45 protein-coding genes (1 of these 45 cut by a window edge) are annotated in these 57,505 nt (G+C 71.1%); 17 read left to right on the forward strand and 28 right to left on the reverse strand.

Features of this window, described 5'->3' with window-relative positions; translation table 11 throughout:
• The 5 genes from CAP_RS01750 to CAP_RS49670 all read right to left on the reverse strand — a co-directional run.
• Positions 1–2,609, reverse strand: a 2,609-nt coding sequence (locus tag CAP_RS01750) for a HEAT repeat domain-containing protein (RefSeq protein WP_044235367.1), incomplete at its 3' end; no start/stop codon positions are given.
• 61 nt (positions 2,610–2,670) lie between these two features.
• Complete coding sequence (locus CAP_RS01755) at positions 2,671–4,392, reverse strand: TolB family protein (protein WP_156040398.1); 1,722 nt, start codon at positions 4,390–4,392, stop codon at positions 2,671–2,673.
• Positions 4,393–4,512: 120 nt separating this feature from the next.
• Positions 4,513–6,249: a TolB family protein gene (locus tag CAP_RS51825; protein ID WP_081864457.1), complete on the reverse strand. Its 1,737-nt coding sequence runs from the start codon at positions 6,247–6,249 to the stop codon at positions 4,513–4,515.
• Positions 6,250–6,498: 249 nt separating this feature from the next.
• A complete protein-coding gene (locus CAP_RS01765; protein WP_044235373.1) occupies positions 6,499–7,440 on the reverse strand; it encodes a hypothetical protein in 942 nt (313 codons plus the stop codon).
• Positions 7,441–8,390: 950 nt separating this feature from the next.
• The gene (locus tag CAP_RS49670) at positions 8,391–8,537 is read right to left on the reverse strand and encodes a hypothetical protein (RefSeq protein WP_156040399.1); all 147 of its coding nucleotides are present in this window, start codon (positions 8,535–8,537) and stop codon (positions 8,391–8,393) included.
• Positions 8,538–8,568: 31 nt separating this feature from the next.
• Between CAP_RS49670 and CAP_RS01770 the strand changes: the two genes are divergently transcribed.
• The gene (locus tag CAP_RS01770; RefSeq protein WP_044235374.1) at positions 8,569–9,375 is read left to right on the forward strand and encodes a tetratricopeptide repeat protein; all 807 of its coding nucleotides are present in this window, start codon (positions 8,569–8,571) and stop codon (positions 9,373–9,375) included.
• 112 nt (positions 9,376–9,487) lie between these two features.
• On the opposite strand, the gene CAP_RS49675 is transcribed toward CAP_RS01770, so the two are convergent.
• From CAP_RS49675 to CAP_RS49680, 3 genes are read right to left on the reverse strand one after another with little or no spacing between them, the layout of a single operon-like run.
• A complete protein-coding gene (locus CAP_RS49675; RefSeq protein ID WP_156040400.1) occupies positions 9,488–9,649 on the reverse strand; it encodes a hypothetical protein in 162 nt (53 codons plus the stop codon).
• A complete protein-coding gene (locus CAP_RS01775) occupies positions 9,646–10,311 on the reverse strand; it encodes an AAA family ATPase (protein WP_156040401.1) in 666 nt (221 codons plus the stop codon). Before CAP_RS01775 ends, CAP_RS49675 begins: the two co-directional genes overlap by 4 nt.
• Positions 10,241–10,777, reverse strand: coding sequence for an AAA family ATPase (locus CAP_RS49680; protein ID WP_156040402.1), 537 nt, complete (start codon positions 10,775–10,777; stop codon positions 10,241–10,243). The genes CAP_RS01775 and CAP_RS49680 overlap by 71 nt, the downstream gene beginning before the upstream one ends.
• 321 nt (positions 10,778–11,098) lie before the next feature.
• Here CAP_RS49680 and CAP_RS51830 point away from each other — a divergent pair, with 321 nt between their 5' ends.
• Positions 11,099–11,488, forward strand: coding sequence for a nuclear transport factor 2 family protein (locus CAP_RS51830; protein WP_197040951.1), 390 nt, complete (start codon positions 11,099–11,101; stop codon positions 11,486–11,488).
• An 18-nt stretch (positions 11,489–11,506) separates the two neighbouring features.
• On the opposite strand, the gene CAP_RS01785 is transcribed toward CAP_RS51830, so the two are convergent.
• Positions 11,507–12,511 carry a penicillin-binding transpeptidase domain-containing protein gene (locus CAP_RS01785; protein WP_052373956.1) on the reverse strand — a complete coding sequence of 335 codons (1,005 nt, stop codon included), beginning with the start codon at positions 12,509–12,511 and terminating at the stop codon, positions 11,507–11,509.
• A 110-nt stretch (positions 12,512–12,621) separates the two neighbouring features.
• Here CAP_RS01785 and CAP_RS01790 point away from each other — a divergent pair, with 110 nt between their 5' ends.
• Positions 12,622–13,431 (forward strand): ATP-grasp domain-containing protein, encoded by an 810-nt coding sequence (locus CAP_RS01790; protein ID WP_044235384.1) that lies wholly within the window; start codon positions 12,622–12,624, stop codon positions 13,429–13,431.
• 34 nt (positions 13,432–13,465) lie between these two features.
• Here CAP_RS01790 and CAP_RS01795 read toward each other — a convergent pair whose 3' ends face one another.
• Positions 13,466–16,282 carry a helicase-related protein gene (locus tag CAP_RS01795; RefSeq protein WP_044235386.1) on the reverse strand — a complete coding sequence of 939 codons (2,817 nt, stop codon included), beginning with the start codon at positions 16,280–16,282 and terminating at the stop codon, positions 13,466–13,468.
• A 59-nt stretch (positions 16,283–16,341) separates the two neighbouring features.
• Between CAP_RS01795 and CAP_RS01800 the strand changes: the two genes are divergently transcribed.
• Complete coding sequence (locus CAP_RS01800; protein WP_044235387.1) at positions 16,342–17,637, forward strand: Rpn family recombination-promoting nuclease/putative transposase; 1,296 nt, start codon at positions 16,342–16,344, stop codon at positions 17,635–17,637.
• A gap of 34 nt (positions 17,638–17,671) precedes the next feature.
• Here CAP_RS01800 and CAP_RS01805 read toward each other — a convergent pair whose 3' ends face one another.
• Complete coding sequence (locus tag CAP_RS01805) at positions 17,672–20,224, reverse strand: dynamin family protein (RefSeq protein ID WP_044235389.1); 2,553 nt, start codon at positions 20,222–20,224, stop codon at positions 17,672–17,674.
• A 218-nt stretch (positions 20,225–20,442) separates the two neighbouring features.
• Here CAP_RS01805 and CAP_RS01810 point away from each other — a divergent pair, with 218 nt between their 5' ends.
• Positions 20,443–21,819 carry an LIC_10091 family protein gene (locus CAP_RS01810; RefSeq protein WP_197040952.1) on the forward strand — a complete coding sequence of 459 codons (1,377 nt, stop codon included), beginning with the start codon at positions 20,443–20,445 and terminating at the stop codon, positions 21,817–21,819.
• Positions 21,820–21,884: 65 nt separating this feature from the next.
• On the forward strand, positions 21,885–22,292 hold the full coding sequence (locus CAP_RS01815; protein ID WP_044235394.1) for a CBS domain-containing protein: 408 nt from the start codon (positions 21,885–21,887) through the stop codon (positions 22,290–22,292).
• A gap of 67 nt (positions 22,293–22,359) precedes the next feature.
• Here the strand turns inward: CAP_RS01815 and CAP_RS01820 are convergent, their stop codons facing one another.
• From CAP_RS01820 to CAP_RS01835, 4 genes are all read right to left on the reverse strand, one after another.
• A complete protein-coding gene (locus tag CAP_RS01820) occupies positions 22,360–23,157 on the reverse strand; it encodes a fumarylacetoacetate hydrolase family protein (RefSeq protein ID WP_044235396.1) in 798 nt (265 codons plus the stop codon).
• Between the two features lie 84 nt (positions 23,158–23,241).
• Positions 23,242–23,709, reverse strand: a complete 468-nt coding sequence (locus tag CAP_RS01825; protein WP_044235397.1) for a hypothetical protein — start codon at positions 23,707–23,709, stop codon at positions 23,242–23,244.
• 13 nt (positions 23,710–23,722) lie between these two features.
• Positions 23,723–24,823, reverse strand: a complete 1,101-nt coding sequence (locus CAP_RS01830) for a glycosyltransferase family 4 protein (protein WP_044235399.1) — start codon at positions 24,821–24,823, stop codon at positions 23,723–23,725.
• Positions 24,824–24,830: 7 nt separating this feature from the next.
• Positions 24,831–27,428 (reverse strand): efflux RND transporter permease subunit, encoded by a 2,598-nt coding sequence (locus tag CAP_RS01835; RefSeq protein WP_044235401.1) that lies wholly within the window; start codon positions 27,426–27,428, stop codon positions 24,831–24,833.
• Positions 27,429–27,722: 294 nt separating this feature from the next.
• Here CAP_RS01835 and CAP_RS43510 point away from each other — a divergent pair, with 294 nt between their 5' ends.
• Together CAP_RS43510 and CAP_RS01845 are read left to right on the forward strand one after the other, a co-directional pair.
• Complete coding sequence (locus CAP_RS43510; RefSeq protein ID WP_052373957.1) at positions 27,723–28,622, forward strand: CDP-alcohol phosphatidyltransferase family protein; 900 nt, start codon at positions 27,723–27,725, stop codon at positions 28,620–28,622.
• Complete coding sequence (locus tag CAP_RS01845) at positions 28,619–30,682, forward strand: hypothetical protein (RefSeq protein WP_044235403.1); 2,064 nt, start codon at positions 28,619–28,621, stop codon at positions 30,680–30,682. The genes CAP_RS43510 and CAP_RS01845 overlap by 4 nt, the downstream gene beginning before the upstream one ends.
• A 118-nt stretch (positions 30,683–30,800) precedes the next feature.
• On the opposite strand, the gene CAP_RS01850 is transcribed toward CAP_RS01845, so the two are convergent.
• On the reverse strand, positions 30,801–31,664 hold the full coding sequence (locus CAP_RS01850; protein ID WP_052373958.1) for a phosphocholine cytidylyltransferase family protein: 864 nt from the start codon (positions 31,662–31,664) through the stop codon (positions 30,801–30,803).
• Positions 31,665–32,102: 438 nt separating this feature from the next.
• Between CAP_RS01850 and CAP_RS01860 the strand changes: the two genes are divergently transcribed.
• The gene (locus CAP_RS01860; RefSeq protein ID WP_044235407.1) at positions 32,103–33,416 is read left to right on the forward strand and encodes an inositol-3-phosphate synthase; all 1,314 of its coding nucleotides are present in this window, start codon (positions 32,103–32,105) and stop codon (positions 33,414–33,416) included.
• A 67-nt stretch (positions 33,417–33,483) separates the two neighbouring features.
• On the opposite strand, the gene CAP_RS01865 is transcribed toward CAP_RS01860, so the two are convergent.
• A complete protein-coding gene (locus CAP_RS01865; RefSeq protein WP_231511026.1) occupies positions 33,484–34,656 on the reverse strand; it encodes a diacylglycerol/lipid kinase family protein in 1,173 nt (390 codons plus the stop codon).
• Between the two features lie 437 nt (positions 34,657–35,093).
• Between CAP_RS01865 and CAP_RS01870 the strand changes: the two genes are divergently transcribed.
• A complete protein-coding gene (locus CAP_RS01870) occupies positions 35,094–35,741 on the forward strand; it encodes a hypothetical protein (RefSeq protein WP_044235409.1) in 648 nt (215 codons plus the stop codon).
• Positions 35,742–35,820: 79 nt separating this feature from the next.
• Here the strand turns inward: CAP_RS01870 and CAP_RS01875 are convergent, their stop codons facing one another.
• A complete protein-coding gene (locus CAP_RS01875) occupies positions 35,821–37,329 on the reverse strand; it encodes a hybrid sensor histidine kinase/response regulator (protein WP_044235679.1) in 1,509 nt (502 codons plus the stop codon).
• Positions 37,330–37,374: 45 nt separating this feature from the next.
• Here CAP_RS01875 and obgE point away from each other — a divergent pair, with 45 nt between their 5' ends.
• The gene (gene obgE / locus CAP_RS01880) at positions 37,375–38,844 is read left to right on the forward strand and encodes a GTPase ObgE (RefSeq protein ID WP_044235412.1); all 1,470 of its coding nucleotides are present in this window, start codon (positions 37,375–37,377) and stop codon (positions 38,842–38,844) included.
• Positions 38,845–38,944: 100 nt separating this feature from the next.
• Here the strand turns inward: obgE and CAP_RS01885 are convergent, their stop codons facing one another.
• Entirely contained in the window at positions 38,945–39,829 is an 885-nt protein-coding gene (locus CAP_RS01885; RefSeq protein WP_197040954.1) for a Rossmann-fold NAD(P)-binding domain-containing protein, read from the reverse strand.
• A 135-nt stretch (positions 39,830–39,964) separates the two neighbouring features.
• Here CAP_RS01885 and CAP_RS43515 point away from each other — a divergent pair, with 135 nt between their 5' ends.
• Complete coding sequence (locus CAP_RS43515; protein WP_052373959.1) at positions 39,965–41,542, forward strand: serine/threonine-protein kinase; 1,578 nt, start codon at positions 39,965–39,967, stop codon at positions 41,540–41,542.
• A gap of 15 nt (positions 41,543–41,557) precedes the next feature.
• The gene (locus CAP_RS01895) at positions 41,558–42,991 is read left to right on the forward strand and encodes a cytochrome P450 (RefSeq protein ID WP_052373960.1); all 1,434 of its coding nucleotides are present in this window, start codon (positions 41,558–41,560) and stop codon (positions 42,989–42,991) included.
• A gap of 204 nt (positions 42,992–43,195) precedes the next feature.
• On the opposite strand, the gene CAP_RS46940 is transcribed toward CAP_RS01895, so the two are convergent.
• On the reverse strand, positions 43,196–43,441 hold the full coding sequence (locus tag CAP_RS46940) for a Sec-independent protein translocase subunit TatA/TatB (protein ID WP_063748623.1): 246 nt from the start codon (positions 43,439–43,441) through the stop codon (positions 43,196–43,198).
• Between the two features lie 219 nt (positions 43,442–43,660).
• Between CAP_RS46940 and CAP_RS01905 the strand changes: the two genes are divergently transcribed.
• From CAP_RS01905 to CAP_RS01915, 3 genes are all read left to right on the forward strand, one after another.
• Positions 43,661–46,093, forward strand: a complete 2,433-nt coding sequence (locus CAP_RS01905) for a hypothetical protein (RefSeq protein WP_156040404.1) — start codon at positions 43,661–43,663, stop codon at positions 46,091–46,093.
• Between the two features lie 95 nt (positions 46,094–46,188).
• A complete protein-coding gene (locus CAP_RS43520) occupies positions 46,189–47,838 on the forward strand; it encodes an ankyrin repeat domain-containing protein (RefSeq protein ID WP_052373961.1) in 1,650 nt (549 codons plus the stop codon).
• A gap of 42 nt (positions 47,839–47,880) precedes the next feature.
• Positions 47,881–48,153 (forward strand): DUF2277 domain-containing protein, encoded by a 273-nt coding sequence (locus CAP_RS01915; RefSeq protein ID WP_044235416.1) that lies wholly within the window; start codon positions 47,881–47,883, stop codon positions 48,151–48,153.
• 67 nt (positions 48,154–48,220) lie between these two features.
• Here CAP_RS01915 and CAP_RS01920 read toward each other — a convergent pair whose 3' ends face one another.
• The 8 genes from CAP_RS01920 to CAP_RS01950 all read right to left on the reverse strand — a co-directional run bounded on the left by CAP_RS01920 (position 48,221) and on the right by CAP_RS01950 (position 56,680).
• The gene (locus CAP_RS01920) at positions 48,221–49,426 is read right to left on the reverse strand and encodes a serine hydrolase domain-containing protein (protein ID WP_044235418.1); all 1,206 of its coding nucleotides are present in this window, start codon (positions 49,424–49,426) and stop codon (positions 48,221–48,223) included.
• On the reverse strand, positions 49,423–49,587 hold the full coding sequence (locus CAP_RS49685) for a hypothetical protein (RefSeq protein WP_156040405.1): 165 nt from the start codon (positions 49,585–49,587) through the stop codon (positions 49,423–49,425). The genes CAP_RS01920 and CAP_RS49685 overlap by 4 nt, the downstream gene beginning before the upstream one ends.
• Before the next feature lie 26 nt (positions 49,588–49,613).
• Positions 49,614–50,837 (reverse strand): RNA polymerase sigma factor, encoded by a 1,224-nt coding sequence (locus CAP_RS01925; RefSeq protein WP_044235420.1) that lies wholly within the window; start codon positions 50,835–50,837, stop codon positions 49,614–49,616.
• 107 nt (positions 50,838–50,944) lie between these two features.
• On the reverse strand, positions 50,945–51,394 hold the full coding sequence (locus tag CAP_RS01930) for a YciI family protein (protein ID WP_044235422.1): 450 nt from the start codon (positions 51,392–51,394) through the stop codon (positions 50,945–50,947).
• Positions 51,395–51,510: 116 nt separating this feature from the next.
• Positions 51,511–51,951 (reverse strand): YciI family protein, encoded by a 441-nt coding sequence (locus CAP_RS01935; protein WP_044235425.1) that lies wholly within the window; start codon positions 51,949–51,951, stop codon positions 51,511–51,513.
• A 183-nt stretch (positions 51,952–52,134) separates the two neighbouring features.
• Positions 52,135–53,148, reverse strand: coding sequence for a hypothetical protein (locus CAP_RS01940; RefSeq protein ID WP_231511027.1), 1,014 nt, complete (start codon positions 53,146–53,148; stop codon positions 52,135–52,137).
• A 602-nt stretch (positions 53,149–53,750) separates the two neighbouring features.
• The gene (locus CAP_RS01945) at positions 53,751–55,484 is read right to left on the reverse strand and encodes an NHL repeat-containing protein (RefSeq protein ID WP_156040407.1); all 1,734 of its coding nucleotides are present in this window, start codon (positions 55,482–55,484) and stop codon (positions 53,751–53,753) included.
• A 14-nt stretch (positions 55,485–55,498) separates the two neighbouring features.
• Positions 55,499–56,680 carry a vWA domain-containing protein gene (locus tag CAP_RS01950; RefSeq protein WP_231511028.1) on the reverse strand — a complete coding sequence of 394 codons (1,182 nt, stop codon included), beginning with the start codon at positions 56,678–56,680 and terminating at the stop codon, positions 55,499–55,501.
• Between the two features lie 122 nt (positions 56,681–56,802).
• Here CAP_RS01950 and CAP_RS01955 point away from each other — a divergent pair, with 122 nt between their 5' ends.
• Positions 56,803–57,505: the 5' portion of a pyroglutamyl-peptidase I gene (locus CAP_RS01955; protein WP_156040409.1), read on the forward strand. It continues 56 nt past the right edge of the window; the window shows 703 of its 759 coding nt (coding positions 1–703); the start codon lies at positions 56,803–56,805; the stop codon falls past the right edge of the window.

Raw genomic sequence — 57,505 nt, forward strand, 5'->3', positions numbered from 1 at the left:
CCCACCCCACCGCTCCCCCCTGCCGCGCGACCGCTGCTCCCCCCCGCAGCCCCCAGCACCCGACCGCAGCGCAGACCCACGCTCGCGTTGCGGTCATCGCTCGCGCACCGCGCCAGCGCCCGCGCGTCCGCGACCCCTTCCTTGTCGGCATCCCGCGCTCCCCGCGCCAGGTGGTCCGCCGCCGCGAGCCGCACCGCCTCCGCCGGGTCCCGCGCCAGGAGGTCCCGCGCCAGCGCCCTCTCGCAGCGCGCCCCCGCCACCGACAGCCCCGAGAGCGCGTTCGCCCTCACGTAGGGCCGGCTGTCCCCGAGCGCCCCGCACAGCACCCCCGACGCAGCCGCCGGGTCCTTCGCCCGCGCCGCGACCCGCCCCACCGCCGCCGCCGCGTTCCCCGCGACCGCCACATCCGGGTCCTTCAGCGCCGCCCCGAGGAGCCCCACCGCGTCCTTCCCTCCCACCGCACCGAGCGACCACACCGCACTCGCCCGCACCCCCGGATCTGCATCCCCCGCGAGCCGCCGCAGCGCCGCCGCGCCCCCCGCGTTCCCCGCGTTCCCCGCGTTCCCCGCGTGCCCGGCGAGCGCCTCCGCCACCTTCCGCCGATCGTCGATGCTCCCCCGCGAGAGCCGCTCGAGCGCCTCCCCTGCCGCCTTGTCGCGCGTCCTCCCCAGCCCCTCGATCAGCGCATCGCGCGCCACCTCCGGCGCGCTCGCCACCGCGGCCTCCACCGCGCGCACCACCGCCGGATCCTGCGTCCTCGACAGCGCCCCCGACAGCGCGATCCCGAGCGCTCCCCGATCCTGCTCCGCCGCGACCGTCAACCGCTCCAGCAGCACCTTCGCGGCCCCCGGGCCCGCCACCCGCGACAGCGAGATCGCCGCCCGCAGCCGCACCTCGGGCGACTCGTCGTCGAGCGCGCCGAGCAGCGCCCGCTCCACGGCAGCGCCCGCGCCCGCGCCGAGGCGCAGCGACCCCAGCGCCTCCAGCGCCGCCAGCCGGAGCGGCGCCGCGCTCACCTTCACCAGCGGCAAAAGCGCCTCCTGCGCCCGCGGCGAGCCCGTGCGCCCGAGGAGCCGCGCCAGCTCCACCCGCTCGTCGATCGGCGTCCCCGCGTCGTTCAGGAGCGCCCGCGCCGGGTCCACCGCCCGCCCATCCCCGCGCGCCGGATCGAGCAGCGCCATCGCCGCGCGGATCGCCTCGCGGCGCACCGACGGATCCTCGTCCCCGAGCAGCTCCAGCACCGTCGGCAGCGCCTCCGGAGAGCCCATCTCGGCCACCGCCTTCAGCCCGAACCGCAGCGGCACCGCGCCCCGCTGCATCCCCCGCACGATCGCCTCGCGCCCCTCGGCGGCCTTGAGCCGCCCCAGCACGAGCGCCGCCCCGGCCCCGGTGTTCCCGAGCGGCGACCCCGAGAGCGCGGCCGCGAGCGGGGCGACGGCGCTCTTCCCCGTGGAGACCAGGGCGTCTCGCACCGCCGAGCGCGGCGTCCCCGGATCGTCCTTCGCCAGCGCGCCGATCAGCACCTTCACGGCCGCCTCGGAGCCGATCCGCCCGAGCGCGCGCAGCGCAGCCTCCCGCACCTCACCCCGCCCTGCGCGGTCGTCCATGGACCGGCCGCCCGGGACCGGCATGCGCATCGATCCGAAGCTCGCCGCGAGGTCGGCCTCGTCCTGGGTCGCGAGCGGCGCGATGGCCACCGTCGCCTCGTCGGAGCGCAGCTTCCCGAGCGCGTTCACCGCCTCGATCCGCACCTCGGCCGCCGCGTCCTGCAACGCCAGCATCAGCGCGCTCACCGCCCGCGCGTCCCCCAGCTCTCCGAGCGCGCGCGCCACGGCCCGGCGCACCTCGGGCAGCGCGTCCTGCACCTTGCCGATGAGCGGCACCACCGCCCGCGTATCGCCGATGCGCCCGAGCGCGCGCCCCACCTCCGCCCGCACCTCGGGCTCGTTGTCGTCGATGTGCCCGAGCAGCGGCGACACCGCCTCCGCCATCCCTGAGCTGCCCATCGCCGCCGCCGCCGCCACCCGCACGTGCGGGTCCGGATCGCCGAGCACCCGCCCCAGCGCGGTCACCGAGCGATCCGTGGGCGCCGAGCGGATCACGTCGCACGCCGCGAGGCGGATGCGCGCGTCCGTCTCGCTCAGCCACTCGACCACCAGATCCCCCGCCCTCGGGATGCGGAAGCTCACCGCCGCCTGGGCGATGCGCAGCCGCACCTCCGCGTCCGGATCCGCGAGCGACCGCGAGATGAGCTGCTTCGCCGTCTCCGGGGGCAGCTCCCCGATGCGCTGCGCCGCCATCCGCCGCTCCGCCACGTCCCCGGAGGTGAGCGCCCGCGCGATCTGCTCCGGCACGTTCGGCCACAGGAAGGCGTGCGCCTCGGGGACGAGGCCAAGCCCGGCACGGCTGAGCGGCGTGAGCGGCGTGAGCGGCGTGAGCGGCGTGAGCGGCGTGAGCGACGTGAGCGACGTGAGCGGCGTGAGGTGGACGCTCACGAGCGCGGCCAGCGCGGGCAGCGCGGCGAGCACCGGCTGCGCCGCCAGCGCGGTGGCGAGGGGCGAGCGCCGGCTGCGGCGAGGGCGGGGCCCGACGGGGAGGTCGCGCGACATCCGCGGAGCTTAGCCCGAACTGGCCCCGCAGGGAGGCGGGCGTGTCACTGCGGCGGGCGTGTCACTGCGGCTCGGGGATCTGGAACACGTCCCAGGCCGGGGTGTGGTTGTTCTCCTCGGGCGGCTGCGAGGTCACGTAGATCGCCGGGTAGGTCCGCTCGACGGTCTCCACCCCGTTCACCACCGCGGTGACCACGCCGCTCACGTAGAGCTGCGGGTTGCCCGCGGGCCGCCGCTTCGACGAGTAGGTGAGCCAGTAGTACCGCTTGCCGTCCGCGATCTGCACGCTCGGCGCCCAGCGCGGCCACGAGTTGGTGATCCCGGGGCTCGGCTTGCCCACGCACGCCGGCGGGTCGTTGCCCTCGATGCGCACCGCGTCGCCGCCGGCCGCGGGCACCACCATCACCTCGGCGTTGGGCTCGTCGTAGGAGTCGTTGCCGGTGTTCGCCGCGATGCGGTTGAAGGCGAGGAACCGGTCCTCCGGAGAGATCACCGGGTAGAACTCCCAGTAGCCAGGATCGCTCGCCCCCGCGAGCGGCGTGGCGTTGCCGCCCTGGCGATCGTTGAAGGGCACCGTGTAGATGTCCATGGTCGGATCGTTGGCCGAGACGCCCGCGACGACGCCGCTCCCGGAGACCTCCGCGGAGACGTAGGCGATGGTCGTGCCGTCGTGCCACCAGGTCGGCGAGGTGGCCTGCCGCGGATCGCCGGTGCGCGCCAGGAGGCCCGACCCCGACGCCGGATCGGCCGCGTGCAGGTTGGTCCACGCCAGCGCGCCACGGTTGGCCGTGGACGCGTCGTAGAGGACGGTGATCGCCACCGCGTCGGTCGCGCTGTAGTGCGCCTCCGAGAGCACGGGCGCGCCCTGCGTCGGACGCGCCAGGAGATCCAGCGCCACCTGCGACACGGTCTGCGCAGGCGGCGTCGTCGACGTCCCGTCCGCCGAGCGCGCCGACACCGCGCGCGCCCCGGAGGGCGTGAGATCCCGGGTGAAGAACACCAGCTTGCCGTCCGGCGACGAGGTGTGGCAACTGACGCAGTTGGTGTCGTCGCTGACCTGCGCCGGAGCGATCACCGTGGTCACCTGCTCGTCCCCCACCGTGAACCCCCGGAACGCCGTCCCTCCGGAGCTCGACCAGTACACGATGCTCCCCGGCGCCTCGACCGGCGCGAGGTGCACGACGCCGCTCGTGCCCACCAGCGGCGCGCTCACCAGCGCCCCGTTCTCGATCTGCGCGCTGCGCACCTGCACCTCCACGTCGTGCCCGGCGCTGTTCTGCGCCAGCCCCTCCCACATCTCCCGCGGGATCGTGTAGAGCGGCTCCGGGGTGTAGACCACCAGCTCATGCGGCTGGTTGTCGACCTTGAGCCGCAGCTCGATGACGTTGTGCCCCGGAGGCGGCGTCCACTCGAAGCGGAGCGGCGTCCAGTTCTTGGGGACGAGCGCCTCCATGGCCGGCTCCGAGACGCAAGGTCCACCCGGGTCCGTGCCCGGCATGCCGTTGAAGATGTCGGCCACGTTCGTCGGCAGGTCCCCCACGACCTGCGGCGTCGCGGGGAAATCGTCGACCGTCGGCGGGATGAGGGAGCTCGACGAGCCACCGTTGCCCCCCGCGCCCCCCGCGCCACCGTTGCCGCCAGCGCTGGTCGGGTTGTTGTTGTTCGAGGAGGCGGAGGACGACGCTCCGTCGCCGGAGCACGCGACGCTGCCGAACAGGCCGAGCGCCGTGGAGCCGGCGATGGCCACGAGAAGAGCGAGCCCGAGGCGGGGAGAAGACTGCATGATGCGCCCGATCATCGGGGAGCAGGCGCGGGCGTCAAGCAGGGCCCGCGCCGGAGACGTGCCGAGAGGAAAGATTCCGACGTGGAGCCATGAAGCCCCGCACCCCGGCGTGCGCGCGGATCACTGCGGCTCGGGGATCTGGAACACGTCCCAGGCCGGAGTGTGGTTGTTTTCCTCGGGCGGCTGGGTGGTCACGTAGACCGCCGGGAAGGTCCGCTCGAGGGTCTCCACCCCGTTCACCATCGAGGTGACCACGCCGGCCACGTAGAGCTGCGGGTTGTTCGCCGGCCGCCGCGTCGACGAGTAGGTGAGCCAGTAGTAGTTCTTGCCGTTCGCCGTGCCCACGCTCGGCGCCCATCGTGGCCAGGAGTTGGTGATCCCCGGGCTCGGCTTGCCCACGCACGCCGGCGGATCGTTGCCCTCGATGCGCACCGCGTCGCCGCCGCCCGCCGGCACCACCATCACCTCGGCGCCTGGCTGGTTGTACGAGTTGGCCCCCGTGCCCTGCGCGATGCGGTTGAAGGCGAGGAACCGGTCCTCCGGCGAGATCACCGGGTAGAACTCCAGGAAGCCGGGATCGCTCGCGCCCGCGAGCGGCGTCGCGTTGCCGCCCTGCCGGTTGTTGAAGGGCACCGTGTAGATGTCCAGGTTCGGATCCTCGGGCGTCACGCTCGAGACCACCCCGCTGTGCGAGCTGGGCGCCGAGACGTAAGCGATGGTCGTCCCGTCGTGCCACCACGTCGGCGACACCGCCGTCCGCGGATCGCCGTTGCGCGCCAGGATCCCCCACCCCGACGCCGGGTCTGCCGCGTGCAGGTTGGTCCAGGCAAGCTCCCCGCGGTTGGCCGTCTCCACGCCGTAATAGACGGAGATCGCCACCGAGTCCGTCGCACTGTAGTGCGCCCCCGAGAGCACCGGCGCCCCTTGCGTGACCCGCGCCAGGAGATCCAGCGCCACCTGCGAGACCACGTTCGCGGGCGGGACCGTCGACATCCCGTCCGCCGAGCGCGCCGACACCGCCCGCGCTCCGGAGGGCGTGAGATCCCGGGTGAAGAACACCAGCTTGCCGTCCGGCGACGACGAGTGGCAACTGACGCACCCCGTGTCGCTGCTGACCTGCCCCGGCGTGATCACCGTGGTCACCTGCTCGTCGCCGACCGTGAACCCGCGGAACGCCGTGCCCGCAGAGCTCGACCAGTACACGATGCTCCCCGGCGCCTCGACCGGCGCGAGGTGCACGACCCCACTCGTGCCCACCATCGGCGGGCTCACCAGCGCCCCGTTCTCGATCTGCGCGCTGCGCACCTGCACCTCGACGTCGTGCCCCCCGCTGTTCTGGGTGAGCGACGCCCACATCTCCCGCGGGATCGTGTAGAGCGGCTGCGAGGTGTAGACGACCAGATCATTCTCCTGGTTGTCGACCTTGAGCCTCAGCTCGATGACGTTGTGCCCCGGAGGCGGCGTCCACTCGAAGCGGAGCGGCGTCCAGTTCCGCGGGACGAGCGCATCCATGGTCGGCTCCGAGACGCAAGGTCCCCCCGAGTCCGTGCCCGGCATGCTGTTGAAGACATCGGCCGTGTCATCCGGCAGCACGTCCTCGATCTGCGGATCGGCCGGGAACGCGGGCGGCGGCGGCGGGATGACCGTCCCCGAGGAGCCGCCGTTCCCGCCCACGCCACCGTTGCCCCCGGTGCCACCACTGCCACCAGCGTTGGTGTTGCTGCTCGTGGTGTTGTTCGACGTGTCGGACGAGGCCTCGCCACCGCCGGAGCAAGCAGCGCTGCCGAACAGACCAAGCGCCGTGGAGCCAGCGATGGCCGCAAGAAGAGTAAGCCCAAGACGAGGAGAGGACCGCATATGCCCCCGATCATCGGGGAGCAGGCGCTGGCGTCAAGCAGGGAGACTCACGCCGGAAAAGTCCTTGGCCTGAAGGATGAGACCGCACCAGCGTGACGCGACGCGAGGCGGCGCGGTGGCGCGGGAGGAGACGGGAGGGAGAGATGCGAGCCCGCGGCGGGATGTGACGCGCAGGCTCGCGGAGGGACAGGAGACGGACAGAAGAGAACGGTCGAGGAGGGAACGTTCGAGGAGGGAAGCTCGGACGGGTCAGCTCACGGCGGGAGGCGCAGCAGGCGCCGCGTTCACCCGGGCCTCAGGGGGTGGCGCAGCGGGCCCTGAAGCAGCCGCAGAAGTAGCCGCGGAAGCAGCCGCGCAGGTGCCGTCCTTCGAGGGTCCGGTGCCGGTGGTGTTGTCCGTCGAGGGCTTGGTGTCCTGACCGTTCCCCTTGGGACCGTCGCCCTTCGACCCCTCGCCCACCTGCGTGGGATACAGGTCGGACAGGGAGAACACCGTCACCAGCGCCGGCTCCCCGAGCGCCTTGCTCGCCACGTCGGCCGCCTCGCGCGCGCTGCGAACCAGCTCGAGGACGATGCCGTCGACGAGATCGAGCCGCTCGGTGTGCTCCGGCGTGCCGAGGGGCCCGGCGACCGCCTTGTCCGCGCCGTGCAGGCCCGTGGCACACGCGAGGAGATCCGTCACCGCCTTCGGACCGCCGCGCTCGGCGACCACGGGCGCGATGGTGGCATCGCCGAAGACCGCCCGCAGCTCGTCGAGCTGGATGGCCATGGGCGCCGTTTCCCTGACCGCGAGCGAGGTGCGTTCGAGCACGCTGTCGATGAGACGCACAGCCTGCTCAGGCTCGGCGCCGGCCGTGCGGGCGAGGTGCCGGCGGGCGTTGCCGAGCACCGAGCGGGCGCGGAGCCGGACCTCTCCCGCGTCACGCAGGGCCCGCTCATACCCGAGCGCGGATTTCTTCTTGTCGGTGCGGCGGAGCGCCCGGAAGCCCCCCGACGTCACCAGCTCGTCACACGCATCTTCAAGCTCCTCCGCGTCATCCAGCCCGAAGCCGAAGTCGGCGAGCTTCGCCCCGTGGACTGCCAGCGCAGCGAGGGTCTTGCGGCCCTGCGCGAGCACGACGTCCGAGCCAAACCTCTGTCCTGCTGCGATCAGTTCTGCGCGGCGGACGGGTGCAATATTCGTGAGATCCATGCATTCCTCCCAAGCCAGACAATTCTGGCGATCAGACTGCGCAAGGAGTTATGCACCCGGCCGGGACGGCGCAAGGTGTGAGAATAAAAATAACGGTGAAAGCAACTTTCCGACGAATGTGTGCGATTCAAACTCACCAGGTGGGCGAAAGAGCAGGCAAATGTAACCAGATGTAACAGTGGAAGGCGGGATGACCGAACGCCTGAAAGGCACCGGGACCTCGGTTTTGCCGCCGGGGAGAAACTTCTGCGCCGGGGGTGAACAAGAGGCACCGGGACCTGGCTGATCAGCACCGGGACCTCGGCGGACAGCACCGGGACCTCGGCGGACAGCACCGGGACCTCGGCGAACAGCACCGGGACCTCGGCGAACAGCACCGGGAGTCCCCGGGAGCGCCGAGTCCTGACATCCCTCACCCGGCGCGGCGGGGTGGACGGAGGGGAGGAGCGCGTGACATGCGCCAGGTGCATGCGTGATGGTGGCGACGGCGCGCCTCAAGCATCCTGAGGTGCACGGGAAGCGAGGAGCACGGCCGAGAGACGACGACGCTCGCGCCTCACCTCACCGCCATGGAGATCCCGCGCGACGTCGCGCGCTGGCTGCTCACAGTGATAGCAAGGCCCGCTGCCTGACCAGGCTGGACGAGCTTGGCCAGCGCGAAGGCGACCCGACCAGCGCGCCACGACCCCGACCTCGATCTGACCCCCACTGCCTGCGGGCGGGAGGATGTCGCTAACGGAGCAGGGACAAGAAAATGCGTTCTCCTCGGGCGGGACGCACTGGTCGCGCGCATCACGGGGCCTCTGGTGCTGGTAGTGCCGGCGGCGAGGGCGGCGGAGCTCTCGGAAGCGTGGCGTCTCCTGGGAGACGCGGCGCTCGACCACGATGCGCTGGACGAGGCCGCGCAGGCCGCGCGGGAAGCGACGCGGCTCGCCGGAGAGGCGGTCTCCTCAATCCACCTCGCCCGCGCCCTGCACCTGGAGGGCGAGGTGGCCATGCGCCGCGGCGACGTGGAGGCGGCGTGGCTCGCGTACGGGCGCGCGCTGGGCCTGCACCGCGAGACGCACGACCGGCAGGGCGAAGCCCGCTGCCTGCACGCCGTGGCCGACCTCGCCACTCCGCGCCTTGATGGACGCCGACGAGCCTCCGCCTGCCGGGGCGCTGGCGGATGCATGGCACGAACTCGGCGAGCAGATGTTGCAGTTCCACGCCCTCGATGACGCACAGATTATGGCAGCCGAGGCCAAGCGGCTGGCAAGCAGCGTCCAGTACATGGGAGGCGTCGCCATGGCGCTGCACCTCGAAGGCAGCCTCGCATTGCAGCGCGATGAGCACGATGCCACACGCGGGTACGACGACCTCGCCCTAGCCATCTTCCGCACCGTCCACGACCGCCTCGGCGAGGCAAACTGCCTTCGGAGCCTGGGCGACCTCGGCAGGCACGTCGACGATCTCGACGCCGCGCGCCAACACTACAACCTTGCCTTGGTCATCTACCGCGACATCCAGCACCGTCTCGGCGAGGCGAACTGCCTGCAAGGGCTTGGTTTGCTGTCGCTGGCATTGCAACGCCCCTCCGAGGCGTTCGCGCGCTTCCAGGAGGTGCTCCGCGGCTTTCGCGATATACGGGATCTGCGCGGACAAGAGGCTGTACATGGCTACATGGCGCGCGCCGCGCTGGCGGCTGGTGCGGGTGACCAGGCATTGGTGCTCGCGGAGGCATCGCTGGAGATCGGCCGAACCATCAGCGATGCGGTATCAGCAAAGAGGCTCGTCCTCAGGCTCGCCCGGGAGCGCAGCAGCATGGATCCCGAAGCGTGGCGTGCGCTGCAGGAACAGGCAGAAGACAGCCGCAAAGCTGCCATCGACGCTGCGCGGGAGCGACTCCGCGCAGCAGATCGTGATGTGTACGACCTACCGTCTCCCCTCCCCTGACGGCAACCTCGCGCAACCTCATCTGCTGCGTGGATGGTGGCCAGAATCGCCTGCCACGCCAGCCCTAAAATCCACACGCGCTCAGCGTACCGCCGCGATTCGCTGCTCCAGCTCAACGATCTCGGGGCGAAGCTGCCGTATCCGCGCGTAACGAGCGGCAGACGATCACCTTCGCCTTACGGCCGAGGTGCACGAAGAGCGCCTCGACGATGGGCTGAAGCACCATCGCGTCTTTCCGGAAATCCTCAGGGATGACCAGGACGCGGTAGCTCATTCGGCGGCCTCGTGCTCCGCGTCGGCCATCAGCTCGGCCATGTCTTCCAGCCAGCCCGAGGCGTGGAGGCGGGAGAGGTCCTGGGTTTCGAGGATGCGTTCCAGGTCGGGCAGCTCGGCGATGCGGCGGATGCGGCTCTCGTCGGCGCCGCGCAGGCGGTAGACGAGCAAGGCTGCGGCCCGGGCCTCGGGGCTGAGGAAGCCGAGGAGCTGGGGGGAGTGGGTGGTGGCGATGACCTGGACGCCGCCGGTGCGGCACTGCTGCTCGATGAGCTGGACGAGGAGGTGGAGGCGGGTCGGGTGGATGCCGTTGTCGATCTCCTCGATGACGTAGGTGCGCGTCGGATCGGCATCGAGCAAGGCAGCGAGCAGCGCGAGGAAGCGGAGGGTGCCCTCGGAGGCGCTGTGCGCGGAGATCTTGCGGCCGCTCTGCTCGACGAGGTGGACGAGGACGCGGCCGGAGAAATCCTCGGGGAAGGTGAAGTCGACGACGTCGAGGGGCGTCAGCGCGCGGAGCCATTCAAGGAGGGTTCGTTTACGGGCTTCGTCGCGGCAGATGGAGAGAAGGGCGGAGGAGAGGCGCTCGCCGCGGTCACCGAGGATGGGCTGACCAGGGAGCGAGGGGATGCGCATCGCGACCGGGGAGAGGTCGAGGAAGCGCATGGAATGCAGGACAGGGAGCGCAAGCTCTACGATGCGCAGGCGCTCCGCTGCTTTGTGCGCGGCCTGGATGAGCACGGGCTTGCTGGCGATGTAGGTCTGCGCCGGGCCAGGGCGGCCGCGGCGATTCCGCCTCCATAGACGGACGGTGAGACGATCCCTGGTTTGCCGAAAACCCCCGGCTTGTCGCGGATGCCAGCGCCCACGGAGAACTCTTGCTTCCTTCGAACGCGATCTCCCGGGTACCTCCGCGGATGCCTGCCCACTGGCGCTCACCACCCTCGCCGAACTTCTCGTCGATGATCTCCGCGAGGGAGTAGCCCTGGCCGATGCCGTGCAGGAAGCGGAGCGCGTCGCGCAGGTTGCTCTTGCCGGAAGCGTTGGTGCCCACGATCAGGGTGAACGGGCCGAGCGGAAGGGTGACGTCCCGGAAGCTCTTGAACTGGCGGAGGTGGAGCGAGGTGAGCATGCGGTGAAGGCGCTCGGCGACAGGAGCGGCGCTGTCGAGCGTACGTTGGGAGGCTCTTGGTTGCACGTGCTGGTCCACGTCGGCACCACCGGACGGTGCTCCGGATACATGAAGTGTGCGTGGGGTCAGTGCCTCGGACGCGGAGAGGAGCCACGCCTCGCCCCAGCCGGAGAGTTCGACGCGCGATCGGATGCCGTCGGGCGCCGAGGGGTGAGCGCGCGCGGACGGGCCGAGGAGTGGACCACCGCGCGCCAGAATGGACCTGCGCGCACCAGAAGTGTTCAGATGCGCGCCGGGGGGCTCAACGAAGGAGTGGACGTGATGGCAGGCGCGAACGTGGAGCTTGTGCAGCAGGTGTACGCGGCGATGGGGCGGCGCGATCTGGAGGCGCTGTTCAGGATGATCGCGGAGGACGTGAAGATCGTGCAGTCGAACGCGATGCCCTGGGGTGGGTGCTACGAGGGGCACGCGGGGATGCGGGAGTTCTTCGGGAAGCTGGGGGCGAAGATCAAGTCGGCGGTCGCGGTGGAGCGGTACATCGAGGCCGGGGAGCAGGTGGTCGCGATCGGGAGGACGCAAGGGGCGACGCTGGCCACGGGGAAGACGTTCGATGTGCCGGTGGCCCACGTGTGGACGGTGAAGGAGGGGAAGGTGACGGAGCTGCGGCCGTACATCGACCATCCGACGATGGAGCCGGCGCTCGAGACGTGAGCACAGCGGCTGCGCGCGTCAGGGAGCCTTGGCGGGGGGCGGGGCGGCGCCTTCGGGGATGAAGCCGAGGGACTGCAGGATCTCGCGGGCGAGAGAGACGCGCTTCTGGGGGGAGAAGTTTTTCCAGATGCCAGGGCCCTCCATGTTGAGGGCGTAGTAGGCGACGTCGTCGCCGCGCTCGACGTAGCCGACGAGCCACCCAAGCTCGCGCGCGGGGTCCTCGGCGCTGGTGCCGGTCTTGCCGCTCAGGCGGTAGGCGGACGAGTCTTCGAGGACCAGGATCTGCTTCACGGCGGCGGTGGCGCGGGCGGAGACGCCGAGCTTGCCTTCGTGGAAGCGCTGGAGGAAGCGCACCTCTTCTTCGGGGGAGATGCGCAGGCCGCCGCTCAGCCAGAAGGTGTCGATGCGGGGGGTCGTGTCCTGGTTGCCGTAGTCGAACTGGCGCAGGTAGGTCTGCATGCGCTCGGGGCCGATGCGGCGGGCGATCTCCTGGTAGTACCAGACGACGGAGTTGCGGAAGGCGCTCTCCAGGGTGTGCTCCTTGCGCGTCCAGGCTTCGGGCCACCACGCCTCCTTGGGGGCCTTGGTGCTGTCCCAGGCGATGGCGAACTCGGGGCCGCTGGCGACGCCGGTCTCGACGGCGATGAGGGAGTTCGGGATCTTGAAGGTGCTGGCAGGGGTGAAGCGGGTGCGGAGGCGCTCGGGGTTGTAGCGGAGGGTGCGGCCCGTGCGGGGCTGGTGGACGAGGAAGGAGCCGGTGAGCTTCGCGGGGGCGAAGAAGCGGGAGAGGTCGACGATCTCGTCACGCGCGGGGGGCTGGGCAGGAGAGGGCGGCGTGGGGGAAGAGGCGGAGGGGGAAGCAGAGGCGGCGGTCGCGTTCGAAGCCGCGGTCGAAGGGAGATCTGCGCCGACGGAAGGAGCACTGGAGGGCGCTGGCGCTTCCGCGGAAGAGGACGCAGGCGGCGCGGAAGGCGCGCAGGCGAGGAGCAGGATCAGCGGAAGGACGCGGGTGTGAGCCGTCATGGCGTGCGGCTTAGAACACGGCAGGGATGAGGGCAACCGCCGGTGCGCGGGGGAAGTGAGCCACGGAGCTTCCGGGGTCGCGCCATCGCCTGTGCTGTAGGCTCTCTGCCATGGAGACGCGGTTCCTCTTCATCACCGGCGAGCCCGCGGCGGCGCTCCCGCTTCTGAAGGAGCGCGCCGGCTGGGGCGCCGTCGTCTCGGCGACGACCTTCGACGTGACGGCAGGGCGCCTGCACCGCCGGAGGAACGACAGCGACGATTTCCGGGGCGTGCTGTACTTCGCCGACGTCCGCGACAAGGATCTGGAGCGCCACACCCTGGGCCAGCTCGCGGCGCACGCGATTCCCTGCTGGCCCGATCCGGAGATGCTGCTCGCGGTGTCTGCGCGCCACGCGGCGCTCGCGCGGTGCGTCGCCGCGGGGCTCGTCGACCATCCGGTGGTGCAGGCGGAGTTCACCCGGGAGCCACAGCTTCCCTTCCCGTACGTGCTCAAGGTGGGCGAGGAGCACCGCGGAGAGGGGAAGCACCTGATCCGGTCCGCGCGCGACATCCCGCGGTGGGAGGGGGTGGCGTCGATGGAGCCGTTCTTCAAGGGCGAGTCGGTGCGGGTGCTGCTGCTCGGGGAGCGCGCGTTCGGGGCGCGGATCGTCAACAAAGGGTCGTGGATCAAGAACGGGCCGGGCGCGTCGTTCGAGCCGTGGACACCCGGCGAGGCGATCATGGCGCACGCGCGGCAAGCGATGCGGCTGTTCGGGCTGGAGATCGCGGGGGTCGACTACGTGATCGATGGGAAGGGGTTCCACTTCATCGAGGTGAACCCGTTCCCGCGCGTCGGGCTCTCGAAGGAGAGCCTGGAGGTGGCGGTGGCGATGTTCCGGGAGGCGATGGGGGCGATCGAGGGGCGCGCGGCGCTCAGGTGACGAGGGCGGCGCGGAGGATCGAGGGGCGCGGCGCTCAGGTGATGAGGGCGGCGAGGATGGGCGTTGCGGCGGCGAGGATGGACGCGGCCTCCTCGGTGTCGGTGGGGCGGCGCAGGTCCTGGAGGAGGGCGGTCTCGGCCTGCTGGAGGGCGGCGGTGAACGCGGTGAGCAGGGCGGCGGGAGGCGCTGGATCGCGCGGGAGGGCGGCGGAGACGAGGGCGCGGAGGAGCGGGGCGCGGTGGGGGGCGTGCACGGGGTGGCGGGCGCCGTCGGGGTGGACGAGGAAGGCGTGGAGTGTCGGGGGGTGCTCGGTGGCGATGCCCTGATCGAGGTGCACGGTCTGGCGCACGGCGACGAGGATGCCGAAGGGGCCAGGGTGAGGGCGCGGGGTGGTGTCGGGCCAGCGGAGGTGGGCAGCGCCGGTGGGGAGATCGGGGAAGACGGCGGCGCGGAGGGCGGCGGCGAGGAGAGGGAGGTTGAGGCCGAGGGGGCTTGCAGGGGTGCCGTCGTCGCGGGTGACGGGCATGCCGGCGGTGTCGGCGCAGGTGTAGGGGCGGCCGTCGAGGGTGAGGACAGGGGCGTGCTCGGGGGTGGCGAGGATGTCGCCGTCCTGCGCGAGGAAGCGGAGGGCGGTGAAGCCTTCGGCAGGGGTGGCGGCGAGGGCGCGGCGCGCGAAGAGGGAGAGGTCGTCCCAGGTGGCGTCGCCAGGGTCGAGGGTGCGGATGGCGCGGCGCTCGGCGGCGTGGCGGTCGTGGAAAGCGCGCCACTCCTCGAAGCCGCGGTGGACGAGGTCGGAGAGGCGGGCCTGGTCGGCGTCGTCGAGGGGGCCGAGGGGGGCGCGGCCGAGGAGGTCCTGGAGCGCGTCGGGAGGGACGAGGGACATGACGCGGGAGAAGAGGGCCTCGAAGCGATCCGGGGGGACGAGGGCGCTGGCGATGGTCTGGAGCTTGTTGCGGGCGGCGGCGTAGGTGTCGACCTCGCGGCTGTGGCGGGTGACGAGGGTGTCAATGAGGATGGTGCGGCGGGAGAGGAAGCGATGGACGCGGCCAATGCGCTGCTCAAGGTCCATGGGGTTCCAGGGGACGTCGAGGTGGACGAGGCGGCGGGCGATCTGCAGGTTGAGGCCTTCGTTGCCGGCGGGCGAGGAGACGAGGAAGCGAGGGCCGCGGGGGTCGCAGAAGGCTGCGAGCTGGCGGGTGCGGGCGTCGTCGGTCTGGCCGCCGAGGATGAGCGCAGGCGGGGCGCCGGTGCGGCGGGTGAGGTAGGCGGCGAAGGCGGTGACGGTCTCGATGGGCTGGGCGAAGAGGACGATCTTCTCGGGGACGGTGGGGGAAGAAGAGGCGAAGGGAGAAGACGCGGCGGAGAGAGATCCGGCTGCGGGGGCGGCGAGGAGGTGGTCGTAGAGGAAGTGCCAGCGGGCGTCGTCGGTGCGGAGGAGGTGGACGGCGTCGCGGAGGAGCGGCGCGAGGCGGAGGGGATCGGGGCGGAAGCGGGCGTCGTCGTCGGGGTCTTCGAGGTCGTCGAGGTCGTCGGTGTCTGGGTCGTCGGTCTTGCGGGCGATCTCGCGGGAGAGGCGGGCAAAGAGGACGCTCGGGGGTTCGTCGGGAGGGCCGAGGCGGTAAGGGCGGAGGGCTTCGAGGGCCGGGAGGAGGGCGGGGAGGTCGTCGAGGGTGAAGCCGGCGCGGATGGCGTGGCGGACGAGGTAGCCGAGGCCGGCATGGACGCTGGAGGTGGCCCACTGGAGGGCCTGGGCAGCACGACCTCCGGTGGTGTGCTCGGGGTCGAAATAGCGGTGGATGGCTTCGAGCCAGGCGCGGTGCTCGGGGGCGAGGTCGAGGACGAGGGGAGGGTTCACCTGGCGGCGGGGGAAGAGGGGGCGGCCCTGCCAGTCGTGGACGTCTTCCTTGGTCCGGTAGATGACGCGGCCGGCGAGGGCGGTGTCGTCTTCGCCAGGGAGGCGCAGGAGGCGGAGGAGGTTGCGAAAGCGATCGGGGTGGCCCTGGTGAGGGGTGCCGCTCATGAGCAGGAGGCGGCCGTGGGCGCCGAGGCGCTCGGCGAGCTGGGCGACGAGGCGGTGCTGGGCGCCAGGGCGGCCGCCGCGGGGGGCGTCGTGGGGGACGTCATCGGAGAGGTGGTGGCACTCGTCGACGACGATCATGTCCCAGGGAGGGGCGGCGAGGACGTGCGGGAGGTGGGCGTCGAGGGAGGCGCGGTGGATGCTGGCGACGACGCGGGGGTCGTCGAGGGTGGCGTCACGATCGGTGGGCGTTGCGACCCAGGAGCGAAAGGCGAGGCCGAGGCGATCGAGCTCGCGGCGGACGTTGCGGGTGAGGCGGGCAGGGGCGAGGTAGAGGACGCGGGCCGCAGGGTCGCGGGCGAGGACTTCGCGGATGAGGAGGCCAGCCTCGATGGTCTTGCCGAGGCCGACTTCGTCCGCGAGGAGGGCGCGGCGGAGGTGGGGGGCGTGGAGGAGGTGCTGCACGACGCTGGCCTGGTGGGCGAGCGTGACGATGGGGTGGGCGTCGAGGCGATGCTGGGGATCCTCGACGAGGAGGAACCACGCGAGGAGGCGGGTGAGGCTGCGCTGGGTGAGGGCGGTCCAGGTGTCGGAAGGCGCGGGGCCGCGGGCGAGGAGGTCGGTGGGGGCGGGGGCCGGTTCGAGGCGGCGGGCGTCGAGGTGGACGTCGATGGGCGGCGGGACGGAGGCGCCGTCGGCCCAGAGGCGCGCGGGGGGGCGGAGGAGGTCGACCTCGTCGAAGCCGAAGCTGTGGCGCACGCGCAGGGGGGCGCAGAGGGTGAGGTCTCCGGGCTTGCGGACGAGGGCGAGGGGCGCGTGGCGGGGGTCGTTCATGAAGAGGGCGGATTGTTGGGGAGGGCGCGGGGGGTCCGGTAGGGTGCGCGAGGTCGACCATGTCCCGTGCTCGTTCGCGCGCAGGTGCGCCAGTTGTAACCGGAGACGAGGGGCGCCGCGAGCCACGCGGTGGCAGGAAGCGCGTCGCAGGGGAGAAGCCGGCAGGGGAGAAGCCGGCAGGGGAGAAGCCGGCAGGGGAGAAGCCGGCAGGGGATGGCGAGGCGGCAAGGGGCGGTGAAGCGCCGGGGGCAGCGAAGGCGGCAGGGGCGACGCCGCACGATGGGCTCTTCCAGTTCACGTTCGGCAAGGTCGAGCACGCGGCGCCGGCGCTGAAGGCGGTGCTGCCTGGAGCGCTCGCGGCGCAGATCGATTTCTCGACGCTGCGGCTGGAGCGGGGTCACTTCGTGGATCCGAAGCTCGAGGAGCGCAGGAGCGATCTGCTGTTCTCGGCCACCATGGGCGGGCGCAGAGGGCTGATCTACCTGCTCTTCGAGCACCAGAGTTACGTCGACCCGCGGATGCTCCTGCGCATCCTGGAGTACATGACGCGGATCTGGCGGGCCTACCTGGAGCAGCACCCCGAGGTGAAGCGGCTGCCGGTGGTGCTGCCGGTGGTGCTGCACCACAGCAAGAGCGGGTGGCGGGCGGCGCGGCGGTTCGAGGAGCTGCTCGACGTGAACGGGGCGCTGGAGGAGGCGGCAGGGGAGCTGCTGCTGCGCTTCGGGGTGGTGCTGGACGACATCAGCCACGTCGAGGACGAGGAGCTGTCCCGGAGGGCGCTGAGCGCGCTCGGCAAGGTCGTGCTCCACCTGTTCCGCCATGCGCGGAGCCCGGAGGAGCTGCTGGGGCGGCTGCAGGGCTGGGCGGTGGCGCTGCGCGCGGTGGTGGCGGCGCCGGAGGGGGGAGCAGCCATGATGGCGGTGATGGAGTATCTTCGGAGTGTCACCGGGCAGGACAGGACCGAGGTGGTCATGGCAGTGCGCGAAGCAGTCGGCAGAACCGAGGCGGATCGGGTCCTCTACGCGAGCGAGTACCTCAAGGAGGAAGGCCGGGAAGAAGGCCTGGAGAAGGGCCGGGAGGAGGGCCGGGAGGAGGGCCGGCTCGAAGGGGAGCGGAGGATGCTGCGGCGGCTGCTCGAACGACGCTTCGGGGAGCTGCCAGTGCAGGCCGTGGAGCGCGTGGACGAAGCGCCGCTGGATGCCCTGGAGAGCATGGCGGAGCGGCTGCTCACGGCGAGCACGCTGGAGGAGGTGCTGGAAGGAAAAGGCGAAGCTCGGCGGAGCCGTGCGGCCGGGAAGAAGCGCCAGGTGGGGGCGGGCCGCAAGGTGAAGCCCCGCGCAGCCCGCAAGGGGTAGAGAGGCTGCGCGTCGGGCTCAGTGCGCGTCGGGCTCAGGCCGGGGTGGCAGGGGCAACAGTGACGATGCCAGGAGCAGGAGCGGCGGGAGCAGCGGGGGCAGCGACAAGGGCGGCAGCGGGAGCGCTCGCGACGGCAGCGGGGGCGATGGCGACGGCGGCGGGGGCGGCGCGGAGGACGGCGTCGATCTGGTCGAGGACGCCCTGGCGGCGCTGGGCATCGCTGCGGCGGATGCTGTCCTGGTGGGAGCCGACGATGGCGTCGCGGGCGCTCTCCAGGGGGTTGCGGTAAGCGGCGAAGCGGTCGGTGATCTCGGACTGCACGGCGTTGTAGTTGTCGCGCAGGACCTTCACGGCGGCAGGACGCGCGATCTCGACGACGCCGGCGGCGAGCTCCTCGCCGAAGAGTTCGAGGATGCGCTGCTTGACCCCGGCGCCGACGTCGCTCTTCTGGTCGACGAAGGCCTGGCAGCGGGCGCGGACGCGAAGGACGAGCTGGGCGTAGAGCTGGGCGCGGACGTTCTTTTTGAGCTCGTCGACGGCCTCCTTGCCGATGGAGGAGAGATCCTGGGTCTGGGCGACGAGGTTCTCGTGGAGGGCCTCGACGAAGCGGCCCTGGACGCGGGCGTCCTGGCTGCGGGCCCAGGCGACGACCTCGGCGACCAGGGCGACGTAGTCGTCTCCGAGCTCGGCGGTCCTCTTCCGGAGGGCGGCGAGGATGTGCTTGGTCCAGACGACGGTGATGGGCTCCTCGAAGCGGAGGGCGAGGTCGTTCGGGAGGTCGAGGTGGATGCCGCGGTTGCTCACGTGGGCGCCGCCGCGGCGGACGGTGGCGCGGAGGGTGGCCCAGTGCATCTTGCGGAGGCGGCCGAGGGATCGGGCGATGTCCTCCTTGGCTTCGAGGCTCGCCGCGTTCACCTGGGCCTCTATCTGCGCAGGGAGGCTCTCGCGGAGGAACTCGCGAAAGGCGCCCTGGCGGGCGTCGAGCTCGCGCTGCTTCGGGGCGAGAAAGGTCTCGAGCTCCTCGCGGAGCTGCTGAGCCTCCCGCTCAGCGCGGGCGCCTTGCTCCCACTCAGCACGGACCAGGTCGAGGGCGGCGCGGGTGCGTCGCTGGAAGTCGGTGCGGGCCGCGGTGAGCTGGGCCTCGCGGCGGGCGCGGACGTCGAGGGCGAGGGCACGGAAGGCGGTGAGGAGCTGGGGGAGGTGGGACTCGTCGGGGCTCTTGATGCGGGGGCGCTCCTCGTCGTCCTGGAGGTGCCAGAGGCGGTACTGGGGGGCCGAGACGGCGTGGATCTGGACGGTGTCGAGGACGCGCGCGAGGGCGGCGCGGCGCTCGTCGCGCGTGGCGTCGGGGCCGTCGGCGGAGAGCTTTTCGAGCTCCTGGCGGAGCTGGGCGCGGGCGACCTCGATGGCGCGGGCGTGGATGTCTCGCCAGTGCTCGCCCCACTTGCGGGCGGCGCCCGGCTTGAGGAGCTTCTCGTCTTGCCAGGCGGCGTCGGCGGACTGGTCGACCTTGACCATGACCACGGAGAGGGCGACGGGATCGGCCTCGGGGTCGTCGCTGTCGTGGAGGAGGCGGTTCAGAAAGCCGGTGGAGCGGAGGAGGTCGGCGCTCGCCTCGGTGACACCGGCGCGGTCGACGACGAGGACGATGGCGCGGGCCTTGTCGCGGATCCAGCCGGCGGTGACGTTGCGGTACTCGTCGTTGGCGACGCCGACGCCGGGGAGGTCGACGAGGGTGAGGCCCTCGCGGAGGGCGTCGGCGTTCCAGCCGACGTCGAGCTTCTTGATGAGGGGGGCGAGGAAGCCCGAGGCGTGCTCGCGCAGCTCGCGGAGGAAGCCTTCGAGGTCACCGCCTTCGCGGCGCTCGCGGTGGGCGTCGCCGCGCAGGGGGAGGTGGATGCTCTCGCGGATGGCGGCGATGCGGCGGCGCTCGTCGGCAGTGGGGGCGCGGCCGTTCCAGCGGGCCGGGAGCGCGAGGACGGCGCGGAGGGCGTCGAGGAGGAAGGGGGCGTCGATCTCGCCCTGCTGGTCGCCCTGGATCAGCAGGCGGACCTGGCGCTCGTAAGCATCGATCTTGTCGCGGGCGCCCTCGGTGGGGGCGTCGGGGGACGCGAGGGGGACGGCGGCTTCGGCGTCGCGACGGTCTTCCTCGTCGAGGGGGGCGGCGACGGCCTCGGTGGCGGCGAGATCCGCGGCGCGCTTCTGGGCGACCTCGTGGGCGCGTTCGAGGGCGAAGAGGATGCGGTTGAGGGCCGTCGGGGGGAGGTAGGTGGCGCGGAAGTAGGGGGCGTCGGAGAAGCGGACGACGGTGGCCTGGGCGGTGAGAGGGCCGACGCCTCCGTGGGGGAGGAGGTTGTAGCGCTCGGAGACGAGGGCGTTGAGGAGGGTGCTCTTGCCGACACCCGCGGCGCCCAGGAAGCAGGCGGCGACGTCTTCATCGACGGTGCTCGCGAGCTGGCCGAGGCGTTTGCCCTGCTGGTCGAGGGCGGCGAGGTCGGACGGGGCGTGCTCCTCCAGGAAGGGGCGGGCTGCGCGGGTGTACCACTCGAGCAAGGTCGTTTCGGTGGATCGGGAGATCGGTGACATCGGTCAACTCCGTGAGGTTAACGGCATGGGGCGGTAGGGCCCCGTGCTGCTCTGGTGAATCGTGGTCATGAAATCACAGGCGAGCCAGGTCGTGGCAGCGGGATATAACCACCGGGAGAGGGCCTGTCTCCTCTCCGCAGTCATTTCCGCGACCTTTTCCTGGAACGCTCGGGGGCGCGGAATGATTGCGCGCGCGGCTGGCGTTCCCTGATCGAACCATGCTGATCCCTCGACCGCTCACCTCGCTGTGCCATGTGCTCGCCCCGGTTTCGCTGGTGCTCCTGCTCGCCATGAATGGCTGCAGCGATGCGGGGGCTCCAGACCCGATCCGTCCAGCCGCGTCCTCGGGAGCCACGGCCGGCGCGAGGACGACAGCGGCGGCTGGCACGAATTCGACGGCGCCACCTGCCGGGAGCGCAGCGGCGCCGCCGGCTGGAAGTGCGGTGGCACCCGGAGGCAGTGCACAGGCGTCAGCGGCTGGGGCGGGAACGGCTGGCGCGGGTGTGGCTGGCGCGGGTGTGGCTGGCGCCGACGCGGCTGGGGTGGGCCCCGGCGGGGAAGTCGCGGGGCTCGGGACGTTCGCGGGGCTGGTCTCCACCCTGTCGGAGCCGAACGGGGAGTTCTTCTCGGACAACCTGATCTCGAACGAGACGTCGTACCTGCAGGTGGCCGCAGAGCTTGCGGCGCGCCCCGCGGGCGGGGTGTACCTGGGCGTGGGGCCGGAGCAGAACTTCACGTACATCGCGCTGGCGCGCCCCAGCGTGGCGTTCGTGATCGACATCCGGCGGGACAACCTGGTGCACCACCTCTATTACAAGGCGCTGTTCGTGGAGGCGGAGAGCCGGGCGCACTTCCTCGCGCTCCTGCTCGGGCGTCCCTGGGATGCGGCGGGGGATCCCGGGGCCAGGGCCGACGTGTCCGCCGTGATCCGGCACGCGGAGAAGATGCCGGCGGACGCGGCGACACGCGACGCGACCCTGGAGCGGGCGCGGCGTCGGGTGGAGGAGACGTGGGGGGTGACGCTGAACGCGGCGGACAGGAAGGCGATGGAGGTGATGGCGCGGCAGCTCCACGAGCGGCAACTGGAGCTGCGCTTCGAGCTGCACGAGAAGAAGGGGCGGCGCTATCCGACGCTGCGGGAGCTGCTCGAAGAGGACGAGCCGGGGGGCGTGAAGCGGGGCTTCCTGGCGACGGAGGAGGCGTTCCGGTTCGTGCAGCGGATGCAGCGGGAGCACCGGGTGATCCCGGTGGTGGGGGACTTCGCCGGGGACAGGGCCATGCCCGCCCTCGCGGAGCTCCTGAAGAACAAGGGGATGCCGGTGACGACGTTCTACGTGTCCAACGTGGAGCAGTACCTGCTCGAACCGAAGGTGTGGGAGAAGTGGCGGCGCAACGTGGCGGCGCTGCCGGCGCGGGAGGACGCGGTGCTGGTGCGGGCGTACCTGGACCAGGGGCGGAAGCACCCGCGGCAGATGGAGGGGCACCGGACGGCGACGGTGCTCCAGCGCTTCTCGGAGTTCGCGGCGCGGCAGGAGAAGAAGCCGTACCGGAGCTTCTGGGAGGTGGCCACGGACGGGGCGGCGCCTGCGCGTTGACGCCGGGTTGATGGCGCGTTGATCCCGCGTGCGGGCCGTGGTTCGCTCCGCGGTGAGGTGGAGCGATGCTGCGGGTGAGGGACGTGATGACGCACAGCGTGGTGACCCTGTCGCCGGAGATGTCTCTCGCGGAGGCGATGGGCACGCTGTCCACCATCGGGGTGAGCGGGGCGCCGGTGTGCGACGCCGCAGGGCAGGTGGTGGGGGTGTTCTCGCAGAGCGACGTGGTGAAGCTCGATGGGTCGGTGCCCACCGGGGCGCGCGTCGAGTCCCTGATGACGGCGAAGGTGCTCTCGGTGGGGCTGGACGAGGGGCTGGAGGCGGCCATCGGGGCGCTGGCGAAGCACGGGGTGCACCGGTTGATGGTGCTCGATGCAGAGGGCGGGCTTTCGGGGATCATCACGCCGATGGACGTGGTGAGGGCCATCGCGCGGGGGAAGCTCGTGGTGCAGGAGCCGGGCGGCGGAAGCTGAGGGGGGCGCTCGCCGGAGAGCTGGTTGCAGCTCAGGCAGGGGCGCTCGCCGGAGAGCCGGTGGTCGCTCAGGCAGGGGCGCTGGCGGAGACGGGGAGACGGAGCGCGCCGAGGCCGGGGGCGCCGTCGCTGGCGCCGAGGATCTCGATGACCAGCTCGTCACCGTCGACGAGGGGTCCGACGCCCTCGGGGGTGCCGGTGGCGAGGACGTCGCCGGGCTCCAGGGTCATGACCCGGCTCATGGCGGCGATGAGGGCAGGGACGCCCCAGACCATGTGGGCGGTGGGGCCATCCTGGCGAACCGCGCCGTTGACGAGGGCGCGCACGCGGAGGGAGGCGGGATCGACGAGGGTCTCGATCCAGGGGCCGACGGGGCAGAAGGTGTCGAAGCCTTTGGCGCGGGTGAACTGGACGTCCTTGCGCTGCAGGTCGCGGGCGGTGATGTCGCCGAGGCAGGTGTACCCGAAGACGTGGGAGAGGGCGTCTGACTCGGAGACGTTGCGGCAGCGGCGGGCGATGACCACCCCGAGCTCGGCTTCGTGCTCGACGCGCTGGCTGTCGGGAGGCAGGACGATGGTCTGACCAGGGCCGACGAGCGCAGAAGGAGGCTTGAGGAAGAGCAGGGGCTCGGTGGGAAGGTCGTTGCCGAGCTCGCGGGCATGGGCAGCGTAGTTGCGGCCGACGCAGACGATCTTGGTGGGCTCGACGGGGCAGACGAGGTCGAGCTCGATCCAGGCGACTGTCTCACCCGTGGGGGCGCCACCCAGCCACGGGGCGCGGTCGTAGACGAGGGCGGCGGCGCCTTCGAGGCGGGCGTAGAAGGGCGGGCGATCCTGGTCGGGAGGGGCGAGCCGGGCGAAGCGCATGGGATCCAGGGAAGTGTGGATCGGCGCCGGGAGCAAGCTCGCCCGGTGGATGCGGTGGGGAGACGAGAGGGCGTGGCGGCCGGCTCAGCTCCCGCAGGAGGTGCTGCACACGCCCGTGTAGCAGGTGTGGAACGGCTCGAACTCGGGCGCGTCTTGCGCGTACACCGCGTCGCAGGTGTCCTGACAGGTGGCATCTCCGGCGGAGCAGTCGTTGTAACAGACGTAGAGGTCGATGCAGGTCGAGTTCTCGACGCAGGCCTCGTACTCGGCGGCGCACGGGCCTTCCTTGGTGCAGTCGGCGCAGATGGAACAGGCCGGGATGGCGCCGCAGTCCGTGGCGGAGCTGCCTCCCTCGCCGCTGCCTCCCCCTGAAGCGTTTCCGCCTTCCCCGCCGCCCGTCGCGGTGGAGGCACCCTGACCGGTGGTGCCAGCTCCCCCGCCGCCGCTGCCGCCGTTTCCGCCGTCGGTGCCGTCATCGCCCGAGCACGCGCCGAGCGCCCCCGCCATCACCGCCGCGAGCGCGACGCTCGACCACCGCTTGCTGCTCCGCATGGGGAGCGTTGTATCACGGCGACCTCGACGGCTCACCGGGCACCACTTCCTGGAACACGCGCTCCAGCTCCTCGGCGTGGTGCGCCCAGGAGTAGCGCGCGTGCACCAGGGTGGCGCCTGCCTCCCCGACGCGGCGGGCCAGCGCTGGGTCCTCGATCAGCGCCCGGAGCTGCGCGCCGAGGGCTGCCACATCCTCGGCCGGGTAGAGGAGCACCTGCTCTCCGGGCTGGAACAGGGCGCGCATCCGGGGGATGTCGATGGTCACCGTGGGGCGGCCGAGGGCCATGTACTCGAGCACCTTGATGGGATCGCGGTTCATGCCGTGCACGCGGAAGATGGGGTGGAGCCGCGGGGCGTACGGCGCCACGCACACCGAGGCGGCCGCGAGGTAGCCGCCGATGTCGGCGTGGGGCACGCGGCCCACGAACACGACGCGGGCGCGGGGGTTCTGCACCGCCTGGGCGAGCCGCGCGATGCGGGCGCGGTCGGGGCCGTCGCCGACGAGGGCGATGACGAGCGGGGGACCCTCCCAGAGGCGCGCGACCTCCACGAGGGCATCGACGCCGTGCCAGCGGTGGAAGCTGCCGGTATAGAGCGCAATCGCCTCGCCCGAGGGCGCGAGCTGCTGGCGGACGGCAGCGGCGCCGGCGGGGGAGAGGCCCTCCACGTCCACGCCCCAGTGCACGAGGCGGACCTTGTCGCGGTAGCGGGCAGGGATGAACGCGTCGGAGGTGGCGACGATGCGGTCGGAGAAGTGGAACGAGATGGGGCTGGCGTCGCGATCGAGCGTCATCAGCACGGAGGGGACGCCGAGCGCGCGCCCGAAGGCGATGCCGAGGCCGAAGGCGGAGTAGCGCTCGTAGATGACGTCGGGCGCGAAGCGGCGCACGGGGCCGAGGGCGCGCGCGAGGTAGTACGCGGGGACGAGGTGCTTGTAGACGGGGAAGAGGTCGGTCCCGAGGGGGAGCACGCCGGGCTCGGTGGAGCCGCGGCGCGCGAGCAGGAGGACCTCGTGGCCCCGGCGCTGGAGGGCGCGGTGGACGTGGGTGACGTGGGTCGACCCGCCGTGCGTGCCCGGGACCGGGATGTTGGGCGCGAGGTAGAGGATCCGCACGCAGCGCTCAGGTCTCGCTTCCGTGGGGCTCCGGCGGGAGCTGTCCCTTGCGGCGCTTCCAGCGGTTGAGCAGGACGAGCCCCGAGGGCAGCGCCATCACCGCAGCGAAGACGCACGTCAGCTCGCCGACGGCCGCGGCGAGGCCGAGGCTCTTGATGCCGCGGTTGATGGACCACATCAGCACCACGTAGCCGACCGCCGTGGTGAGCGCGCAGAGCACCACCGCGCCGCCCGTCTCCACGATCACGCGGTCGAGGCGCTGGCCTTGCTCGGACTTGTAGCGCTGCATCATGTTGTGCGCGTACTCGGCGCCGATGCCGATGGTGATCGGGATGGCCATGAAGTTCAGGAAGTTGAGCTTGATGCCCCGGAGCTGCAGGAAGGCGAAGAGCAAGCTCACCCCGAGGAACCAGGGGAGGAACACGCCGAACGCCTGCCGGTAGTGGCCACGGAAGGCGATGATAATGATCAGGATCGCGCCCGCGGACGCCACGGCCGTCGCCTTGGGGACGTCCTCGATGACGGCCTGGATCATGTCGGCGTAGATGACGGCACGGCCGGAGCCCTTGATGACCTCCCCGGTGGGCAGCTCGGTGTACCGGAAGCTGTCCGCCCAGCGCATCAGGTACTTCGCGTCCCAGACGCTGAAGCCGCTCTTCGGGACGATGTAGACGATGCGGCCGCGGGTGCCGTCGCGCTCGGTGAAGGCGCGCGCCACCTGCTCGGGAAGGTCGGCGATGCCGATCTCCTTGAGGTCACCCTTGGGGAGGGCAGGCTCGATCTCGGCCCAGTCCTTGTCGCCGATGAAGCCCCGGTTCCGCGCCTTGCGGATGATCTTCACCATCGCCTCGACGAGCGGGATCTTCTCGGCCTGCTGGGTGGGGACGAGGGAGTAGACGGTGACCACCCGCTCGAAGGGCTTCTGGTCCGCGGGCGCGGCGTCGTAGCGCTCCTTGAGCTTGGCCTCGAGCATCGGCACCTGGTCGAGGCGATCGGTCATGATCGCCATGCCGTCCTGCGAGAGGCGGCCCGCGATCTTGCCCACCCGGCCCGACAGCGCCACGGCGGGGCTCGACCCGGGCTCGCTGCGGATGTTCTTCATGTCGTACTCCATCGGATCGCCCGAGAAGTACTGGTACGACAGCACCGACGAGCCGATCCCGAAGAGCACCGCGGCCCCTACCAGGAGGCGGGGGAACCTGTGGGCCATCCAGGAGAACGCGACGCCGTAGTAGCCGCGGACGCGGGTGGGCTTTTCACCGGGAGCGCGCGGCTTGAAGGCGGGCAACACCCGCTCGCTGGCCGCCAGGAAGGCGGGCGTGAACAGGTAGGTGGAGAGCCAGCAGAGGATCATCGCGTAGCCGCCGATGACGCCGAAGTGCTTGAAGCCGCGGAAGTCGGTGACCACCAGCGAGCCGTACGCCAGCATCGCGGTGCCCGAGGAGGCGAGGGTGGGCACCCAGGTGTCGCGGTGGGAGGCGAGGATGGCCTCCGCGACCGGCAGGTCGTCGTCGCGGCGCGCCTCGATGTAGCGCGCCATGTACATGATGCCGTAGTTGATGCCGTTGCCGGCGATGATGCTCACCAGGAACCCGGTGGAGCTGTTGAGGTAGCCGATGGTGAAATAGGTAAGGCCAAAGGTCCAGAGCAGCCCCACGGCCAGGCTCGCGCCCATCACCAGCACCGTGCGCAGCCGCAGGAAGAAGAGGAGCACGCTGCCGAGCACGCCGAGCACGCCACCGATGCCGACCTCGGACAGGTCGTTGACGATCGACTCGTACTCCTCGGCGCTGATGACGAGATCACCCGTGTAGCCGACCTTCATGGTCGGATCGAGGCGGGTGGGGTTCACCTCGGCCACCGCGGCCTCCACCTTGCGGCGGAGCGCCTCGCGCGGGGCCCGCCCCTGCACCGAGGTGCGCACGATGACGGTGATGAACTTCCCGTCGGGGCTCATGTAGTAACCGTCGGGGAAGGCGTCGCTCGCGGGCTCTCCCGGCTTGCTCGTGGTGGACGACGCCGCCGCAGGAGCCGTCTGGCCCGACGCCGCGCCCGCCGCCGCGGCCTTCTGCTGGAGCCGCTGGCGGATCGACTCCGCGGTGATCGGCGGCGGCGGGTCCGAGTCGTCGAGCAGCGTGCCGAGCTGCTTCTGGACCTCGTACTCGTAGCGCTCGGTCATCTCGTCGTGCGCCGACTGGATGTCCTTCAGGTCGGCGTAGAGGAGCTTGTTCTCCTCGAAGAAGGCCCGGCTCTCGTGCACGCCGCGGTCGACGATCGCCACCTCATCCTTTCCGAAGGCTTCGAGGCGCGGGGTGAGCGCGTCGACGAAGGCCTTGAGGGCGTCGCGGTTCTTGCCGTCGTCGATCTCGGCCGTCACCGCCAGCGTGGTGACCCCAGGAAGGCGCTGCGAGACGCGGCGCATCTCGATCACGCTGTCCTTGTTGTCCGGCAAAAGCTCGGCGAAGTCTGGCTTGAAGCCGAGCTTCGACGAGAGCAGGCCGGTCGGCAGCATCGTCAGCACGGCGATCAGCAGGAACAGCCAGGGGCGCCGTGCCTGCGCCGCGCCGAGCCATTGCAGGATGCGAGGTGCGGTTCGTTCTTCCATGAGTGCGCGGTCGCGCCCGGCTGAGCCGCCGGGATGGGCGGGAAGCCCCGAGGCCGGGTGAGGCCGGGACGTTCGGCGCGGCCGGGCGCCAATCCGGCCCGGAGCTTAGTGCGCCGTGCCTGGGCGCTCAACCCGCCAGCTCCGCGCTCTCCAGCGGGGCGCCACCCCCTCTTCGCGGAACGTCGACGAGGCTGTGCGCTCAGTTCACACCGCACGATGTGCTCACGGGAGCACGCCACCACCATTCCCTCCACGCGGCCTTCGTGTCAGAGAGGGGGCGTCCTGGCGCATTCGATGTCCATCCAGCTCCGCGACGTCATCAAGTCTCCTGACGTGGAGGATCCCGTGAACCTCCACATCCACCGCCCGCTCCAGCTCCTCCTGGCCAGGCCGCTGGTGCGCACCTCCATCACGCCGAACCAGGTCACGCTGCTCTCGCTCCTCGCCGGCCTGGGCTCGGCGGCGTGCATCGTGGTCGGGACGCAGGCGTCGCTCATCGGCGGCGCGGTGCTGCTCTTCTCGTCGGCCATCCTCGACGGCGTGGACGGGATGATCGCGCGCCTCAAGAAGACCTCTTCGGAGGCCGGCCACGCCATCGACGGGGCCTCCGACTACGCGGTGAACGTGGCCACCACCCTCGCGGCCATCTACTACCTCGCCCAGCGCACCGGCCAGCCCCTCGTCGCCATCGGCCTCGGCCTGCTCGCGCACATCGCCTGGGCGCACCACCTCATGCTCTACGACTTCCACTGCGCGATGTACCTGCGCTTCTACACGGGTGGACGTCACAGCGGCGGCGACCGCGCGCGCGCCGCCGAGTCGCTGGCGCGGCTGCGAGAACGGAAGGCGCCCCTCTTCCAGCGCGCGGTGATGACCGTCTTCGTCTGGCAGCTCGGCAACCGCGAGGGGCTGCTCCGCCGGGTGAACCCGCGCGCCGTGCGGCTCGCCGAGGCGCCCGTCTCCGGGCCCGCCGCCGAGGCCTACGTCGCCGCCCACCGGAAGCCGATGCGCCTCTGGGCGCTGCTCGGCAACGCGCCGCACATGGACCTCATGGCCCTCGCCACCGCCTTCGGTCGCTTCGAGATCTACTTCGTCGCCCGCATCGTGGTCTTCACCTTGCTCGGCGTCGCCGCGGCCGTCTGGGAGCGGCGGGTCACCCGCCGTGACCTCGATCTCGAAGGATCACCTGCGTGACGTCCGCGCGCGACCGGGAGCACCGGCGAGGGTCCAAGAAAGAGAGCAGGGCCATGGCCGCCGAGCCCCTGGGCCTCCCGGGTGCTCGTGAGGATGGCGGCGAGCGCCCTTCCCTCGCGGCCTCCCCGGAGCCCCGCTCCGCCCGCGTGAGCCGCGCCCTCGTCCGCTTCGGTGTCGTCGGCGTCCTCCTGCTCACCACGCTGCTGTACCTGCCGTCGCTGCGCGGCGGCTACATGGCCGACGACTGGTTCCACCTCGTCGCGCTCTCCCAGCTCAAGGAGATCTTCACCGACGAGCTGAACCTGTTCACCCTGGTGAACAGCGGCGACCAGGTGGTCGCCTTCAAGCACTTCGGCCTCATGCCCTGGTGGACCAGCGAGGAGATGCGGATCGCGTTCTACCGCCCCATCCCCTCCATCCTGTACTGGGCCGAGCACCGCCTCTTCGGGCCGAGCCCCGCCGTCGCCCACCTCATCGGGATCGGCTGGTACGTCTTCTCGGTCTACCTGGTCTCTCGCGTGCTCGCGCGCTTCTTCCCGGAGCGCTCGGCCATGCATGTCCTCGCCGTCCTGATCTTCGCGCTCGACGACGCGCACGCGCTCAACATCGCCTGGATCGCCAACCGCAACGAGACCATCGGCGGCTCGCTGGTGCTGCTCTCGCTGCTCGCGTGGCTCCGCTACCGCGAGGGGCGGGGACGCTACCACGCGCCGCTCGTGGCGCTGGCCTACGTGGGGGCGCTGCTCTCGAAGGAGTCGGCGCTGGTCTTGCCCGTCTTCGTGGTCGCGCACGCCCTGGTCTTTCCCGCCCGCGAAGGAGAGCCACTGCCCGCGCAGCCCGCGCCACCGGGCGCGCCTCCCGCCTCGTCCACCATGCCCTCCCTCTGGAGCCGCCTGCGCCCGCACCTGGGCTTGATCCTGACGCTCGGGGCCATCTCCGTGGCCTTCATCGGCCTCTACTTCGGCTTCGGGCACGGCGCGAACTCGGTCTATTACATCAACCCCCTCCGCAACCCGGAGCTGTGGGCCGAGCACTTCTTCCGCTCCGGCTTCTACCACGCGGTCATCCTCGCGACCGGCGTGCCGCTCCACGTCCTCTCCAGCACGCCGGTGCACGACTACCCGCTGGCGGCCCTGGCGCTCGGGGCGGTGACGCTCGGCTTCTGGCTCCTCGCCTACCGGTGGCTGCGGAGCGATCGCCCGCTGCGCTTCTTCCTGCTCACCATGCTCGCGGGGCAGGCCATCGTGACCACGAGCTTCCCCGACCCGCGCAACCTGTTCCTGCCCTCCATCGGCTTCGCCTACGTGGTGACCCGGGTGGTGGAGGAGGCCCTCCGCCGCGCCCACGCCGCCGTGCCGGGAGCCCCCCGAAGCGCTCCCGAAGCGCGCCAGATCCGGGGCGTACGCGCCGTCCTCGGGACCATGGTCGCCCTCCACCTCGTGCTCGCCCCGGTGCTCTGCCAGGTCTGCGTCTACGTCGTGAACAGCTTCGAGGGCCGCTACCAGACCTTGAAAGAGTCGCTCCAGGCGGAGGTCGACTACGCGCGCCTCCCGCCGGATGGCATGCAGGTCTTCTTCCTCAACTGGCACCAGCGCGAGATGACGGCCGTCTACGGCCTCTACCTCCGCGAGGTCCTCCCCACGGGCGTCGACGACTACACTCCCTGGACGGAGAACCCCCGGCTCTCCTACGTCGACAAGCTCTACCAGGGCCTCGGCGCCGAGCGCATCCACTACTACTCGCTGTCGTTCGTGCACGGCGACGTGGAGGCCACGGTGATCGGAGACCGCACCATCGAGCTCCAGCCGAAGCAGGGCCACTTCTTCCCCACCCTCTTCGAGCAGCTCTACACGACCGACGACGCCTTCCAGGTGGGCCAGACCTTCGACACCGGGAGGTTCAAGGCCACCATCGTCGAGACGGGCGAGGACGGCACGGTCAAGCGCGTGCGGTTCACCTTCCCCGAGCCGCTCACCTCACCCCGTTACCGCTTCCTGGTCTACGACGGCACGCGCTTCGTCCGCGCCCAGCTCGCCGCTCCTGCCCACGCCTCGCGGTGAACCGCGCCTGAAGAGCCGATCGGCAGCGCTGCTGCGCGCCCCGGTCAGCTCTTGCGCCCGGAGCGCGCCGCAGGACGAGATCGCGCCCCGGAGCGAGTTCACGCCCCGGAGCGTGACCTCAGGCAGTCTCGCGGTGATCGTGGAAGGGCTGGGACATGCGCGCCCGGCTCGACACGGGCAGTACGTGCGTCCCCGACTCGAAGGCGCTCGTATTCGCCAGAGAAGCCGCGAGATCGTCGCCGAGGCTGTCTCCGAAGACCTGGATCATCGCCTCGGCCCGGTTCAGCGCCGCCGGCGTGTCCACGTCGATCCACTGCGCATCGCCCACGTCGCAGGCGTGGAACATCCCGCGCGCGGCCAGGGCCCGCACCCCGTCCGACAGCGAGCAATCGCCGTGGGCCGCGTAGAGCCGCGAAAGCTCGGCGATGAGCGCCGGACCGATGCGGAAGACCCCGGTGTCGATGGCGTTGTAGGCCGGCAGTTCCTTGGCGATCTGCTCGATGCGGCCCTGCTCGACCTGCACCTTGGTCGCGTCATCCAGGTCGAAGCACCGCGCGATGTCGCGATCGATGGCGAGCGCCGACGCCCCCTCGGGCAGGTCCATCTCCCGCAGGCAGCGCACGATCTCGGGCGAGTAGAGGTGGTCGGCCATGGTGAGCAGCGACCCCTCCACCACGTACGGCGCGGCGGCGAGCAGCGACACCCCGTTGCGGAGCAGGAACTGCTCGTTCTGCACGAAGGTGAACGACAGCGAGAGCGACGGCTCGGCGAGCAGCGCCCGACGAATCAGCTCCCCCTGGTGCCCCAGGATCACCACCGCCTCGCGGATCCCTTCGCTCTGGAGCGTCCGGAGGATACGGACGAGGAGCGGCACGCCCGCCACCGGCTTGAGCGGCTTCGGCAGCGTCTCTCCGCTGACGAGGCGCGATCCAGTACCGGCGGCCAGCACGATGGCCCGGTCAAGCTTGAGGTGATTCAGCATAAGCGCGTGTCCTGATGGCCCGTGGTTCACGGGTCACACAACGCGGAGTACCACGCGATTACTCCGCCCAACAAATTGTTTTCCGTCGAATTGGAGCTTCGTCCGTTAAAGCTGCCACCGACACTTCCCACTGTGGCGAAGGCACCACACGTCAAAGTGCCCCGCTCTGACGCCGTTGCCTGTGTGCTCATCTTCGCCCTCCTGCGCCGCGCACCTGTTCACTGGACATGCGCCATGCGCCAGCCACGCGGCCTCCAGCATCGACAACTGGTCCATTACGCCTTGTCTGCGTGACTTCTCGCCCACAAGAAACCCCAGGGCGTGCGGGAGAAACTCCTGGCGCGCGCGGGGGATCCATGCTGAGCACAGGACGCAAGCCGCGAGGCTCCCCACGTACACGGCCATCCGGCCGCAGAGGCCCCTCGCGAAGGAAGACACGTGAAGCAGCCGAAGCAGATCAAGAAACCTGAAGGAAAGCTGGGCATCCTCCTGCCCGGCCTCGGAGCCGTCGCGACCACCACCATTGCCGGCACCCTGCTCGCGCGGAAGGGAATGGGACAGCCGATCGGATCGCTCACCCAGATGGGCACCATCCGGCTCGGCAAGCGCACCGACAACCGGACCCCCAAGATCAAGGACTTCCTGCCGCTGGCGACCCTCGACCAGATCGCCTTCGGCGGCTGGGACATCTTCCCCGACGATGCCTACGAGTCGGCCAAGCACGCCGAGGTTCTCGAGCACCGCCACATCGACGCCATCCGCGAGGAGCTGACCCAGGTGCGCCCCATGCGCGGCGTCTTCTACCCGGAGTACGTCAAGCGTCTCAACGGCACCCACGTGAAGACCGGCACCACCAAGGCCGACATGGTGGAGCAGGTGCGGGAAGACATCCGCGCCTTCAAGAAGGACAACGGGTGCAGCCGCGCCGTCGCCGTGTGGTGCGGCTCGACCGAGGTGTACATCGAGCCCTCAAACGTGCACCAGTCGATCGCCGCCTTCGAGGCGGGCCTCGCCGAGAACCACCCCGCGATCTCCAACTCCCAGATCTACGCCTGGGCGTGCATCAAGGAGGGCGTCCCGTTCGCGAACGGCGCCCCCAACCTCACCGTCGATTTCCCCGCGGCCTGGGAGCTCGCGAAGGAGCACGAGGTCCCCCTCGCCGGCAAGGACTTCAAGACCGGCCAGACCCTCATGAAGACGGTGATCGCCCCCGGCCTCAAGGCCCGCATGCTCGGCATCGCCGGCTGGTTCTCCACCAACATCCTCGGCAACCGCGACGGCGAGGTCCTCGACGACCCCGACTCGTTCAAGTCCAAGGAGGTCTCCAAGCTCGGCGTGCTCGAGCACATCCTCCAGCCGCACGTGCACCAGGAGCTCTACGGCAAGATCTTCCACAAGGTGCGCATCGAGTACTACCCGCCGCGCGGCGACGCCAAGGAGGGCTGGGACAACATCGATCTCGTCGGATGGCTCGGCTACCCGATGCAGATCAAGCTCAACTTCCTCTGCCGCGACTCCATCCTCGCCGCGCCCATCGTGCTCGACCTCGCGCTGCTCATGGACCTCGCCCAGCGCGCCGGCTTCCACGGCACCCAGGAGTGGCTGAGCTTCTACTGGAAGAGCCCCATGACCGCGCCGAACCTCTACCCCGAGCACGACCTCTTCATCCAGTCGATGAAGCTCAAGAACACCATGCGCTGGATGATGGGCGAGGACCTCATCACCCACCTGGGCAACGAGTACTACGACTGATCGCGTCCCCCTCCGCGCCGCCCCCCGCGCCGCCCCTGCCCCTGCGCCGCCCCCGCGCTGCGCGCCGTCAGCCCCGGGGCGGCGCGTAGAAGTCCACGATCCGGATCGGCTCCGTGAGCTTCATCCGCACCCGCTGCCGCTCCCCCCGCACGTCACCGCCGATCTGGAAGCTCGTCGGCGGATCCATCTCGATCGACACATCGTCCACGAAGTAATCGAAGATGATCTCCAGATCGTCGTACTCCCCGCGCCAGATCTCGGAGAAGTGACGGACGAACGTGAACGGGTGGACGGTCGAGATCCGGAGCTGCATCCGGTCCGGCCGATCCTCCGCGTACGGGAACATCCGGAAGCCGAAGCCATAGTAAGGGATGGTCGATAGCGCCACGATGCGCGCGGGCCCCTCGTAGAGCACCCCGCCCCGCGGAATGGGCGCCCCGATGATCGACCCCTTCTCCCCCACCCGGAACGCATCGCTCCCCTCGTTGATGACCCGGCAATGCGGCGTGCGCCGCACGACGAACGCGGGAATCGTCCGGGTGATCGCGGCGACCGTGTACGCCACCGGCCCTGGCGCCCAGCGCCGCAGCGGCCCCCGGGCGAGCATCGCCTTCACCTCGTTGTAGTCGCGCAGCATCACCGCATCGATTCCGAAACCACAGAATGGTGAGAGCACGCCCTCGGCCTCCACCAGCCGCAGGTTCCGGCTCCCCGCCTCCGCGCGCAGCCGCTGCAGGTCCACCGCGAGCCCCCGGCCTGCCGGCGCGTTCGACGCTCCGAGCACCCACGCCAGCGAGTTGCCCGTCCCCAGCCTGAGCAGCCCGAACCTCGGCAGCGGCGCCCCCCGGCGCCTGGCCTCGTTCACCACCGAGGTGACCACCACCGTGAACGTCCCGTCGCCGCCCCCCGTGAGGATGGTCCCGTAGCCGCGATCGACCAGGGTCTGCGCGATGCGCTCGCTGTCCTCCACCCGGCGCGAGACGAACAGGTCCCCGCTGTCGAGGATCTGATCGAGTGTCTCGATCACCTCGTCGGTGACGCTCTTGGCATTGCCGTTCACCACCACCGCAATGCGGTCCCGCGACGTGCTTGCCTGACCCGCCGACGAGGCCCCGCGCCCGGCCACCGACGACACCGGATCCCCCGAGGACGGCGCACCGGGAAGCTCCTCCCCCTGACGCGGCGCATCACCACGTGCTTCTCCAAGCTCCGAACCGCTTCCAGCGGGGTCATGACGCATCGGGCACATCTACCACGCCCGGCCCCCGCGCCGGGGACTCACCACCGCCTGCTACCCCCCCTGCTGCCCCGCCTGCCACGCGCGGGCTGCCCCACCTGCCACGCGCCTGCCACGCGCCTGCCGCCCCGCCTGCCGCCATCTCAGCCGCCTACCGTACGCTGCCGTCGGCCCGACCGCGCAGTCGCCACCGGGATGGGTCAATCGAGAGAGCGGCGAGCTTTGGATCTCGCGCGCATTTCAGGCCATGCTTGATGGGAAAAGGCCCCCAAAGATCTCAATGGAGTAGACGCGCCTGCCGAGATTTTGGTAAGGCCAGCGCCGGGCACGATTTTTCGGGGCTTGACAGGTACGCGACACCATTCCGCATCAACAGCTTGAGCTTGCGCTCCAGGGCTCCCGCCCAGGCGCGGAGACCCGGAGCTACGGGGACGCAGCACATGGCAAAAGCGACGAAGCAGACCAGCTCCGAGAAGGGGACCGCCAAGAAGGCGGGCAAGGGGAGCGCCGAGGCGGCAGGCAAGAATGCCGAGGCGGCGGGCAAGGATGACGGCAAGGGCTCGTCGAAGCGCAAGCTAGGCCTGCGGGGAGCCGCGCCCTGGGCGGCCCGCCACGCGGCCAAGCACGCGGCGGAGGCCCGGGCTCGTGCCGCCGAGCCGGCTCCTCCCGGCAGCGCGCGGGCGACCATCCGGGTCCCCGCGGGCGCCGAGGAGATCAAGGCCAAGGTCGCCGAGCTGCACAACCAGATGCAGAAGATCCGCACCCTGCGGAAGCGCCTCGACAAGGGCTTCTTCGACATCGGCTTGGTGCTCGTCGACATCCAGCAGCAGGACCTCTTCCAGGCGAAGGGTTACGGCTCGTTCGAGGCCTTCCTGGAGCGGGAGATCGACCTTGGCAAGCAGACCTCGCTGATGCTGATGAAGGTCGCCCAGATCTTCCAGAAGGAAGCGGCCCTCGACTTCGGCATGGACAAGGTGCTGCTCGCCCTCACCGCCCTCGAAGGCGACGTGGTCCCGCAGCCGGCCCCTTCGGCCCCTGGCTCGCGGCCTCCCCTCCCCCTCAAGCCTCCGATGCGCATCGTCGGGTGAGTCCGCGCCGGGCCTCGGCTCGGCGCTTCACCCTCGGTCCGCCTCACCCTCCCTCCGCGCCTCACCCTCCCTCCGCGCCTCACCCTCCTTCCGTCCCACCGCGGGGCGGCCGCGACCCTCGGGTCACCACAGGGACCACGTAACGCGGGAGCACCACCTGCACCCCGGTCCCTTCCTCCTGCCCCACCACCACCACCCTTCCCCCGTGCTGGTCCACGATCTTGCGCACGATCGCCAGCCCTAGCCCCGTCCCCCCCGGCTTCGTCGTGAAGAACGGATCGAAGATCTCCGCCAGGATGGTCGCCGAGATCCCCGTCCCCGTGTCCCCGATGGACAGCCACACCTCCTGAGCCTCTCCCCGCGTCACCGCCCGGATCGTCCCGCCCTCCGGCATCGCGTCGAGCGCGTTCATCACCAGGTTCAGCACCACCTGCTTGAGCTTCTCCACGTCACCGAGCGTCCAGCAGTCCCCGTCGAAGTCCCGCACCACCTCCACCCGCCCCCGCGCGCACGCCTCCGCCTCCAGCTCCAGCACCTCGCTCACCACCCGCGTCAGATCCACCGGCTCCCGCAGCGGCGCCCTTGGCCGGGCCAGCTCCAGGAACTCTCCCAGCAGGCGCCCCAGCCGCGCGATCTCCGACTCCACGATCCCCACCCGCCGCTTCATCGGCGCGCGCACCCCCTCGTCGGGCAGCCGATCGATGGCGCGCGACAAGAGGTGCAGCTCCAGCACCGCCGCGTTGAGCGGGTTGCGGATCTCGTGGGCCAGCCCCAGCGCCAGCGGCGCCATCGCGTTCAGCGCCTCCATGTCGGCGGCCTTTCGCTCCAGCGCCCGCCGCTCGGTCACGTCGATCCCGATGCCATACACCATCTCCGCCTTCTTCGCCGTCGCCCCGGGCACCCCCGACAGGTGCCAGCGCACCCGCCGGATCGCCTTCGACGCATCCCGCAGCCCCACCTCCACCTCTGGCGCCCCCTCCAGCGCCAGCGCCTCCTGGAATGCCTGGTGGAACCGCCGCCGGTCCGTCTCGTCCTCCAGCGCCTCCTGGAAGCTCGCGCCCACCGAGACTCCCGCACACCCCCCGCTCAGCGCCGTCAGCTTCGGGTTCACCAGGGTGATCTGCCCCTCCAGGCTCAGCCCCACGATCAGCACCCCGGCCGCCTCCACGAGGGCCCGGTGACGCCGCTCCAGCTCCTCCCGCTCCCGCTTCAGCGAGATCTTCTCCATCGCCTGCGCCAGCGTCGAGATCAGCTCCTCGGCGCGGAACGACTTCAGCACGAACGCGAAGGCCCCCTCGCGCAGCGCCCCGATCGCCATGTCCACCGTGGCGAACCCGGTCACCAGCACCACCTCCCCCTGCGGGGACGTCGCGCGCAGAGGACGGATGAGGTCCACCCCGTTCGCGTCGGGCAGCTTGATGTCCACCATGGCCACCTCGAACCCATCGCGCGCCGCGATCGCGAGCCCGGTTTTCCCGTCGCGCGCCAGGGTCACTTCCACGTCGAGCTCGCGTGCCCCTTGCAGGATGTCGCGCAGGTTCGAGGCGAGGCTCGTGTTGTCGTCGATGATCAGGATCCGGGCAGGCACCACTCCTCCAGACGTCGGGGGGACTTTCATGATAAGAGCGCGCCGATGCGGTTTGTCGACCAGTGCCGGCTCAAAGTCGTGGCCGGTGACGGCGGGAACGGCGCTGCGGCGTTCCGGCGGGAGAAGTTCGTCCCCTTCGGGGGCCCTTCGGGGGGCGACGGTGGGCGCGGCGGCCACGTCACCTTCGTCGGGGACGAGGGCCTCTCCACGCTCCTCGACTTCACCTACATGCGCACCATCGAGGCCAAGCGCGGCGAGCACGGCCAGGGCAGCGACTGCTACGGCCGGGCCGGAGCGGACCGGATCGTCCGCATCCCTGTCGGCACCGAGATCCGCGACGCCGAGACCGGCGAAATGCTCGCCGACATCACCCGCCACGGCCAGGAGCTGATCGTCGCCCGTGGCGGCAAGGGCGGGCGCGGCAACATCCACTTCGCCACCCCCTTCGACCGCGCTCCCCGCCGCGCCGAGAAGGGCGAGGCCGGCGAGAAGCGCGAGCTGCTGATGGAGCTCAAGGTGCTCGCCGACATCGGCCTGCTCGGCTTCCCCAACGTCGGCAAGAGCACCTTCGTCTCCGCCGTCTCCGCGGCCCGCCCCAAGATCGCCGACTACCCCTTCACCACCCTGAACCCCATCCTCGGCATGGTGGAGGTCGGCGGTGGCCCTCGCGGGGGTGGCACGAGCTTCGTCATCGCCGACATCCCTGGCCTCATCCCTGGCGCCAGCGAGGGCATCGGCCTCGGCATCCAGTTCCTCAAGCACGTCGAGCGCTCCCGTGCGCTCCTCCACCTCGTCACCCTGGACCATGGCGAAGGCCGCGAGCCCCTCGCCGACTACCGCGCCTTGCGCAAGGAGCTGAAGCGCTTCAGCCCCGAGCTTGCCGAGCGCCCCGAGCTGGTGGCCCTCAGCAAAGCCGACCTCCCCGAGGTCCGCGACGCCTACCCCGCGCTTGCGCGCCGCTTCGCCAAGGCTGGCGTGAAGCTCTCCCTGGTCAGCGCCGCGACCCACGAAGGCCTCTCCGCCCTCGTCGCCCAGCTCGCCGAGCTTGCGACCAAAGCCCCCCGCGCCCCGGCGGCCTCCCCTCCCCCTCCCGAGCCTTCTCCGGAGCTCGGGCAGCTCCTCGCCGAGGGCGAAGGCGCGCCGTCCTCCGCCGCCACCGCGAAGAAGGCGAAGTCCTCTGCAGCAGCCCGGAAGCCTGCGTCCAGGAAGGCCGCGCCTGCTGCCAAGAAAGCCAGCAAGAAGGCCGCACCTGCTGCCAAGAAGGCCAGCAAGAAGGCCGCACCTGCTGCCAAGAAGGCCAGCAAGAACGCCGCGCCTGCTGCCAAGAAAGCCAGCAAGAAGGCCGCACCTGCTGCCAAGAAAGCCAGCAAGACCGCGTCTCGCAAGACCGCGTCGCGCAAGGCCACCAAGCCCGCGTCTCGCAAGACCGCGTCGCGCAAGGCCACCAAGCCTGCGTCTCGCAAGACCGCGTCGCGCAAGGCCACCAAGCCCGCGTCTCGCAAGAGCCCCCGCTAGCACTCCGTTTCCCGAACTCGCCCTGAGTCCTCGCCTCCGCGTTCGCGCGAAGCAACGGGGGTAGCGACCATCGGGAGCGTAGGGACCGAAGGTCCCTGCGTTAAAAACCGCCGCCGCCGCTCTTGGCTGAGAGCACCACGGGCAGTTCCCCGTCTCTGCTCTTTGCTGCCTCTGCCGCGAAGCATGCCTCGAACCCTTCCCGGTAGCTCGGGTAGAGCAGCGCCATCCCCAGCGCCGCCTTGATCCGCGCGTTCTGCACGGCCCGATCGTGCCGCAGCGTCTCGGGCACCTCCCCCTCGCCTACCTCTGCGGGCAGCGGCACTCCCAGCCGCGCGCAGAGCCACTGCACCACCTCCACCTGCGGCACTGGCGTGTCGTCTCCCACCACGAACACCTCACCCCGCATCCCCTGCTCCAGCGCCCCCAGCGCGAACCGCGCCAGATCCTCCACGTGGATCCGCGACACCACCTTGTGCCCCCCCATCACCAGCCGGTGTTCTCCCCGCAGCAGCCGCTGGTGCAGACCTCGCCCTGGCCCGTAGATCCCCGCCGCCCGCAGGATCACTGCCCCTGCGCCCGCGTAGGGCGCCTCTGCCCCGAGCCGCGCTGCCGCCCGCGCATCTCCTGTGTCGACGGGCACCGCCTCGTCCACCGCGCCCGTTGCCCCCCCGTACACTGCCGTCGACGACACGTAGACGGCCGACCGCGCCCGCCCCAGCACCTTGGACACCGCCCTGTCTGCCTCTGCATCGGGCGGAAACCCCACCAGCACCTCTGCCCCTTCCGGCACCAGCGCCTCCACCACCGCCTCCGTCAGCGCAGGAATTGCGTGCGCTTCCACCCCGGCCTTCCGAAGTGCCGCGGCCCGCCCCGCATCGCGCACCGTGGCGATCACCCGCCCGCCGCGTGACAGCCTCAGGACCGCCGCCACCGAACCTGTGAACCCACAACCGAAGACCACGAGCGGAGCAGAGACAGAACGCATGCGCCACGGTAGCTCCCCCGACGCACCTGCGCCTCCTCCCCGTGGCGCGATGCCCCTCCCCCGGCCGAAGCGTGCCCGGAGCGCGTGAGATTATTTCGGACAACCCCTGACCGGGCGCATAATCCCCGGGACTGCATGTCCCTGCCCATCACCCCCGGCACCATCGTCGGCGGCAAGTACCGCCTCACCAAGCCGCTCGGCAGCGGCGCCATGGGTGCCGTCTGGGCTGCCGTGAACGAGAACACCGGGCGCGAGGTCGCGGTCAAGCTCCTCACCGACACCGACGACAGCCTCCGCAAGCGCCTCGTGCGCGAGGCCAGAGTTTACGGACAGCTCAGCCACCCCAACATCGTCGAGATCATCGACCTCGGCTTCACGGACGACGACGAGCCCTTCCTCGTCATGGAGCTGCTTCACGGCGAGACCCTCGCCCAGCGCCTCAGGAGAGAGCGCCGCCTCGACCCCCACGAAGCCGCGCGCATCGCCCGCGACATCGCCCGCGGGCTCGCTGCCGCGCACGCCAAGCAGATCATCCACCGCGACCTCAAGCCGGCCAACATCTTCCTCCAGACCCGGGACGACGGCTTCCAGGTCAAGGTCCTCGACTTCGGCGTCGGCAAGAACCTCGCGGCCTCCGACGGCCTCCACACGGTCGCCGGCGCCACCCTCGGCACGCTCGCGTACATGAGCCCCGAGCAGGCGCGCGGCGAGTCCAACGTCGATCCCCGCACCGACCTCTGGCCCGTCGGCGTCCTCCTCGCCGAGATGCTCACCGGCGAGCGCCCGCTCCGCGGCCTGCCCGCTCCCCAGCTCATCATGATGGTCTCGCGCGGCGACCTCCCGCCCGTTTCCGAGCTGGCGCCGGACGCCTCTCCCGCGCTCCAGGCCATCATCGCCCGCTGCCTCAAGGCCGACCGCAGCGCGCGCATCGGCTCGGCCCTCGAGCTCGCGGCGCAGCTCGATCCCCTCACCCGGCCCGCGGCCTCCCAGCCCCCTGCCGACGAAGACGTCGACGACGACGCGGCGGATGCGCTCCTCCAGGAGGCCGCCACCATCAAGCTCCAGCCGCACATGGTCCCTGCCCTCCTCAAGAAGGCGGCGCTGCAAGCGCTGAGCGGGACGGTCCGCATGCCCTCTCAGCCCTCGCGGCCTTCCCCCCCTGCGGTGGGCGACGAGAGCACCACCCTCCCCAAGGGCACCCCGAGCCCTGCCCCGAGCCTCCCCTCCGGACCTGGTGGCACCGAGCTGATGCTCCCCCTGCCCACCTCGCGCCCTCCCGCGGGCCCTCCCCCCGCGCCGAGCGCCCCTGACCACCGCACCTCCGGCTCCGACTGGCAGCGCCCGGGCGCCCCGATCTCCTCCCAGCCTCCCTCACCGTCTCTCCCTGACCACCGCACCTCCGGCTCCGCGTGGCCCAGCGCCTCGTCTCCCAGGGCCTCCATGCCCTCTACTGCGAGCGCGCCGGACTTCCAGATCTCCGGCTCCGCGTGGCCCAGCGCCCCCGACCTCCAGGGCTCTGGCTCCGCGTGGCCCAGCGCGCCTCAACCCCCGGACCCCAGCGGGGCCTCGCCCGGTGCAGCCTCTTCCTCCACCGATTCCCTGCCCATGCCTCAGCAGACGCGCGCTGGATTTCCTGCCCTGATGTTGCTTGCTCTCCTGGCCGCATCGCTCACCGCGGGCACTGCCATCCTCGGCTACATCCTCACCCAGTAGCGGTACATTGGGCCCATGGCTCTCCCGCCTGGCCCCCGCGCCCCTGCCCCCCTCACCGTCTACAACTGGCTGAGCCGGCCGTTTCCCTTCCTCTCCGAGTGCCGTGCCCGCTTCGGCTCGGCCTTCACCATCCGCCTCCCGGCACTCCCGCCCCTCGCCATCTTTGCCGACCCTGACGACGTCAAGCTCGTCTTCACCGACGACACCGACAGCATGGTCGCTGGCCGCTTCAACCTCTCGCTCAGCGCCTTCCTCGGCGACCGCTCCGTGCTCATGCTCGACGGCCGCGAGCACCTCCGCCAGCGCCGCCTCCTCCTCCCGCCCTTCCATGGCGAGCGCATGCACACCTACGGCCAGGTGATGATCGACGCCGCCCACGGCGCCATCGACACGTTCCCTTCCGGCAAGCCCTTCGCCCTGCACGGCTTCATGCAGGAGATCACCCTCCACGTCATCCTCCGCGCCATCTTCGGCATCGAGGAAGGCCCCCGCCTCTCCGCGCTCGGCAAGACCGTCGCCGAGCTGCTCGAGATCGTCTCCTGGCCCCCGCTGCTCATCCCCCTCATGCAGCGCGACCTCGGCCCCCGCAGCCCCTGGGGCCGCTTCCTGCGCGCCAGGAACGAGGCGTACGGCATGCTCCACGACGAGATCCGCAGCCGCCGCGCGCGCGGTGACAGCAGCGACGCCTCCCTGCGTGGACAGGACATCCTCTCCCTCCTCCTCCAGGCCCGCGACGAGAACGGCAACCCCATGACCGACGACGAGCTGCGTGACGAGCTGGTCACCCTCCTCGTCGCTGGCCACGAGACCACGGCCACCGCCCTCGCCTGGGCCATCCACTGGATCCTCACCACCCCTGGCGTCGAGGCCCGCCTCCGCCGCGAGCTTGCCGGCGGCGACCTCTCCCCGGCGCGCATTGCCAAGCTCGAACTGCTCGACGCCGTCGTCCGCGAGGCCCTCCGCCTCTACCCGGTGATCCCCATCGTCGGCCGCATCCTCGACAAGCCTGCCCACGTCGGCGGCTTCGACCTGCCCGCGGGCGTGGCCGTCGTCTGCTCCATCTACCTCGCGCACCGGCGGCCCGAGGCTTACCCCGAGCCGGAGCGCTTCAACCCCGATCGCTTCCTCGGCAAGAAGCTCTCCCCTTACGAGTTCTTCCCCTTCGGCGGCGGCATCCGTCGTTGCATCGGCATGGCCTTCGCGCTCCAGGAGATGAAGATGGTGCTCGCCACCGTCCTCTCGCGCACCACGCTGCGCCCTGCGGACGACGGCCCTGTGCGCCCCGTGCGCCGCAGCATCACCCTCACCCCCTCTGGCGGCTGCCGGGTGATCATGACCCGCCGCGCGCCCCGTCCCTCGCTGACCTCGTCGACCTCGCCGACCCAGACGGCCGCGGCGCCCTCGGAGACGTCATCGCCGGCAGCGACAGCGCCCGCAGTGACAGCCTGAACCGACACCGCAGCGCCCTCGCCGGCAGCGCCCTCGCCAGCAGCGCCCTCGCCGGCAGCGCCCTCGTCGTCAGCAGCGGCACCGTCGGCGGCACGCTCGGCGCGCTCGCAGCGCTCGTTCCGAGCGGCGCTCTTGTCAGCAGGGCACTGTCGGCAGCAGGGCACTGTCGGCGGCGCGCTCGCAGCGCTCGTTCCGCTCGGCGCTCTAGGTGGTGGACTTGCCGGTGGTCGCCGACTCGTTGGGCCGGCTCGCGGTCGCGGTGGGCGTCGTGTTTGTACCGCCGGGAGGCAGCGCTTCCGGCTCTTCCTTCGGGGGATCGTTGATGCCCTTCTTGAAGTTCTTGATGCCCTCACCGAGGCCCTTGCCGATCTCGGCGATCCGCCGCCCGCCGAAGAGCAGCAGCGCGATGGCGACAATGATGAGGATCTCCGTCGGACCGATTCGCCCCATGGTGAGACCAAACTAACACCGTCGGCCCAGGGCAGCAACGCGGCCGGCTATTATCGTTGCCGCATCGTCATCGCCTCGTCACCGCGCTGAGCCCTGCATCTTGCCCTGCATCCTCGCCCGCATCGCGACCGCGGCGACCGCGGCGGCCACAGTGCCCCGAGCACGTCCGTCTCCTCGCCGTTGCGCGCCGCCGCCCGCCGTGCGAAGGGGCACGCGCCCGTGAGCACGAAGCCCCTCGTCTTCTTCGACTACCGCGGCATCGTCCAGCTTCGCATCGTCACGCCGGACGACCTCGATCGCATCCACGATCTCCCTCCGGCACGCTGGGCGGCCACCAGCGTCCCCATCGACCAGCTTTTCTGCGATCCCGCCCTGCTCGCGTACCTCGATCGCGACCAGGACGGCCGCATCCGCGTCCAGGATCTCCTCGAGGCCCACGACTGGCTCCGCAAGCGCCTCCGCAACATCGAACGCATCGTCGAGCGCACCGACACTGTCCGCCTCGCCGACCTCGACGCCTCTCACCCCGACGTCGCCCGCATGCAGACGCTCGTGAAGCGCTACATCAAGGGCAGGGCCCCCGACGACAGCAGCGCCGACGACGAGCACGACGACGACGACGACGACCTCACCATCACCCTCGCCGAGATCCGCGCTTTCCGCACCACCTACGTCCGCAAGTACCCGAACGGCGACGGCGCCGTCGCCCCTTCCCAGCTCGACGACCCCGACCTCGCTGCCCTCGCCGAGCTGGTCGTCAAGACCACCGGCGGCGTCCCTGACTTCTGCGGCGAGCCTGCGGTCAACGAGGCCCAGCTCGACACCTTCCTCAAGCTCGTCCGCGCCCACCTCGACTGGACGGCCGACGGTGTGCTGCCCATGCCTGCCGCGACGCCTGCCGCAACGCCTGCCGCGACGCCTGCCGCGACGCACCCGCCTCCCGCCGCCACGACCGCGATCATGCCCTTCGGCGAGGACACCCCGCGGGTTCACGACCTCATCGACGCCCTCTCCACCAAGCTCGACCAGTTCTTCGCCCAGTGCGACCTCCTCAGCCAGGGCAGCGCTGCCGAGAAGCACCTCTCGCTCACGGCCGAGGCCCTCTCGCCCCTCGACATCCGCGACCCTGCGGCCATCCGCACCTGGCTCACCGGCGCCGCCATCAGCCAGCCCAACCGCACCTGCACCCTCGACCTCGACGGCCCCCTCAACCCCATCTTCGCCGAGCCCTTGCGCCGCCTCGCCACCGAGGTCCTCCCCCGCGCCCTCGGCACCGCCTCCCCTGCCCACCGCCTCGACCGCGCCGCCTGGGACCGCGTCCGCGCCCTCCTCGCCCCTTACCGCGCCTGGCTCGCCGGCAAGCCCACCGGCCTGCCCGAGGTCCTCAACACTGGCACCCTCCAGACCCTCCTCGACGGCCCCCTCCCTGCCCGCCTCCGCGCCCAGATCGCCGAGGACAGCAAGTCTTCCTCCGAGCTGCTCGCCCTCGCCGACCTCGAAAAGCTCGCCCTCCTCCAGCGCTGGATCCTCGACCTCGCCAACAACATGGTCAGCTTCCCGGCCCTCTTCCGCAGCGGCGAGCGCGCCCTCTTCGAGGCCGGCACCCTGATCCTCGACGGCCGCGAGATCAACCTCTGCGTCCGCGTCCACGACCGCGTCGCCCACAAGAAGCTCGCCAACACCAGCCACATCTTCACGGTGTACGTGGAGCTCGACCGCAAGGAGAACGGCACCGCGATGCAGCAGCTCGTCGCTGCCGGCATCACCTCCGGCACCCGCCGCGGCATCGACGTCCACAAGCGCGGCGTCTTCTACGACCGTGACGGCAAGGAGTGGGACGCCCTCGTCCTCGACCTCATCTCCGAGCCCATCTCGGTCTGGGAGGCCGCCGTCGCTCCCTTCGTCCGCCTCCGCGACTTCATCACCGAGCGCATCGAGAAGCTCCTCGGCAGCCGCCTCGACCTCCTCGAAAAGCAGACCGCCGCCTCCGCCAGCGCCCCGGTCACCACCGCCATCGCCACCCCCCTCCCCGGCGCCCCCGCCGCCGCAGCGCCGGCCCCTGCACCCGCCCCTGCGCCTCCTCCCGCGCCGGCCCCCGCGCCTGCAGCCCCTGCTGCGCCTGCAGCCCCTGCTGCGCCTGCTGCGCCTGCTGCGCCTGCCGTACCTGGAGCGGCCGTCCCCCCGGGCACCCCCACCGGCCTCCCTGCCATGCTCCTCGGCGGCGGCGTCGCCTTCGCGGCCCTCGGCTCCTCGGCCGCCTTCGTCCTCCAGTCGCTCTCCAACACCGGCGCCCGCAACGTGCTCATCACCATCGCCAGCGTCGTCGTCGGCATCATGTCGCTCTCGGCCTTGCTCGGGTGGCTCAAGCTCCGCCGCCGCGACGTCGCCACCATGCTGGAGGCCTCCGGCTGGGCCTTCAACGACCGCATCTACCTCCGCAGGAACCTCAGCCACCGCTTCACCCGCGTCCCGCCCCTCCCTGCCGGCAGCATCCGTCGCCCGGGCCTCCTACCGAACTTCATCACCGGCAAGCGCAGCCGCTCCTACAGCATCCTCGTCGCCCTCGGCCTCGTGCTCCTCGCCGCCGCCGCTGCCGCCGCCTACCAGTACCGCGCCCCCATCCTCGCCTGGCTCGCCACGCCCTTCCCCTGACGCTCACCAGGTCGTCGACCTCACCCGCGCGCGTCGCCTGGGCGGCTTCTTTGGCGCTGGGAGGGGCCGACGTCGGTCTCTAACATCCTGCTGCCATGAGCGGCACACCTCCCGCACGCCCCCCCACCCTCCAGGAGCGCCGCGAGGCCATCCAGACGGCTGCTGCGCAGCGATCGCTCGACGACCTCCAGCGCCTGCTCGCGGAGAGCCCCGGCGAGGCGCGTTATGCGCTCTTCATGGCGGCGTACTGGAGCTGGGCGACGGCGGTTCACTGGCTGCTCGACGGGGACACCTCGCCGCCGCCCCAGAGCCCCCTCGGAGGCAACGCGCTGATCGGCTCGCTGTCGAGGAGCATCACGCCGGAGCAAGGGCTCTCCGCCGAGCGCGCGGAGATCGTCGCCCTGCTGCTCGCCCGCGGGGCCGACCCCCGGGAGATCGGCGACCATGGCCAGAACGCGCTCGCGCTCGCGTGCAGCTCCTTCGTGAAGGGCGACGCCTCCCTCGCCATCGCGAGGATGCTGCTCGACGCGGGAGCCCCCGTCGACAGCGGCAAGGCAGGCAAGGGCAAGGGCATCCGTGAGCTTCCCTTGATGCACGCGGCCCTCTACGCCCGCACCGACCTCGTCGCGCTCCTGCTCGAGCGCGGTGCACAGCCGGGGCTCACCGGGGGTGAGGAGCGCGAGACGGCGCTGCACGCCTGCGTCTCGCGGCTCGACAGAGGCGCCGGTCCCGCGGAGCGGCTGGCCACCGCGACGTTGCTCCTCGACGCTGGCGCGCCCGTCGATGCCCCCGACAGCGCCGGGCGCACGCCGCTCATCACGTTCTGCGCCAGCTTCTACAAGAGCCCCGGCTGGGTGGAGGCGTGGGACGCCCTCCTGCGCCTGCTCATCACCCGCGGCGCCGACGTGCACGCCCGCGACGAGCACGGGGTCTGCGCGCTCCACTACGCCCTGCTGCACCACCCCTGGCACGCCAAGGCGGCGCTGTGCGAGGCCCTCCTCGATCTCGGGGCCGATCCCAACCTCCCGACCACCGACGGCCGGTGCCCGCTGGAGATGGCGCGGACCGAAGAGGTCAAGGAGGCGCTCGTCGCCCGCGGTGCCCGGGCCGGCGTCGACCCGCTCGCGCTCCTGCTCGAAGGCGACGGCGCCAGGACCCGCCTCCAGGAGTGGCTCGCAGCGCGCTGCGGCGTGACCACCGTCGCCCCCTCGCTCCTCGACCACCTCACGGCGCCCCAGGGATCGCCCGGGGGATGGTTCACGCTCGCCGCGCCCGTCGAGGTGCTGCGCTCGGCGACCACGTACGGGGCGCTGTTCGGGCGGCTCGGCAAGCGCCCCGCCCCGTTCCTGCGCCTCGGCAGCGACGGCATCGGCGTCACCTTCCACGTGCACGTGCCTGACGGGCGGGTGGTGTCGCTGCACCACGACGCGAGCTTCTCGGAGGTCGCCGGCGGCATCCGGGCGCGCGACGCCGCGACCTTCACGGCGCGCTTCCTGGAGAGCGGATCGCGCCTCGACGTGCCGCAGCTCCTGGCCCTCCAGCGCGCCACGATCGGGATCGATCCGCGGGCCAGCGACGCCCCCTTGCGCTTTGCCCTGGCTGCCTGCAGCGCGCTCGGCTGGTCCCCCGACGATCTGCTCGCCCGGGTACGGACCTTGCCACTCGAATTCCTGGGCGTGCGCGTCCGGGCGATCACCGATCGCGCCGACGCCCTGGCCCTTCTCACCCGCGGCAGCGCCGGGTGAGCCTGTATCCTGCCTCCACGTCGACCTTCCTCGGAGATCGCCATGTGCCGCAACATCAAGACGCTCTTCAACTTCGCGCCCCCCGCCACCGAGGAGGAGATCCGCGCCGCCTCCCTCCAGTTCGTGCGCAAGCTGAGCGGCTTCCACAAGCCCTCGCAGGCCAACCAGGCCGCCTTCGACCACGCCGTGGGCGAGGTGGCCGCCGTCGCCCGCGAGCTGCTCGCCTCCATGTCCACCAGCGCCCCGCCCCACGACCGCGACGTCGAGGCCGCCAAGGCCCGCGAACGCTCCCGCCAGCGTTTTCAGCGCGCCTGATCGCCTGCCGAACGACGACGCGCGGCGCGCAGCAGCTTTCCCGACCGGTGCACCGGCGCGCCGGCTCTCAGTCGTCGATCGCCTGGTAAACCGAGGTCCAGAAGTCGAGGTAGATCTCCGATATCAGCGGGAAGACCATGCGCTGGGTCATCAGGATGCCCACCATCTCCTCGCGCGGATCCGACCACCACGAGGTCCCGTAACCCCCATCCCAACCGTAGCGCCCCACGTTCCCCGCCAGCTCGTCGCGCCGCGTGCCGATGCACACCCCGAAGCCCCACCCGCGGCTGTCCCAGTACCCCGGGAAGAAGCCGGAGATCGCCTTCTGCGCGGGCGTGAGGTGATCGCTGGTCATCACCTCCACCGAGGGCCTGGACAGGATGCGCTCCCGCCCGTGCTTCCCCTGGTTCAGCAGCATCGCGGCGAAGGCCAGGGTGTCGTCCGCGGTCGACGCCAGCCCCCCGCCGCCGGACAGGAACGACGGCGCCTCGCTCCACGAAGCGCGGCCGGGCTCCTCGACGGGCACGAGCGGACCTCCGTCGGGGGGCGACTCGTAGACGCGCGCCAGACGCGGGAGCTTCTCTTCCGGCACGGTGAACCCCGTGTCCTTCATCCCCAGCGGCTCGAAGAGGCGCTCCCGCAGGAAGGCGTCGAACGGCTTGCCCGACGCGCGCGCGATGAGCACCCCGAGCACCTCCGAGCTCGTGTGGTACAGCCACCCCTCTCCCGGCTGATGCGCGAGCGGCAGTGACCCGAGCGCGCCGATCCAGGCGTCCGGCCCGGGAAGCTGCGAGGGAAAGGCGCTCACCTCCACCTGCCTCTCGCGCATGGCCTTCTGGATCGGCGCGTCCGGTCCCACCTCCAGGATCATCCCCAGGCCCATGCGGCAGGTCAGGAGATCGCGCACCGTGATCGGCCGCTGCGCCGGCACCGTCTCGTCGAGGGGCCCATCCAGCCGCTTGAGCACCCGCCGGTCGGCGAGTTCCGGCAGCAGCCTGTCCACCGGCTCGTCGAGCCGCAGCTTGCACTCCTCCACCAGGATCATCGTCGCCGCCGCGGTGATCGGCTTGGTCATCGACGCGATGCGAAAGATCGTGTCGCGCTCCACGAGGTCACTCCCCCCGAGCGCCTTCGTACCGAACGTCTCGACGTGCACCTCCCCGCGCCGGCAGATCAGCGTCACCGCCCCCGGCACGTACCCGCGCGCCACGTGCCCGGCCATGACCTCGTGCATGCGGTCGAGCCGCGCCTTCGACAGTCTCCCGTTGCTCATCGTCCGCTCCTCTCCCCGTCCATGGTTCCACCACCCTTCACGACGCCGCCCTTCACGACGCCGCCCTTCACGACGCCGCCCTTCACGACGTCGCCCTTCACGACGCCGCCCTTCACGACGCCGCTCTTCACGACGCCGCCCTTCACGACGCCGCCCTTCACGACGTCGCCCCTCGCGCTGCTTTGCCTCACGACACCCTCTGACACGCCGCGGCCCGCTCGCGCAGCAGCCGCTGCTCCCGGGCGTTGCGCGTGAGCGACGCCGCGCGCTCGAACTCCGCCCGCGCCTCGTCGAGCCGCCCGAGCTTCTGCAAGAGGTCCCCCCGCACGCTCGGCAAGAGGTGGTAGCCCTCCAGCGAAGGCTCCGCGCGCAGCGCATCCACCAGCGCGAGCCCTGCCGCCGGCCCCCCCGCCATCGCCACCGCGACCGCGCGGTTCAGCTCCACGATCGGCGACGGCGACAGCTCCGCGAGCGTCCCGTAGAGCGCCACGATCCGCGCCCAGTCCGTCTCCCCTGCCGTGCGCGCCCGCGCGTGGCAGGCGGCGAGCGCGGCCTGCAGCGCGTACGGCCCCCGCGCCCCCCCGAGGGCCTCGGCCCGCTCCAGCCCCGCGAGCCCCCGGCGGATCAGCACCTGGTCCCAGAGCCCCCGGTTCTGATCGAGCAGCAGGATCGGCTCCCCCTTCGGACCGGTCCGCGCCCGCAGCCGCGACGCCTGGATCTCCATCAGCGCCACGAGCCCGTGCACCTCCGGCTCGTTCGGCGCCAGCGTCGCCAGGATGCGGCCGAGGCGGAGCGCGTCCTCGCAGAGCGCCGGCCGCACCCAGTCATCGCCGGCCGTCGCCGAGTACCCCTCGTTGAAGATCAGATAGATGACCCCCAGCACCGACGACAGCCGCGCCCCCAGATCCTCGCCCCGGGGCACCTCGAACGGCACCTGCGCCTCGGCGAGCGTCCGCTTCGCGCGCACGATCCGCTGCGCCACCGTCGGCTCCGACACCAGGAACGCCCGCGCGATCTCCTCGGTGGTCAGCCCCCCGAGCAGCCGCAGGGTGAGCGCCACCCGGGCCTCCATCGAGAGCACCGGGTGACACGAGATGAACACCAGCCGCAGCAGATCGTCCCCGAGGTCGTCATCGATCGCCGCGTCGAGATCCGGCACGCTCAGCTCCCGCTCCAGATCGAGCGCATGCCCGAGCTCCTCGTGCTTGCGCTCCAGCCGCTTGTTCCGGCGCAGCTCGTCGATGGCCCGGTGCTTCGCAGCCGCCATGAGCCAGGCCCCCGGGTTGTCCGGCACGCCCGACTCCGGCCACGTCTCCAGCGCCGCGACCAGCGCATCCTGCGCCAGTTCCTCCGCGCGTCCCACGTCGCGCACCAGGCGGGTCAGCCTCGCGATGAGCCGGGCCGACTCCATCCTCCAGACCGTCTGAACAACGCGATGCGTCTCGGTGGCCGTCACGGCAACCGACTAGAGCATCCCCCCCCTCACCGCAAGCCGCTGCCGCCGCAGCGCCCAGCGCCTCACGGCTTCGGCGTCGTGCCCGCGCCGCCCCCTTCGAGCTGAGCGCGCATGTCGTCCTCCCGCTTCTGCAGCTCGGGCGTGAACGCCTCCCCGAAGTCCGCCGCCTCGAAGATCTGGCGCAGCTCCAGCTCCACCTCGCCCCCCCCGTCGAGCGCCGGCCAGCGCTTCACCCACGCCAGCGCCTCCTCCCGCGAGGCCACCTCGATCAAGGTGTACCCCGCCACCAGCTCCTTCGTCTCCGCGAAGGGCCCATCGATCACGTTCGGCTTCCCCCCCGAGAACTTGATGCGCGCCCCCTTCGCGCTCGGGTGAAGCCCCTCTCCCCCGCGCAGCACGCCGGCCTTCATCATCTCCTCGTTGTACTGCGTCATCGCCGCGAGGAGCCCCTCCTCCGGCATCGTGCTCGCCTCGGTGTCCTTGTCAGCCTTGCGGATGATCATGAATCGCATCGTCGTCTCTCCTCTTCGTTCTCTCGCTGCCGCTCTCTCGCTGCCGCTCTCTCGCTGCCGCTCTCTCGCCGTCGTTCTCGCCGTCGATGACGCCCGTCCCGTTCAGGCGCGCGCCTTCACCCCTTGGCGGCGTTCACGCGCTCCCGGAGCTGCCGCTCCTTCTCCTGCAGCTCGGGCGTGAACGCCTCCCCGAGGTCCTCCATCTCGGCCACCTGACGCAGCTCGATCTCGGCGTACCCGCCCCCCGACAGCTCCGGCCCGCACGGCACGCGCTTGGCCCACTCGACCGCCTCCTCCTTCGAGCGCACCTGGATGAGCCAGAAGCCCGCCACCAGCTCCTTGGTCTCGGAGAAAGGCCCGTCGATCACCGTCGGCTTGCCTCCCTCGAACCTGACGCGCACCCCCTTCGAGCTCGGGTGCAGCCCCTCGCCCGCGAGCAGCACCCCGGCATTCACCAGGTCCTCGTTGTACTTGGTCATCGCCAGGAAGCTCTTCTCGTCGGGGAGAACGCCAGCCTCGGTGTCCTTGTCGGCCTTGATGATCATCATGAATCGCATCGTCGTGCCTCCTTCCAGATGGGCCCGGTCATGCCGGCCCCGTGCAGCAACCACCGGGCCACCCGGCCTTTCCTGACCAGGTGCGAACCCGCGCTTCACAGACACGACGACCGACCCCCCCGTCGATCGACACGATCCCGATCTTTTTTTTCGCCGGGCAGCGTCACCCCGGAGCACGTGCCGTCAGTTCAGTGCCCGCTCCGCCCCGGCTGCGGGCCTGCCCTGCATCCTTCGTCGCAGCAGCCTGTCCCGGAGCCGCGGCGCCGCGCTCCTGCAGAGAAACAGAGGCGGCAACCGCGACGCATGCCGGGCCTGCCAGCCTCCCGCGCCCGTCAACGCCATGCCTGGGTGCAGAGAGAGCACCGCCGAAGGCACCGGCGCGACCTGCGCGACGACCTCGGCCTGGGACGGCGCCTCGACCTCTGCCCTCGTCTCCTCGGCGGCCTCACCCTGCGAGGGCGCCTCGCCCCCTGCCCTCACCTTCTCGGTCCTCTTCCCCTGCGCCGCCTTCTCGGCCTCTGCCCTCGCCTTCTGCGCGGCGGCCTCCTGCGCCCGCTTCTCGGCCTCGCTGCCAGGCGGCTTCGTCGTCGGCCTGAAGAAGGCGCCTGCCTCGGCCTTGTCCCGGAGCAGCGCCAGGAGCCGCCCGTGCACCACCAGCCGTGCCTCGTCGAGCGACCGCTTGAAGCGCACCCGGCGCATGCGCGCGAGCGCGAGCTGCGTGTCGGCCTCTGCCTCGTCCTCCAGCGCCGCCCGCAGCGCCGCCTGCGCCGCCGCGAGCCTCGCCTGGTACGCCACGCGCACCGGATGCTCGGCGGGACGCACGTCGAGCTCCCCGAGCATGCGCGCCACCTCCTGCAGCTCCTCCGCGGGCGCGAGCCGCGCCGTCTTGCTCGGGTTGCGCCGCGGAAACAGCGCCGCATACAGCGCCCGGTCCGTCGCCCGCGCGACGCCACCCATCGCGATCAGCACCCGGTCGAGCGTCACCCCGCGCCGCGCCCGCCGCGCCCGCGCCACGACCGCCGCATCCTCGGCCAGCTCGAACGCCTCCCGCTCGTCCCGCATCTGCTGCAGGAGCGCGCCCACCGACGCCGCGAGCCCCCCGATCTCGGCCCTCCCGTCCGCCTCAAGCTGGGCGCACAGGTACACCAGATCCCACCGGAACACCGTCAACCCGGTCCGAGCGCCGAGCAACCGCATGACCACGCCCTCCCAGCCTGCGTCACGCCCGGTGCCCCAGCCCATCGCGGCCGAGGCCCCACGCGGTCGCGGGTGTCGTTCAATCCGCCAGCAAGGTAGGTCGGGGTCCGCCGGGCACAACTGGAAAGCTGCTCTCCACCAGGAAATGTGGCGGGCGATGTAGGTGCGGCAGGCATGGCGCGGTGCCGCGGTGCGGGGGAGAGGGGCACGGCGTGGCGTGGCGTGACGCTGGGGGACGCTGCGGACGCTGCGGGCGATGATGCACGGCGTGCGCGAGTGAGTGCGAGGGCCCGGGGAGATCAAGCACGCTGGGCGGGGGGCTGGTGAGGACCTCGGACAAGGTCATGCACGCCGTGCTGGAGGTCGTTCGAGGAGTCCGGCGTGCCACGCACGCCGTGCAAGCGGCTGCTGGAGGGCGCGGGGAGAGCGTGCACGCCGTGCTGAGGGGTGTTGGAGGGCAGGCGGGGGCTTGCGCACGGCGTGTGCGTGGTTGTCGACCGTCGAGGGAGACGCGCGCACGGCGTGCTGGCGGTGGGTCGGGCTTTCGAGGCGGAGGCTGACGGGTGCTGGCGCGCGGGCGAGCTGCCTGGGAAGGCTCGGCCTCAGGGAGCGAGCAGCTTGGCGACGAACACGTCAGCCATTCCTTTCGAGGCCAGCGGACCGGCGCCGAAATCGATGCTCTCGCGGAAATCGCCGGCGAGGAACACATGCTCGCCCGAGAGCGCGAGGGTTCTCGCGACCTGGTCTCCGGATCCGCCGAACCGGCGGCTTCGCTTGTGAGCGCCTGAGGCATGCAGTTCGAGCAGGAGGACATCCACGCCACCTGCGCTCGTGAGCACGCCGCCCCCGAAGTCGACGGAACCGGAGAAGCCTCCTGCGGCCACGAGGTCTCCCTCCGGAGAGGCGACCACGCGCATGCCGACGGTGGAGGCACTCTCCTGCGCGTAGCTCTTGCTCCACAGGTGGGTGCCGCTGCCGTCGAGCATGGCGATGTACAGATCGGGAGTTCCGGTGGCCGTCATCGGTGCGCCACCGAAGTCCATCGTCCCTTGCAACAACCCCGTGACCACCACGTTGCCTTCGCCATCCACGGCCAGACCAGAGACAAACTGACTCTCCGCGTCCCCGAACCTGCGACTCCACACGTGATTGCCGGCGCTGTTCAGCTTCACGATGAAGATGTCCGACCCACCACTGCTCGTCAGGAGGCCTCCTCCGAAGTCGACGGCCCCCTCCATGTTTCCTGCGACGATGACGTTGCCGGCCCCGTCGAACTCGATCTGGAGCCCGGTCTGGGCCCCCCCGCCCGGGAACCCGCGGCTCCAGACGTGGCCGCCGGAGGGCGTGAACTTGGCCACGAGAACCTCCCCGTAGCCACTGGTGGCGCCGTTGAAGGGTGGCAGGTTCGGTCCACCGAGGCTGAGGGAGCCCGTATAGGAGCCGGTGACGAAGATGTTGCCCGACGTATCGACAGCGATGTCCTCCGCACCTGCGGAACCTGAGCCGTTCCCGCTGCCGAAGTTCTCGCTCCACATGTGGTCCCCGGCGGACGAGAGCTTCGCCAGGTAGAGATCGGCGAAGCCACTGGCGTCGAGCGCGGCACCGCCGAAGTTCATCATCCCGGAGAAGCTTCCCGTGCAGACGATGGAATCGGCGGGGGCGACCGCCACGGCGCGGGCAATCTGGTTCTCGTCACTCCCTGTGCCCTTGCTCCACGCATGCTGGCCGCTCTCATCCAGCTTGACGGTGAACACGTTCACCCCGCCCCCTGCGGTGATCACGCCACCGCCGAGATCCGTGAACGCCGCGAAGACTCCGTGCAGCGCGACACCGCCAGCGCTGTCGACGGCGATGGAGGCGAGAAGCTCCTCGCTCGTGTCGCCGAGCCCCTTCGCCCACACCAGCGGCTCGACGCAGCTCGTACCGTCGCAAAGTCCGGAGCTGCAGTCGCCGTCGCCCACGCAGCCGTCGCCCACGGCACACGACGGGCAGGCTTCGCCTCCACAGTCGACGTCGGTCTCCTCGTTGTTCTGTTCGCCGTCGCTGCAGGAGGGCTGGCAGAGGCTGGCCTCGCAGGCACCTCCCCGGCAGTCCTCGGGTACCTGACACGCCCGCCCGGTGGCGCAGCGCGTGGCGCAGCTCCCGCCGCAGTCCACGTCACTCTCGTCTCCGCTCAGCACCCCGTCGGTGCAGGTGCTCTGGGAGGGCGGGCCCGGGTTCGTGTCTGCGGGCGCATCGGTGTACTCATCGAGACCGAGGAGGACCCCACAACCTCCGGAACTCACCAGCAAGGCGGACAGCAGCGCGAGGGGACGACCCGACCAGGCACGATCCACGGTGAGCTTCTCACTCACTGGATGACGGTCTTGCACCCGAGGATGATGTTCACCTTGGCGCCCTCCTCGGCCTGGTAGGCCTCGCAGGTCTCGCCGTGGAGCTGGATCTTGGTCTGGCTCGCGTCGGTGTAGTCCCAGCCGCTCTGATGGCTGGTGTCGCGGTAGGTCTCGGTGGTGCCGGAAGCGGTCTCCAGCACGACGTTGACCAGGGTCGGATCGACCTCGGCGGTGCCCTGGGGGATCTCGAAGACGCAGTCGGACACCTTGCCGGCGATCTCGTTCAGCACCGCCTCCAGCTCCTGCTGGAAGCCCGAGGTCCCGATCTGGTAGTGGCAATCGCCTGCAGCCGCGCTGCAGGTCGGCGAGCGCTGCGTCTGGCCGTTGATCGCGATCTGGGAGAGCAGATCGCTCGCGCCCTCGCTGCCCGGCGCCCCGATGACGAAGGTCTTCACCGGGGGTGAGCCGTTCGCGGCGGCGAGCGCCTCGGCTTCGATGTCAGCTTCCGTCTTGCACTCCAGGTTCGCCGGCGGAATCCCAGGGACGTTCTGGAGGGCCAGCGTCGGCTCACCATCGGTCATCAACAGGACATAGCGCTCACCAAAGGCGTTGACGTTGCGCATCATCTGGTAGGCCCGCTGGAGCGCGACGAGGGTCGGAGTGTTCCCCTTGGGACTGGCACCGTTCAGCCACGACGTGATCTGCTCCCTGCTGTCGTGCAGCGGCGCCACGCCCACCGCGGGATTCACGGCCACGTCCTGGCATCCACCATCCGCGATGAGCTCTGCACACCCAGCGGCGGCCGGGTTCAGGAAACAGAGCGCTGCTGCATTGTCGTTGAAGTCGCCCTTCGGGAACGGCAGGAGCCCCATGCTCAGCTCGTTGTCGGCGCCGTTCATCATCGCGATGAGCGCCTGCCGCGTGGGGTTCCACTTGTTCGGCTCCCCGTCGCCGCCCGACATGCTCCCGGACTTGTCGAGGAGCACCAGGATGCTCGCGGGCACCAGGTTGGCGAAGGTGGAGGCGCCGCAGACCTCGCCGCCGAACGAGCCGCCGTTCTGGTTGCCGCCGGTGGTGTTGTCGAAGATGCCCGAGCTGGAGCTGGTGGGGTTGCCGCTGCCGGCTCCCGCTCCGGAGCCGCCGGGCGTCTCGTTGTCGCCTGCGGCCGAGCACGCGCCCATGCCGACAGCGACCAGCAAGACGCCCGAGAGACCAGCGAGAAGGGAGGTTGTGGACGTGCGGCTCATCTTGCGGCGTAGCGTATCGCACACGAGCATTACGTGGAACCTGGCGACAGCGTGTCGGAAAGAGAACAGCAGCCGTGGATCGCTCCGCCGCAACTGTTCCCTGGCAGCAGGGTGAGCTATCGCTGCGCGTGGTCCCCATGATCGCCCGCATCCTCGTCACCGGCTTCGAGCCCTTCGGCGGCGCGCCGCGCAATCCGAGCGGTGACGCAGCGCGTGCGCTCGACGGGCGCGTACTGCGCAAAGGCGTGTCACGCGGAGGTGAATCCTGTGAAGGCGCATCCCGTGAAGGCGCATCCCGCGAAGGCGCATCCGGGAAGCTGGCGGCGGTGATCACTGGCCACGTGCTGCCGGTGCGGTGGGACGTGGCGGCGGAGGCGCTGCTGGCGCAGGTGCGCGCGGTGGAGCCCGAGGTGGTGCTGTGCCTCGGAATGGCGCAGGGGACCTTCCGCGTGGAGCGCTTCGCCGACGATGCGCGGCTCGGGCGGGAGGACAACGCGGGCGCGCTGCCGGTGCCGGAGCGGGCGGTGGCCTCGACCCGGCTGCCCTCGCGGCTGCCAGTGGCGCGCATCGAGGCGGCGCTCAGGGAGGAAGGCGTGCCGGTGGAGGAGAGCGAGGATGCCGGGGGGTTCCTCTGCAACGAGGTGTTCTTCGCGCTGATGACGGCCTGCGCGGCGGGCGCGCTGCCGGGGGTGCGGCAGGCGGGGTTCCTGCACGTGCCGAGCGACAGGTTCGTGCCCGAGCCGATCGCGCAGGAGGCCGTGGAGGCCGCGGTGATGC

Origin of the sequence: Chondromyces apiculatus DSM 436, from assembly GCF_000601485.1 — a bacterium.
Classification (GTDB): Bacteria; Myxococcota_A; Polyangia; order Polyangiales; family Polyangiaceae; genus Chondromyces; species Chondromyces apiculatus.

Excerpts from the sequence above, each read along its gene's own strand:
- CAP_RS01755 (WP_156040398.1), bottom strand. The coding sequence starts at position 4,392 with ATGCAGTCTTCTCCCCGCCTCGGGCTCGCTCTTCTCGTGGCCATCGCC.
- CAP_RS51825 (WP_081864457.1), bottom strand. The coding sequence starts at position 6,249 with ATGCGGTCCTCTCCTCGTCTTGGGCTTACTCTTCTTGCGGCCATCGCT.
- CAP_RS01765 (WP_044235373.1), bottom strand. The coding sequence starts at position 7,440 with ATGGATCTCACGAATATTGCACCCGTCCGCCGCGCAGAACTGATCGCA.
- CAP_RS01770 (WP_044235374.1), top strand. The coding sequence starts at position 8,569 with ATGGACGCCGACGAGCCTCCGCCTGCCGGGGCGCTGGCGGATGCATGG.
- CAP_RS49675 (WP_156040400.1), bottom strand. The coding sequence starts at position 9,649 with ATGAGCTACCGCGTCCTGGTCATCCCTGAGGATTTCCGGAAAGACGCG.
- CAP_RS01775 (WP_156040401.1), bottom strand. The coding sequence starts at position 10,311 with ATGCGCTTCCTCGACCTCTCCCCGGTCGCGATGCGCATCCCCTCGCTC.
- CAP_RS49680 (WP_156040402.1), bottom strand. The coding sequence starts at position 10,777 with ATGCTCACCTCGCTCCACCTCCGCCAGTTCAAGAGCTTCCGGGACGTC.
- CAP_RS51830 (WP_197040951.1), top strand. The coding sequence starts at position 11,099 with ATGGCAGGCGCGAACGTGGAGCTTGTGCAGCAGGTGTACGCGGCGATG.
- CAP_RS01785 (WP_052373956.1), bottom strand. The coding sequence starts at position 12,511 with ATGACGGCTCACACCCGCGTCCTTCCGCTGATCCTGCTCCTCGCCTGC.
- CAP_RS01790 (WP_044235384.1), top strand. The coding sequence starts at position 12,622 with ATGGAGACGCGGTTCCTCTTCATCACCGGCGAGCCCGCGGCGGCGCTC.
- CAP_RS01795 (WP_044235386.1), bottom strand. The coding sequence starts at position 16,282 with ATGAACGACCCCCGCCACGCGCCCCTCGCCCTCGTCCGCAAGCCCGGA.
- CAP_RS01800 (WP_044235387.1), top strand. The coding sequence starts at position 16,342 with ATGTCCCGTGCTCGTTCGCGCGCAGGTGCGCCAGTTGTAACCGGAGAC.
- CAP_RS01805 (WP_044235389.1), bottom strand. The coding sequence starts at position 20,224 with ATGTCACCGATCTCCCGATCCACCGAAACGACCTTGCTCGAGTGGTAC.
- CAP_RS01810 (WP_197040952.1), top strand. The coding sequence starts at position 20,443 with ATGCTGATCCCTCGACCGCTCACCTCGCTGTGCCATGTGCTCGCCCCG.
- CAP_RS01815 (WP_044235394.1), top strand. The coding sequence starts at position 21,885 with ATGCTGCGGGTGAGGGACGTGATGACGCACAGCGTGGTGACCCTGTCG.
- CAP_RS01820 (WP_044235396.1), bottom strand. The coding sequence starts at position 23,157 with ATGCGCTTCGCCCGGCTCGCCCCTCCCGACCAGGATCGCCCGCCCTTC.
- CAP_RS01825 (WP_044235397.1), bottom strand. The coding sequence starts at position 23,709 with ATGCGGAGCAGCAAGCGGTGGTCGAGCGTCGCGCTCGCGGCGGTGATG.
- CAP_RS01835 (WP_044235401.1), bottom strand. The coding sequence starts at position 27,428 with ATGGAAGAACGAACCGCACCTCGCATCCTGCAATGGCTCGGCGCGGCG.
- CAP_RS43510 (WP_052373957.1), top strand. The coding sequence starts at position 27,723 with ATGTCCATCCAGCTCCGCGACGTCATCAAGTCTCCTGACGTGGAGGAT.
- CAP_RS01850 (WP_052373958.1), bottom strand. The coding sequence starts at position 31,664 with ATGCTGAATCACCTCAAGCTTGACCGGGCCATCGTGCTGGCCGCCGGT.
- CAP_RS01865 (WP_231511026.1), bottom strand. The coding sequence starts at position 34,656 with ATGCGTCATGACCCCGCTGGAAGCGGTTCGGAGCTTGGAGAAGCACGT.
- CAP_RS01870 (WP_044235409.1), top strand. The coding sequence starts at position 35,094 with ATGGCAAAAGCGACGAAGCAGACCAGCTCCGAGAAGGGGACCGCCAAG.
- obgE (WP_044235412.1), top strand. The coding sequence starts at position 37,375 with ATGCGGTTTGTCGACCAGTGCCGGCTCAAAGTCGTGGCCGGTGACGGC.
- CAP_RS01885 (WP_197040954.1), bottom strand. The coding sequence starts at position 39,829 with ATGCGTTCTGTCTCTGCTCCGCTCGTGGTCTTCGGTTGTGGGTTCACA.
- CAP_RS43515 (WP_052373959.1), top strand. The coding sequence starts at position 39,965 with ATGTCCCTGCCCATCACCCCCGGCACCATCGTCGGCGGCAAGTACCGC.
- CAP_RS01895 (WP_052373960.1), top strand. The coding sequence starts at position 41,558 with ATGGCTCTCCCGCCTGGCCCCCGCGCCCCTGCCCCCCTCACCGTCTAC.
- CAP_RS46940 (WP_063748623.1), bottom strand. The coding sequence starts at position 43,441 with ATGGGGCGAATCGGTCCGACGGAGATCCTCATCATTGTCGCCATCGCG.
- CAP_RS43520 (WP_052373961.1), top strand. The coding sequence starts at position 46,189 with ATGAGCGGCACACCTCCCGCACGCCCCCCCACCCTCCAGGAGCGCCGC.
- CAP_RS01915 (WP_044235416.1), top strand. The coding sequence starts at position 47,881 with ATGTGCCGCAACATCAAGACGCTCTTCAACTTCGCGCCCCCCGCCACC.
- CAP_RS01920 (WP_044235418.1), bottom strand. The coding sequence starts at position 49,426 with ATGAGCAACGGGAGACTGTCGAAGGCGCGGCTCGACCGCATGCACGAG.
- CAP_RS01925 (WP_044235420.1), bottom strand. The coding sequence starts at position 50,837 with ATGGAGTCGGCCCGGCTCATCGCGAGGCTGACCCGCCTGGTGCGCGAC.
- CAP_RS01930 (WP_044235422.1), bottom strand. The coding sequence starts at position 51,394 with ATGCGATTCATGATCATCCGCAAGGCTGACAAGGACACCGAGGCGAGC.
- CAP_RS01935 (WP_044235425.1), bottom strand. The coding sequence starts at position 51,951 with ATGCGATTCATGATGATCATCAAGGCCGACAAGGACACCGAGGCTGGC.
- CAP_RS01940 (WP_231511027.1), bottom strand. The coding sequence starts at position 53,148 with ATGCGGTTGCTCGGCGCTCGGACCGGGTTGACGGTGTTCCGGTGGGAT.